The 57671-nt window shown below is 58.6% G+C and carries 49 protein-coding genes and 2 pseudogenes (2 of these 51 only partly in view); 25 read left to right on the top strand and 26 right to left on the bottom strand.

The window, feature by feature from the left end:
* The 11 genes from ACNA0I_RS13660 to ACNA0I_RS13710 all read left to right on the top strand — a co-directional run.
* Positions 1 to 1323 carry the 3' portion of a hypothetical protein gene (locus ACNA0I_RS13660; protein ID WP_415806547.1) on the top strand. Its footprint begins 75 nt before the window's first position, so 1323 of the gene's 1398 nt are visible here — the last part of the coding sequence; its start codon lies beyond the left edge, outside the window; its stop codon occupies positions 1321 to 1323.
* Positions 1320 to 1925: a hypothetical protein gene (locus ACNA0I_RS13665; protein WP_415806548.1), complete on the top strand. Its 606-nt coding sequence runs from the start codon at positions 1320 to 1322 to the stop codon at positions 1923 to 1925. The genes ACNA0I_RS13660 and ACNA0I_RS13665 overlap by 4 nt, the downstream gene beginning before the upstream one ends.
* A 4-nt stretch (positions 1926 to 1929) precedes the next feature.
* Positions 1930 to 2667 (top strand): hypothetical protein, encoded by a 738-nt coding sequence (locus tag ACNA0I_RS13670; protein WP_415806549.1) that lies wholly within the window; start codon positions 1930 to 1932, stop codon positions 2665 to 2667.
* Complete coding sequence (gene cpaB / locus ACNA0I_RS13675; RefSeq protein WP_415806550.1) at positions 2664 to 3542, top strand: Flp pilus assembly protein CpaB; 879 nt, start codon at positions 2664 to 2666, stop codon at positions 3540 to 3542. Before ACNA0I_RS13670 ends, cpaB begins: the two co-directional genes overlap by 4 nt.
* The gene (locus ACNA0I_RS13680) at positions 3539 to 4924 is read left to right on the top strand and encodes a type II and III secretion system protein family protein (protein ID WP_415806551.1); all 1386 of its coding nucleotides are present in this window, start codon (positions 3539 to 3541) and stop codon (positions 4922 to 4924) included. The genes cpaB and ACNA0I_RS13680 overlap by 4 nt, the downstream gene beginning before the upstream one ends.
* 2 nt (positions 4925 to 4926) lie before the next feature.
* Complete coding sequence (locus ACNA0I_RS13685) at positions 4927 to 6663, top strand: ATPase, T2SS/T4P/T4SS family (RefSeq protein ID WP_415806552.1); 1737 nt, start codon at positions 4927 to 4929, stop codon at positions 6661 to 6663.
* 52 nt (positions 6664 to 6715) lie between these two features.
* Entirely contained in the window at positions 6716 to 7561 is an 846-nt protein-coding gene (locus tag ACNA0I_RS13690; RefSeq protein WP_415806553.1) for a type II secretion system F family protein, read from the top strand.
* A 321-nt stretch (positions 7562 to 7882) separates the two neighbouring features.
* Positions 7883 to 8440, top strand: coding sequence for a type II secretion system F family protein (locus ACNA0I_RS13695; RefSeq protein WP_415806673.1), 558 nt, complete (start codon positions 7883 to 7885; stop codon positions 8438 to 8440).
* A gap of 50 nt (positions 8441 to 8490) precedes the next feature.
* The gene (locus tag ACNA0I_RS13700) at positions 8491 to 8826 is read left to right on the top strand and encodes a DUF192 domain-containing protein (RefSeq protein WP_415806554.1); all 336 of its coding nucleotides are present in this window, start codon (positions 8491 to 8493) and stop codon (positions 8824 to 8826) included.
* A 160-nt stretch (positions 8827 to 8986) separates the two neighbouring features.
* Positions 8987 to 10720, top strand: coding sequence for a ShlB/FhaC/HecB family hemolysin secretion/activation protein (locus tag ACNA0I_RS13705; protein ID WP_415806555.1), 1734 nt, complete (start codon positions 8987 to 8989; stop codon positions 10718 to 10720).
* Positions 10721 to 10732: 12 nt separating this feature from the next.
* Positions 10733 to 17374 carry a two-partner secretion domain-containing protein gene (locus ACNA0I_RS13710; protein WP_415806556.1) on the top strand — a complete coding sequence of 2214 codons (6642 nt, stop codon included), beginning with the start codon at positions 10733 to 10735 and terminating at the stop codon, positions 17372 to 17374.
* Between the two features lie 553 nt (positions 17375 to 17927).
* Here ACNA0I_RS13710 and ACNA0I_RS13715 read toward each other — a convergent pair.
* From ACNA0I_RS13715 to ACNA0I_RS13765, 11 genes and pseudogenes are all read right to left on the bottom strand, one after another.
* Positions 17928 to 18761 carry a class I SAM-dependent methyltransferase gene (locus ACNA0I_RS13715; RefSeq protein WP_415806557.1) on the bottom strand — a complete coding sequence of 278 codons (834 nt, stop codon included), beginning with the start codon at positions 18759 to 18761 and terminating at the stop codon, positions 17928 to 17930.
* A gap of 274 nt (positions 18762 to 19035) precedes the next feature.
* Positions 19036 to 20153 (bottom strand): annotated as a pseudogene (locus ACNA0I_RS13720) (CMD domain protein).
* A gap of 17 nt (positions 20154 to 20170) precedes the next feature.
* Positions 20171 to 21565 (bottom strand): acyl-CoA thioesterase/bile acid-CoA:amino acid N-acyltransferase family protein, encoded by a 1395-nt coding sequence (locus ACNA0I_RS13725; RefSeq protein WP_415806558.1) that lies wholly within the window; start codon positions 21563 to 21565, stop codon positions 20171 to 20173.
* Positions 21562 to 23133, bottom strand: coding sequence for an ABC transporter substrate-binding protein (locus tag ACNA0I_RS13730; protein WP_415806559.1), 1572 nt, complete (start codon positions 23131 to 23133; stop codon positions 21562 to 21564). The genes ACNA0I_RS13725 and ACNA0I_RS13730 overlap by 4 nt, the downstream gene beginning before the upstream one ends.
* 47 nt (positions 23134 to 23180) lie before the next feature.
* Positions 23181 to 24200: an ABC transporter ATP-binding protein gene (locus ACNA0I_RS13735; protein WP_415806560.1), complete on the bottom strand. Its 1020-nt coding sequence runs from the start codon at positions 24198 to 24200 to the stop codon at positions 23181 to 23183.
* Positions 24197 to 25204: an ABC transporter ATP-binding protein gene (locus tag ACNA0I_RS13740; RefSeq protein WP_415806561.1), complete on the bottom strand. Its 1008-nt coding sequence runs from the start codon at positions 25202 to 25204 to the stop codon at positions 24197 to 24199. Before ACNA0I_RS13740 ends, ACNA0I_RS13735 begins: the two co-directional genes overlap by 4 nt.
* Positions 25201 to 25544 (bottom strand): ABC transporter permease (locus tag ACNA0I_RS13745; protein WP_415806562.1); only part of this gene is annotated, 344 nt, incomplete at its 5' end. The genes ACNA0I_RS13740 and ACNA0I_RS13745, both read right to left, overlap by 4 nt.
* 1 nt (position 25545) lies before the next feature.
* Positions 25546 to 26103, bottom strand: a pseudogene (locus ACNA0I_RS13750) (ABC transporter permease); the annotation flags it as partial.
* Positions 26100 to 27080, bottom strand: a complete 981-nt coding sequence (locus tag ACNA0I_RS13755; RefSeq protein WP_415806563.1) for an ABC transporter permease — start codon at positions 27078 to 27080, stop codon at positions 26100 to 26102. The gene ACNA0I_RS13755 and the pseudogene ACNA0I_RS13750, both read right to left, overlap by 4 nt.
* The gene (locus ACNA0I_RS13760) at positions 27077 to 28537 is read right to left on the bottom strand and encodes an NAD(P)-binding domain-containing protein (RefSeq protein WP_415806564.1); all 1461 of its coding nucleotides are present in this window, start codon (positions 28535 to 28537) and stop codon (positions 27077 to 27079) included. Before ACNA0I_RS13760 ends, ACNA0I_RS13755 begins: the two co-directional genes overlap by 4 nt.
* Positions 28534 to 29514, bottom strand: a complete 981-nt coding sequence (locus ACNA0I_RS13765; protein ID WP_415806565.1) for a LysR family transcriptional regulator — start codon at positions 29512 to 29514, stop codon at positions 28534 to 28536. Before ACNA0I_RS13765 ends, ACNA0I_RS13760 begins: the two co-directional genes overlap by 4 nt.
* 248 nt (positions 29515 to 29762) lie before the next feature.
* On the opposite strand from ACNA0I_RS13765, the gene ACNA0I_RS13770 reads away from it, so the two are divergent.
* Positions 29763 to 29996, top strand: coding sequence for a putative hemolysin (locus ACNA0I_RS13770; RefSeq protein WP_415806566.1), 234 nt, complete (start codon positions 29763 to 29765; stop codon positions 29994 to 29996).
* Between the two features lie 23 nt (positions 29997 to 30019).
* Here the strand turns inward: ACNA0I_RS13770 and ACNA0I_RS13775 are convergent, their stop codons facing one another.
* Positions 30020 to 30646: a DUF2239 family protein gene (locus tag ACNA0I_RS13775; RefSeq protein ID WP_415806567.1), complete on the bottom strand. Its 627-nt coding sequence runs from the start codon at positions 30644 to 30646 to the stop codon at positions 30020 to 30022.
* 167 nt (positions 30647 to 30813) lie between these two features.
* Here ACNA0I_RS13775 and guaB point away from each other — a divergent pair, with 167 nt between their 5' ends.
* Positions 30814 to 32274, top strand: a complete 1461-nt coding sequence (gene guaB / locus ACNA0I_RS13780) for an IMP dehydrogenase (RefSeq protein WP_415806568.1) — start codon at positions 30814 to 30816, stop codon at positions 32272 to 32274.
* A gap of 89 nt (positions 32275 to 32363) precedes the next feature.
* A complete protein-coding gene (gene guaA / locus ACNA0I_RS13785; RefSeq protein ID WP_415806569.1) occupies positions 32364 to 33956 on the top strand; it encodes a glutamine-hydrolyzing GMP synthase in 1593 nt (530 codons plus the stop codon).
* 198 nt (positions 33957 to 34154) lie between these two features.
* Here the strand turns inward: guaA and ACNA0I_RS13790 are convergent, their stop codons facing one another.
* The 4 genes from ACNA0I_RS13790 to ACNA0I_RS13805 form a co-directional block, all read right to left on the bottom strand.
* A complete protein-coding gene (locus tag ACNA0I_RS13790; RefSeq protein ID WP_415806570.1) occupies positions 34155 to 35210 on the bottom strand; it encodes an FRG domain-containing protein in 1056 nt (351 codons plus the stop codon).
* Positions 35211 to 35282: 72 nt separating this feature from the next.
* A complete protein-coding gene (locus ACNA0I_RS13795; protein WP_415806571.1) occupies positions 35283 to 35858 on the bottom strand; it encodes a PIN domain-containing protein in 576 nt (191 codons plus the stop codon).
* On the bottom strand, positions 35855 to 36322 hold the full coding sequence (locus tag ACNA0I_RS13800) for a helix-turn-helix domain-containing protein (RefSeq protein ID WP_415806572.1): 468 nt from the start codon (positions 36320 to 36322) through the stop codon (positions 35855 to 35857). The genes ACNA0I_RS13795 and ACNA0I_RS13800 overlap by 4 nt, the downstream gene beginning before the upstream one ends.
* A gap of 514 nt (positions 36323 to 36836) precedes the next feature.
* Positions 36837 to 37616, bottom strand: a complete 780-nt coding sequence (locus ACNA0I_RS13805) for an SDR family NAD(P)-dependent oxidoreductase (RefSeq protein WP_415806573.1) — start codon at positions 37614 to 37616, stop codon at positions 36837 to 36839.
* A gap of 105 nt (positions 37617 to 37721) precedes the next feature.
* On the opposite strand from ACNA0I_RS13805, the gene ACNA0I_RS13810 reads away from it, so the two are divergent.
* Positions 37722 to 38306, top strand: a complete 585-nt coding sequence (locus tag ACNA0I_RS13810) for a TetR/AcrR family transcriptional regulator (RefSeq protein ID WP_415806574.1) — start codon at positions 37722 to 37724, stop codon at positions 38304 to 38306.
* Positions 38307 to 38422: 116 nt separating this feature from the next.
* Here ACNA0I_RS13810 and ACNA0I_RS13815 read toward each other — a convergent pair whose 3' ends face one another.
* The 3 genes from ACNA0I_RS13815 to ACNA0I_RS13825 all read right to left on the bottom strand — a co-directional run bounded on the left by ACNA0I_RS13815 (position 38423) and on the right by ACNA0I_RS13825 (position 40450).
* Positions 38423 to 38788, bottom strand: a complete 366-nt coding sequence (locus ACNA0I_RS13815; RefSeq protein ID WP_415806575.1) for an alkyl sulfatase dimerization domain-containing protein — start codon at positions 38786 to 38788, stop codon at positions 38423 to 38425.
* 166 nt (positions 38789 to 38954) lie between these two features.
* Positions 38955 to 39875 carry an NADP-dependent oxidoreductase gene (locus ACNA0I_RS13820; protein ID WP_415806576.1) on the bottom strand — a complete coding sequence of 307 codons (921 nt, stop codon included), beginning with the start codon at positions 39873 to 39875 and terminating at the stop codon, positions 38955 to 38957.
* 20 nt (positions 39876 to 39895) lie between these two features.
* Positions 39896 to 40450, bottom strand: a complete 555-nt coding sequence (locus ACNA0I_RS13825; protein ID WP_415806577.1) for an ester cyclase — start codon at positions 40448 to 40450, stop codon at positions 39896 to 39898.
* Here ACNA0I_RS13825 and ACNA0I_RS13830 point away from each other — a divergent pair.
* Positions 40439 to 41350: a LysR family transcriptional regulator gene (locus ACNA0I_RS13830; protein ID WP_415806578.1), complete on the top strand. Its 912-nt coding sequence runs from the start codon at positions 40439 to 40441 to the stop codon at positions 41348 to 41350. The two genes, ACNA0I_RS13825 and ACNA0I_RS13830, sit on opposite strands and share 12 nt — an antisense overlap.
* A gap of 149 nt (positions 41351 to 41499) precedes the next feature.
* Here the strand turns inward: ACNA0I_RS13830 and ACNA0I_RS13835 are convergent, their stop codons facing one another.
* Positions 41500 to 42408: a LysR family transcriptional regulator gene (locus ACNA0I_RS13835; RefSeq protein ID WP_415806579.1), complete on the bottom strand. Its 909-nt coding sequence runs from the start codon at positions 42406 to 42408 to the stop codon at positions 41500 to 41502.
* A gap of 129 nt (positions 42409 to 42537) precedes the next feature.
* On the opposite strand from ACNA0I_RS13835, the gene ACNA0I_RS13840 reads away from it, so the two are divergent.
* From ACNA0I_RS13840 to ACNA0I_RS13850, 3 genes are all read left to right on the top strand, one after another.
* Positions 42538 to 43410: an NmrA family NAD(P)-binding protein gene (locus tag ACNA0I_RS13840; RefSeq protein ID WP_415806580.1), complete on the top strand. Its 873-nt coding sequence runs from the start codon at positions 42538 to 42540 to the stop codon at positions 43408 to 43410.
* 187 nt (positions 43411 to 43597) lie between these two features.
* A complete protein-coding gene (locus tag ACNA0I_RS13845; RefSeq protein ID WP_415806581.1) occupies positions 43598 to 44308 on the top strand; it encodes an HXXEE domain-containing protein in 711 nt (236 codons plus the stop codon).
* 108 nt (positions 44309 to 44416) lie between these two features.
* Positions 44417 to 44983: a LysR family transcriptional regulator gene (locus ACNA0I_RS13850; RefSeq protein WP_415806582.1), complete on the top strand. Its 567-nt coding sequence runs from the start codon at positions 44417 to 44419 to the stop codon at positions 44981 to 44983.
* 88 nt (positions 44984 to 45071) lie between these two features.
* On the opposite strand, the gene ACNA0I_RS13855 is transcribed toward ACNA0I_RS13850, so the two are convergent.
* From ACNA0I_RS13855 to ACNA0I_RS13865, 3 genes are read right to left on the bottom strand one after another with little or no spacing between them, the layout of a single operon-like run.
* Entirely contained in the window at positions 45072 to 46103 is a 1032-nt protein-coding gene (locus ACNA0I_RS13855; RefSeq protein WP_415806583.1) for a Bug family tripartite tricarboxylate transporter substrate binding protein, read from the bottom strand.
* A complete protein-coding gene (locus tag ACNA0I_RS13860) occupies positions 46100 to 47116 on the bottom strand; it encodes an NADPH:quinone oxidoreductase family protein (RefSeq protein ID WP_415806584.1) in 1017 nt (338 codons plus the stop codon). The genes ACNA0I_RS13855 and ACNA0I_RS13860 overlap by 4 nt, the downstream gene beginning before the upstream one ends.
* An 11-nt stretch (positions 47117 to 47127) precedes the next feature.
* The gene (locus tag ACNA0I_RS13865) at positions 47128 to 48447 is read right to left on the bottom strand and encodes a CaiB/BaiF CoA transferase family protein (RefSeq protein WP_415806585.1); all 1320 of its coding nucleotides are present in this window, start codon (positions 48445 to 48447) and stop codon (positions 47128 to 47130) included.
* 41 nt (positions 48448 to 48488) lie between these two features.
* Here ACNA0I_RS13865 and ACNA0I_RS13870 point away from each other — a divergent pair, with 41 nt between their 5' ends.
* Positions 48489 to 49412 (top strand): LysR family transcriptional regulator, encoded by a 924-nt coding sequence (locus tag ACNA0I_RS13870; RefSeq protein WP_415806586.1) that lies wholly within the window; start codon positions 48489 to 48491, stop codon positions 49410 to 49412.
* A 65-nt stretch (positions 49413 to 49477) separates the two neighbouring features.
* Here the strand turns inward: ACNA0I_RS13870 and ACNA0I_RS13875 are convergent, their stop codons facing one another.
* Positions 49478 to 49948 (bottom strand): NUDIX hydrolase, encoded by a 471-nt coding sequence (locus ACNA0I_RS13875; protein WP_415806587.1) that lies wholly within the window; start codon positions 49946 to 49948, stop codon positions 49478 to 49480.
* Positions 49949 to 50067: 119 nt separating this feature from the next.
* The gene (aceE, locus tag ACNA0I_RS13880; protein WP_415806588.1) at positions 50068 to 52755 is read right to left on the bottom strand and encodes a pyruvate dehydrogenase (acetyl-transferring), homodimeric type; all 2688 of its coding nucleotides are present in this window, start codon (positions 52753 to 52755) and stop codon (positions 50068 to 50070) included.
* Between the two features lie 166 nt (positions 52756 to 52921).
* Between aceE and ACNA0I_RS13885 the strand changes: the two genes are divergently transcribed.
* Positions 52922 to 53359: a MarR family winged helix-turn-helix transcriptional regulator gene (locus tag ACNA0I_RS13885; protein WP_415806589.1), complete on the top strand. Its 438-nt coding sequence runs from the start codon at positions 52922 to 52924 to the stop codon at positions 53357 to 53359.
* Between the two features lie 36 nt (positions 53360 to 53395).
* On the opposite strand, the gene ACNA0I_RS13890 is transcribed toward ACNA0I_RS13885, so the two are convergent.
* A complete protein-coding gene (locus tag ACNA0I_RS13890; protein ID WP_415806590.1) occupies positions 53396 to 54523 on the bottom strand; it encodes a transketolase-like TK C-terminal-containing protein in 1128 nt (375 codons plus the stop codon).
* 97 nt (positions 54524 to 54620) lie between these two features.
* Between ACNA0I_RS13890 and ACNA0I_RS13895 the strand changes: the two genes are divergently transcribed.
* The 4 genes from ACNA0I_RS13895 to ACNA0I_RS13910 form a co-directional block, all read left to right on the top strand.
* The gene (locus ACNA0I_RS13895) at positions 54621 to 55277 is read left to right on the top strand and encodes a glutathione S-transferase family protein (protein ID WP_415806591.1); all 657 of its coding nucleotides are present in this window, start codon (positions 54621 to 54623) and stop codon (positions 55275 to 55277) included.
* Positions 55278 to 55291: 14 nt separating this feature from the next.
* A complete protein-coding gene (locus ACNA0I_RS13900) occupies positions 55292 to 55615 on the top strand; it encodes a DMT family transporter (protein WP_415806592.1) in 324 nt (107 codons plus the stop codon).
* A gap of 342 nt (positions 55616 to 55957) precedes the next feature.
* Complete coding sequence (locus ACNA0I_RS13905) at positions 55958 to 56812, top strand: N-acyl homoserine lactonase family protein (protein ID WP_415806593.1); 855 nt, start codon at positions 55958 to 55960, stop codon at positions 56810 to 56812.
* Positions 56813 to 56819: 7 nt separating this feature from the next.
* A protein-coding gene (locus tag ACNA0I_RS13910; protein ID WP_415806594.1) for an ABC transporter ATP-binding protein crosses the window boundary here: on the top strand, positions 56820 to 57671 show its 5' portion. 108 nt of this gene lie beyond the right edge of the window; 852 of the gene's 960 nt are visible here — the first part of the coding sequence; its start codon is at positions 56820 to 56822; its stop codon lies beyond the right edge, outside the window.

Raw genomic sequence — 57671 nt, forward strand, 5'->3', positions numbered from 1 at the left:
TCCGTAGGCAGTATTGCCTGGATTGCTCTGTATAACGTCGGCCAGATGGCGAGTGCCCGCATACGCCTGACACATGTCGCAGATGCCGTGGCATATAGCGGCGCCGTGGCGCAGGCGCGCAGCCTGAATATGCTGGCCTACATCAATCGCGCTCACGTGGCGCATCAGGTTGCGATGGCGCATCTGGTGACCTTGTCGTCTTGGGCCCAGTATGGGCAGACACAATCGCAACAGCGAGCCACGCGAAACCCGCCGTCCACGTTGATCGCGGGGCTCTTTGGGGCCTCGGTAGGGAAAGCGTATGCGCAGGCCCGTCCGACCGAGGATATCGGGTCTGCATTAGCGCATGCATTTCAGCAGCACGATGATGTGGTGCACCAGATATTGCAGCAGGCCTCCGCCTCGGTCGTGGACAGTTTGAAGGACTCTCGCCAGCAAATGATGTCGCTGGCTCTGCGCGCAAATTATCCGGAGTATGGCAGTGAGGTCGGCAGGCCGGAGGACGGGCCATTGCAGATCGCCTTGTTGTCGGATGGCCTGCCCGGATATATCCGGTCTTATCCAGGGCACCAAGCGGGCAGGCTGCGCCATATGGTCGAGCATGCGGCACAACGGTACGACTTTCTACAGCGCCGCAATCAGACTCGCCGTCACAACTCGATCGTGAACGATCACTGCCCGACCAAGCGTCATGAGCTGCGCCGTCGAGGGAATACTCGGTTAGAGACAGACGGGCGTTGGTCTGCACGGGACACGCTGTCGTTTCACGCATTGCGTTCCAATCGTTGGATTGGTTGTTACTACCGCGAATATGCAATGGGGTGGGGCGACAATAGCCCTCAATCGAAAAAGAATCCTCACGCCAGTGATCAGCCGCCGCACGGGTTTGCGCAGCAGGATTTCTGGCGCTGGGTGCACGAGCATACAACATGGGACTTGTCCTCAGGCCGCAGCAATCCCATGGCAAAGGCTTACGCCGCGTTCAGCGCAATGCATTGGGCGAGTCGGGGGCTCCCCAACTATTACGAACTGAACGACGATATGGCGTATCGTCCGCTGCGTTTTGCCATTCAGTTGCGTCACTCGGCCGGGCGGCCGGTTATGCAGGGGGCCGAGAATGCGCGAGTGACTCCGATAGGACGATATGCCTACCACGGCCTGGCCGCAGACGAATTCGTGACGGTCAACAGCGCCGCGCAGGCCTATTTTGCACCGCCCTCACAGAACGATGGCAACAACGAACTCGCGAGCTTGTTTCGTCCCTATTGGCAAGCTCGACTGAGCCCGATCCTGCCTGGCGATGTGACGAGGGCTCAGCCATGAAAGCCCGGCCGCGTCGTTCCATTTATCGAGGGCAGGCCGCAGTTGAGGCGATGCTTGCCCTGGTGTTGCTAGGTGGACTCATGCACGCCGTAGTCGCTATTGGGACCGTATCGCTGCGTGGACAGCAGACCGCGCAGTTGAGCCGTCTTGCCGCGTTCATCCATACCGATAAACATACCTTCGTTCCGAGCAACGGCGATATCGGAAATGCGCAAGTCGAGACCCTGGCGCGCGATTGGCTTCATGTCGATTCCCGGTTGCGCCGCGCACAAGCGACTGATCATTCCGTGACGCTGCTGCCATTCACTGCGGCTGAGGGAATCGCGATACCGGCTATACATCGGCAGATGGTTATCGCGGCGGACACAGGACATGGTGTAGACGATGCGGCCGTGTCTGAACGTATTCGACATTCGGCAATAGGATGGTCAGAGGCAGCACGGGGTTCGGCCAGTATTGCCGACGCGTTACGGCGCCGTATGCAGCATGTGGACGCGCCGTGGGGGCGGGAAGCATGGTCGATGGACTGGCTGACTGCGTGGATCGACCTGGCGCCGGTGCAAGCAGGCGCCGTCAGGCGCGACGATTTGACGGAGCATTGACACCATGTACCGATTGAAAGCCTATGGGAAAGCGCGCTGCATTCTGCGCCAACGGTCAGCCGCGCTTGTCGTGACGATGATCATGGTGGCGGTTGCACACGCTGGTGAGACACCTGCACTCGGCGAATTGTCGCTGCCCTCGGGCAGCACACAAACCTCGCTAGGTGGGCGGATGCGCTTGTTTGACACGCCAATCGATATTCGTGTTTTTGGCATCCCTCTGCCGATTGCTCAAACTGCGCGGGCGTTGGGCGAGCGTTATCCCTCGCTGTCGGACATGGGACTCTATCCCCAGCGTGTGGTGCTGTCGGGACACGTTGCTAATCAATTCTGGGTGGTGAACCTCGAATCTGACGGTCCGCGTCGCACGCGCGGCAGTCTCTCAATACTGACGGAAACGGAATTCTCCAGCGAATCGGTGGTGCAAAAGAGCACCGCGTCCCCCCGGGGAGTGATGAGCTCGTTCTCATGGTGGCCGGCTGAAGCGAGGCTGCGATTGCAGCTCGAACAAGAAGAGGGAGGGGGCCGTAATAGCACTCAAGTATGGACGTCCACCTCGTCTGTGGAATCAGTCCGGTCGGCCATTCGTCAAGGCCTGCAACAAGGACGCTGGCAAGCAGAGACCGACACACCGAATACCAGTCTATGGCGGCGAAAGCACAGTCTGCTTCAGATCTCAATAACCGCCATTGATGGTGGTACGGGAATTCTCCTGCTGCATCACGATGGAGCGAAATCTTGAGTCTCACATTAGCGGCATTTCGATTGCGCACCATAGGAGTCTGCGGTTCTGCATTGGCTGCCGGGCTGTTTGCTGCCTGGGCTGTGCACGAACACATTCAAACCCGTGAGCGTGAAATGGAGCGCCAAGCAGCAGTGGAGGTACGTACGCGCGTGGTCGCTGCGACCGATCTCGCCGCAGGTACGCGACTGCAGATGGACCATTTAGCGGTGCGAGACATTCCGTTGCCCTGGGTGCCGAGCCATTCGTTTGACGCGGAGGCTGTGGATCAGGTGCTTGGAGGCGTGCTCACCGTCCATCTGAAGCAAGGCGACATCTTGCTCGGGGCGCACGTCATTGCAGAGATCGAGTCGCCTCTCTCCGACTTGGTATTACAAGGACGACGTGCCGTGACGTTGCCCGCGGCGGAGATCAACGCAGTATCGGGGCTTTTGCAGCCCGATGATCTGATAGACCTTTACGTGTCATTCATGCACCAGGGCCAGCATCTGACTGCACCACTGCTACAGAGCGTACGCGTATTGGCAGTCGGCGGCCGTAGCGAATCGCCCGTGTCTATCACGTTCGATACCGCTGAGCGAGACGCTATTAAATTGGTGGCGGCTCGTCATACGGGATCGCTGACGGCCATGTTGCGTCATCGCAGCGATGCGAGCGTTTCCGAGTCCGCAGCCCCCGGCGATTTGGCGGCTTTGATGGGACTGACAGGTCCGTCTATCGCGGATCGTGCGCCGATTCCGATTCTATACGGTGATCGTGTTGATACAGAACCGTTGTCGTCAGATACAAACCCGCCAGAACAGGCGTTTCCCGATTTGCCGGATCGAGATGTGCCACCGCCCAAATCGCTTGCCATATACTCGGAGGGGCGATGAAAAGCATTTTGCTTTCCTTGTCGATCATGTCGGCAGTGCCCGGGGGGACAGTATGGCCGGCGATGGCGACCGATCCCGCGACATTTGTGCTCGAGGTCGGTCAGACCAAAGTCGTTCATCATCAATCTGTGACACGTGTCGCAGTGGGAAATGGGCAGGTCGTCAGCGCAGTCTCTGTTGAGGGCAAGGACGTCGTCCTCTTTGCTCGACAGGAGGGGACTTCGTCTGTGCACGTCTGGACGCCGCTCGGTGTGGGCGCGGCATACGAGATTCAGGTCCGCCCGGCGGGATGGACGCAGATGCAACAAGAAGTCCAGCAGTTGCTCCAGCACATCCCCAGCGTACGCAGCTCGCTGGTGGGCGACAACATCGTCATTGAGGGCGAGGATCTCACCGACGATGATCGCGAGCGTGTATCGGCTTTGGTGCGACGCTATCCTCGCATTCTGGATTTCACTGGGCAAATCGGCTGGGACAGGATGGTCTTGCTGGACGTTCAGGTTGTCGAACTACCCAGTGCGCATTTGCGCGAGTTCGGGGTGCAGTGGGATGCCGTATCAAAAGGGGGAATACAGACAGGTGTCGTCTGGCAACCTGCTTCGAGTACACGGCTAGGCGACCAGATCGACATACCGCCGCTATCGATGACGGGTGGCGGGGCGGGCGGTTACTTCGGGTTGAATGCGCTGCTTTCGTCGCGCATCGCAGCACTCGCTCAGCGTGGCGAGGCCGTGATGCTCGCTCAACCTCAACTCCTGGCACGCAGCGGCGCGACGGCATCGTTCCTGGCCGGCGGTGAGGTGCCCTATACCACGGTTGATGCGCGTGGCAACACCAATACCGCGTTCAAGCCCTATGGTGTGTCGCTGAACATCACGCCGCGCATCGACCGTACGGGAGCCATCAGGTCGCGTATCGAAGTTGAGGCCAGTTCGGTCGATACCTCTATCAGCGTGTCCGGCGGTCCCGCGCTGCGTACCCGTCGTGCGGCCACTGAATTCAACGTGAGATCGGGACAAACTCTGGTGTTGGGCGGATTCCTGTCGCGCGAACGCACGAGTGAGCGTAGCGGTCTTCCTGTTCTGCAAGATATTCCCGTGCTGGGCTCGCTGTTTTCATCACACCGCCTACAGCACAAAGAAACCGAGTTGGCGATATTCGTGACGCCGAGAATTGTGTCGCAGGATCATCCTGAGCTGACCGATCGTGTGAGACGTGGCCGGCAGGTGCTTGCCGAGGCATTCCCCGATTCCCCAACATTGGGCATGGGGACGCCAGCGGCAGACGGTTCTGACTGGAGCGCTTATCGCGGAGCGGGCTCTCAGTGGCAGCCGGCGTCGCCTGCGGCCAACCCGGCGAATTCCGATTCAATGCGGAGATAGACATGGTCGAGGTTGTCATGACATTCGAAGACGGTGAACAACGCATCATGCGAGTCGAAACACCCTTGACGATAGGCCGATCGGCGCAATGCGGATTACGTATCTCGCACTGGCGTGTGGCCAAACACCACGCCAGCCTGCGCGGATCGCCGCCGTTCCTGTCGCTGGAGGACATGGGGTCGCTTATAGGGACATTGGTCAACGGCCGTCGCATCACGGTGCACCATCCCGTACTTCCCGAAGACGACATCGTGATCGGGCCGTGTCGTCTACGCATGCGGTCCGTGCACGAAGCAACAGAAGGCAAAGCTGATTCGAGCGTATCGCCGCATTCCGCGAACCCGATCCCCAAAACAGTATCGACGACCTCGTGCCAGGTGTCGAACCAGTCCGCCTCCCATGCGATGGTTCCAGCCGTTGACGCTGAAAACGCCAGACAGGGACTCGCAGAGCTCTTGCCTCATCGACGACGACTGCATGCCGGACTACTACACGCGTTGAACTTGCGGCGTCGGGATGTGGCAGGTATGAGCGATGCGTTATTACGCCAAGAGGCGCAACCCCTGCTAGAACAGCTGGCCGCTGACGACAAGGACATTCCTGACCATATTGACCGTATGGCATTGTGTCGTGATGTGCTGGACGAGGCCGTCGGCCTGGGGCCTTTGGAACCATTGCTTGCAGACCCTGAGATAAGCGAAATTATGGTCAACCGCTACGACGAGATCTACGTCGAACGCCGGGGGCGTTTGTATCCCCATCGGGCAACATTCAACAGCGAACAGTCGGTCCGATGGGTTATTGAGCGGATAGTGACGCCAATCGGCCGCCGGATCGACGAAAGCGCCCCTATGGTGGACGCGCGCTTGTCCGACGGATCGCGTGTTAACGCGGTGATACCGCCGATTGCCCTGAAAGGGGCCAGTCTGACAATACGAAAGTTTCCCATTCGCCGGCCGCAGATCGCGGATCTGGTACAGAGCGGCGCCATGGATCCGGTCGTCGCACAGTTTCTGATGCTATGTGTAAGGACTCGCAAGAACATCGTTGTATCGGGAGGTACGGGCTCGGGCAAGACAACACTCTTGAATATCCTGTCCAACGGTATCCCCGAGGGCGAGCGGATAGTCACCATTGAGGATGCCGCAGAATTGCGGCTGAACCATGATCACCTGGTCTCTCTGGAGGCGCGTCCGCCCAATCAGGAACAACGTGGCCGCGTCGATATCCGCGATCTGGTGCGTAACGCCTTGCGTATGCGGCCTGATCGCATCGTGGTGGGCGAGTGCCGCGGTGCTGAGGCGCTCGACATGCTGACAGCGATGAATACAGGCCATGAGGGTTCGCTGACAACCTTGCATGCCAACTCGCCACGCGATGCCCTGAGCCGATTGGAAACCATGGTCCTGATGGCCGGGATGGATCTACCTTTGAGTGTTGTACGCGAACACATCGGTGCCAGTGTCGACATTATCGTGCAACAAACACGTTTATCAGACGGACGCCGCGTTGCCACGTCGGTGGTCGAGATTGCAGGTATGGAGAGCGGACGGATTCAACTGCAAGAATTGTTTTGCTATCAGTCAGAACACGGCTTTCAGGCATGTGGGCTGTTGCCGAGCTTCATCAGTGAGTGGCAGGCAGCGGGCATCGATTTTGATATCGCATTGTTTTCTGCGGCAGGCCTTAAAGAACGAACGACGACGTCGAGCAGGCTTGGTCAAGGCCGTTGTCAATAACGTTCGCGCGGTTCTTCACCGACTCGAATGCAATGTATTCCTGGAGCCCTTTATGGTTTGGATCGCATTAGCGATGTCTACAGCCTGTGTTGTGCTGCTGGCCTGGCAGATGCAGACATGGTTTGGTCCCGCAGTGATTCGTTATCACACGCTCTACACCCACGATACGCGCATCAAACTGGGCGAGCTATTTTTGTTCATTACTCCAACTCAGTTGCGCGTATGGACGATGACGTTGGCTATCCTGATCGGAGGGGTGGCGTTCATATTGACTGGTGCGCCGATCGTGGCTGGTATCGCGACGGTGATAGCCACCAGGCTGCCGCAACCTCTGGCGAGTCGTTTGCGTGGCCGGCGATTGGCGCGATTCGAGGGGCAACTGCCTTCGGCCCTGCTGGCTCTGGCCTCTGCACTACGAGCAGGAGTAAGCGTCCCGGCTGCGTTACGCCATATTGCCGATCATAGCGAAGCACCACTGGCCCAGGAACTCGGTTTGTTACTACGGGAACAGCGGCTGGGCGTAGCGTTCGAGACGGCGCTGAGCAACCTGCACGCCCGCGTGCCATCGGAGGCCAGTGCCTTATTTGTCGCCTCATTGAATGTCGCGTCTCAGACAGGAGGCAACCTCGCCGAGATTCTGGAAGGAATTGCCGCCACGTTGCGTGAACGCTTGAAATGGCAGGAAAAGGTACGCACGCTGACCTCTCAGGGAAAGCTGCAGGCCTGGATCGTAGGCGCCTTGCCGTTGCTGCTGCTTTGTGTTTTGAGTTATTTGGATCCCGGCGCCATGGCGATGCTGTGGGAAACCTCGACAGGCTGGGCTGTGCTTGCCCTGCTGTGCGCGCTGGAGACCGGTGGCATGCTGCTGATCCGGCGCATCGTCAACATTGATATGTGATAGACCGCTATGTTCATGGTACTTGCTTTGTTGTTTTCTGGCCTGGGCGGAATGCTTTTCGCGTGGATAGCAGTGCGGCCTGCGTTGCGGTTCTCCACTTTGTCCGTGGCTCAGCGTGCGCACGGGCTACGGCGATCGGGCTGGCCTTTGCTATCGGCGATATCCGGCATATGCGAGGGACTGCTGTCTCGGCGTCAACGCGATTGTCTGGTCCGTTTGTCACGGCAGACGGGTTTACCCTCCGCAGCGGTCCCTACCCACTTGATTGCTTGGATAGTGATTGCTGCGATATCGGGAGCGGTGGCAGGGGCGGCCGTGGCAATGGTAATCGGCACGGGTGGTGCGCAGATATGGGGCGTACTCACAGGAGCGCTCATCGCGGTCTCGTGTTCTATCGCCAGATTGCATGCACGTATGCGCCAACGGTGCAAAAGCATCGAGCAGGATTTGCCTTTTTTCCTGGACATGATGACCTTATGCATGGAATCAGGATTGGGCTTGTACAGCGCATTGCAGCAGGCAGAGCGCCATGGCCCTCGGGGATACTTGCGCGAGGAGCTTGCCCACGCGCTGGCGGATATGCGGGCGGGTGCGCCTCGAGCGGCCGCGCTGAGGGCACTGGCTGACCGATGCAATTGCTCCAGTGTCCATCGTTGGATTGCCGCATTGATACAGGCAGACGGGCTGGGGATGAGCATAGGGCCGCTGTTGCGCGAGCATGCCTCGCAATGTCGAGCAGATCGTTTTCAGCGCGCGGAGAAATTAGCGATGCAGGCACCCGTGAAAATGCTTTTGCCGTTGATTGCTTGTATTTTTCCCTGCACCTTTATCGTGCTGGCATTTCCGGTCGCGATGCAGATGTGGCAGGTCGCACAATGACGGCCCGTTGTCAGACGAATCGTCGTATCCGATTGGTGCGGGCGCGCAGCATGTGGGCCCGGTTGCGAGGACTGTTAGGTCGAGCGCGACCCCCAGGAAGGCACACCGGGCTATGGCTTTCGCCCTGTTGGGCCGTTCACACCTTTGGTATGCATTATCCCCTCGATGTGGCATTCATTGGTCGCGATGGCAGCGTACAGCGTCTCGTCCGCAATCTTGGTCCCGGACGCATCGTTTTTTTTTGGGGTGCGGCATCCGTCATCGAGCTTAGAGCCAATTTCTCGGATTCTACGTTGCGCTATCGGCGGCGCTTGCAGATTGCCATACGGAAGGCCCGAGATCGTCGTATGCCGTTGAAATACCCAAAGCCTCGTCAGGCCGGTTAGCAGATAGATCGGGCACTTCAAGCCTCACGGTGTGATTCCAGACGCGCGTGTGATCGTGTCGGGATACTTCCGTGCGCGCACACTTTCTGTGCTCGTGGAACATTCCTCCGACATTCGTTACATAGCTTCATCAAAGCAAGAATTGTAGAAATAGATACATATGGTTCATCGTTGCTTGACGTGGATGCGTCAGCTGAAATTTCGTTGCTTGTTGCTGGCCGTGAACACGGCTGGCGTGATGGCTGGCACGCTCGCCCCGGCGTGGGCAACGACTGTCGACGCTGTCGCTCAAACCGATGAAATCCAGCGCCGCCAAGCCCACGAACTCGACCAGCAACGTGCCCGTGCCGAACAGCGTCCGGACGTGTTGCCCGAGACCAGGTCTACGACAGATGATGTGGATGCATGGGCTTTGCCTCATGAGACGCCTTGTTTTTCGCTGTCCGCAATCCTATGGCAGGGCGACGCCCCTCCAAAAGAAATCCAGGCCATGGCTCAATCCTTCATTGGGAAATGCGTGGGTTTGCATGGGTTGAACATCTTGCAAGCGCAGCTGACCACGCGTTTGGTCGAGTCGGGACTGATCACGGCATGGGTGCGGATGCCTGAACAGTCATTAGCCGAAGGCACGCTCACGCTGCGTTACGGGGCGGGCCGTATCTCCGAGGTGCACAGCGAGGGCGCGCCGGGTTGGTGGCGTACCGTACTGCCGAGCGGCCCGGGCGATGAGCTGAATCAACGCGACTTGGACCAGGCACTGGAAAATATCCAACGTCTCGAAGGTCAATCTGACGCACGTATCGACATAGCGCCAGGAACGGAACTGGGCGCTTCCGACATTCTTCTGCAGCCCGGATCGGGCAAGCGTTGGCATGCCTATTTGGGTGGCGACAACGCAGGGCTGAAGGCGACGGGACGCAAAAGGCTCAATGCAGGATTGACGCTGGATTCCCCCTTGTTTCTATATGATCAGCTTTCCGTGTCATGGAACAGCAACGCAGGCCTGCGCAACCACGACAACAACACGCGTGCGGCGTCGATCCATTACAGCATTCCATTCGGATACTGGGCGATGTTCGCGGGCGCAGGCCGTTCGAGCTATCGGCAGACTGTTTCTGGGTTCAGTGAGCCCATCGCCTACGGCGGCACGACTCAGCAGGTCGATATTGGGATGTCGGTGGTGCCGTATCGCGGCACGCACAGTAAGGGCACCGTCATGGCAAAGGTGCTCCGCAAGCGTGTAGGCGGTACGCTCAACGGCATTGATATCGAGGTGCAACGTCGCGACATCATGGGCTATGAGCTGGGTTATCAGCATCGCCACTATGTGGGCCGCGCGGTGGTGGACGTAGGAACAGGCGTGCGAGGCACCGTGCAGCGGTATTCCAAACACCCGGGATATGTCTATGGCGACGCCGGCTGGAATGGGCGTACGACGATTCTGGCCGCTAACGCGGGTACTTATCTGCCCTTTACGCTTGCTCAGCAGCAGATGGCATATCAATTCAATTGGCAACTTCAACATGCCAAGACACCCCTCGTGCCCGCGGATTATTTCACGATAGGCGATCGTTACACGGTGCGTGGGTTTGACGGACAAATGGCCTTGGCTGCCGAAGACGGATGGGGCTTGCGCAATGATCTGTCCTGGAATCTAAGCACATTCGGCCAACAACTTTATGCGGGAGTCGACGCGGGTCGTGTCAGTGGACCATCCGCACAGTATTTGTCAGGCCGCACGCTGGTCGGCGCCGTCGCGGGCTTACGCGGCCGTGTCTCCGTGCCCTATATCGACACCAGTTACGACGTGTCGCTGGGCTGGCCATTGAAGAAACCCGAGACATTTCCCACATCAAACGTCGTATTCGCGGCGGCGCTGATGTTCGAGTTCTAGAGAATACACGTCATGTTGAAAAAAAAGACTAGCCGGATACTTTTCGGGTTATTGGCCGCATCGGGCTGGACCCCGGTCCTGGCGCAGACTTTGCCCATTACCGCAGACAAAAGTGCCGGCGGCGCTCAGCCCGTTGTGGGCGTCAGCCATGGAGTGCCCGTTATTCAAATCGTGCCACCCTCAGCGGCGGGCGTGTCGCATAATCGATTTACACACTTCAATGTCGGCCCCTCCGGCGCCGTGCTGAACAACAGCGGCGGTACCAGCCAGACGCAGGTTGCCGGCCAGATCGCTGGCAACCCCATGCTGGGAAATCAGCGCGCGACCACGATCTTGAACCAGGTGACCGCACCCAATCCATCCCGATTGCACGGAATGCTCGAGGTGGCTGGCCATCGCGCCAATGTGATCGTCGCGAACCCGGCAGGGATTACCTGTAGTGGTTGTGGTTTTCTGAATGCCACCCGTGCGACGCTGACCACGGGCCGCCCGGAGGTCGGTCCCAAAGGCCAGATTTCGCTCGAGGTGGCATCGGGAAAAATTTCAGTCGAAGGCCAAGGGTTGAACGGCACGCACGTTCCCAAGGTCGACTTGTTGGCTCGTGCCTTGGCGATCAATGCGGGGGTGTGGGCAGATCAGTTGACTGTGGCTGCGGGCTCGGCGCGCGTCGACGCCGATAGCGGTGAAACCAGTGCGCTCGCAGGCCGGGGGCCCACGCCCCAGTTCGCACTGGACACGGCCGCCTTGGGGGGCATGTACGCAAACAGCATACGGCTCATCGGTACCGAGGCGGGCGTGGGCGTGAACGTAGGGGGAAACCTGGTGGCGCTCACCGGCGATTTGAGCCTGGACGCCGCGGGCGACGTCCGTATCGTGCCAAACGCGACCTTGTCTGCAAAGAAAACCCTGGCGCTGAACGTATCGGGGCAGCTCGACACGCGCAAGGCGGTATTACACGGCGCCAATGTGACGATATCCGCCCAGGCATTGAACAATCAAGACGGCAGGATCACCGCCACAGGGCCGATGACACTGCAGGTACCAGGCGATCTGCTCAACGCGGGCGGATTGATCGCCACTGCAGGCGGTCACCGGCTCGAAGCCAAGCAGTTGAACAACCATGGCGGTACCTTGGCTGGCGGCAATCTCACTGTCGCGGTTAAAGAAGGGATCGATAACCGTAAAGGATTGATGCTGGCCGATAACACGCTTCGTTTGTCGGCAGCCAGCTTGGGCAATGATGACACGCTGGACGTGAATCAGACGGCTGCGTTGACGCAGGCTTCGACCGCATCCGTCGGCGCGGCCGCGTCTGCTGAGACTGCCGCCACATCCTCCGGTATTGCTCGATCCGCCCCCTTGGCTACAGGCGTGACGGCTAAAACCGTCGATATTCGCGTGGCCCAAGTCAACAACGCCAAGGGCGAGATTCATGCTGACGGCGATCTGGTTCTCGTTTCTGAAAATCTGAAAAACCCCTCTGGCCGGATTGCAGCGCAGCGCAACACGCGCATTGACACACAGAGCTTGAGAAACAAGCAGGGATCGATCGCCGCCGATCAGCAACTCACCGTGTTTGCTCAAGGATTGGACGGTCTCGGTTGGTTGCGAGCGGGAACCGACTTGGCTTTTACCTACAGCGGCTCGCTGACGCCACAAGGCAATTTCACTAGCGGGCGGGACTTGAACCTGGATTTGGGCGGAGCACTGGTCAACAAGGCTCGTCTGAGTGCAGGCCGCGATCTGCGCATCAAGTCGGGCTCGCTGAGCAACACGGCGACTGGCGAACTGTTGGCAGGGCGCCACAACACGATAGACGTCACCCAGAACATCACTAACACGGGCCTGATTGACGCGCATGTGACACGTATCAACGCCGGACAACTGCATAACCGCGGCCGAATCTACGGCGACGGGGTGTCGATCAGCGCCCGCGAGTTGGTCAATGATGCGGGTCCGAAGGGTTCAGCCGTCATTGCCTCGCGTGGCAGCCTCAACCTGGGCGTGGGTTCCTTGATCAATCGCCATCATTCCGTTCTCTATGCCAAGGATCATCTGCGTGTCGGCGGATCAATCGATACCGCCAAGCGGGTCACCGGGCAGGCAGACCAGCTGCAAAACATCTCGGCCACGATAGAGGCCGGCGGGGTCATCGCGATTGCGGCGAATCAGATTCACAATCAGAACGCAAACTTCGTCTCGGAAACCGTGCAGGTGTCATCAAAGCCCAAGGTGTACTTCACGCCCGAAGGCAGTACGGACATGCACGACGCTGCCAGCCATTGGCTATGCGATACGGTGACGCGCGGTTGCAGCCGACGCCCGGAGTGGCTCAACGATGATCCGGAGCGCAGACTGCTTTTACCGTCTGCCAAATATCCCGCGACGCGCTATGGGCCTCCTTTTGACTATGCTCCTAATGAGCGGGGTAGAGCAGGGGTATCCAGTCCCATTGCATTGACTCATACCCCTGCGGGCCGTCAGTGCATAGGCCGCAACTGCCGTCCGACACCCGAACGGTTTCGTTATCCGCGTGACGCAAAGATTTGGTCAGTATTCGGCGTCCAACCGCCAGCTGGCGAGTTGCCGGACTGGAAACCCGCCCCACAATCCAGTTCGCGTAAGTCTCAGTCGTTGGAGCAGCAACGGAAAGCCTACGAGGCCTCCCCGGCATACAAAGATTACAAGGCACGCCATCTGGCACTGGACGCGCGTATCAAAGCATTCAACCGGGACTTTCTCAATCGACTGGTCAAGCACTTCACGTTCTACGAAGTCAATGAGATCGTCACGCAGACACGTACGGTTCGCAGCGATCCGGGGCGCATTTTTGCGGCTGGCGCGCTTAACCTCAAAGGGATAGTTACCAACGATAAAAGCCAGATCGCCGCCGGCGGCAAACTGACCGTGGACGGGCCCGCCATCCACAACATCGGAGCCACGGGGTGGCGCACCGTTATCCGCGAGGGGCAGGCCACCTTTACGCAGGCACGCAGCAGCGATCGCAAGGCACACCGTGCGCCTTATAAGGTCACCGTGGCAAGCGAACCGTTCGACCTGCCGGTAGGCGCGGTGCGTACGGTCTTGGCGCCCAAAGTGCCGTTGCCGGCGCGGGCAGATGCGACTCAGGCGTACGGCACATTGATGGCTGGGCGCAACACCCATCTGATGGCGCAGGGCGATCTCGTCAATAGCGGCACTATCGGCGCGCGTGATGCGACGGTGGTCAATGCGTTGAACATCATCAACCACTCTGGCGGCCAGATACAGGCGCGGCGCATCGATCTGGCCGCACGCGAAAATCTGAGCAATCTCGCTGCCCGGATTCAGGGCGAAACGGTTGCGCTGCGCGCGGGACAGAATATCAATTTGATCTCAGGCGACACGTCGGACGATTTCGGCGCTACGCGGGGTACGCATCTATCGGGTGTTTCCAGCGTGAGCGCGAACGATCTGTTGATGCAGGCGGGCAACGATATCAATATGTTGGCCGCGCAAGTGTCTGTCGAGCACAATGCGCGTCTGCAAGCCGGCCGCGACATCCGGCTGGACGAACTTGTCGCTCAGCACCGTGAAACCATCTCGAGCGGCCCACACCAGCGTCACGAGTTGAGCACGAACAAGGTGATCGGATCGGGTGCGAGCGCCAAAGGCGATCTGGCGATGGCGGCGGGGCAGGATGTCAACGCGCGCGCAGCTGAGATCCACGCCCGGCGACAGCTCACCGTCAATGCTGGACGCGACGTCAAGCTGCAGGCAGGTACAGACAGTGGTTTGGCAAAGGACCAATACCGCGAACAGAAAAAAGGCTTGTTGTCGTCCAAGACAGAAGACACGAAGGTCTCGGTGCAGTGGGAACAGCCCCATGCCTCGACCCTGACAGGAAAGAACGTCGAGATCGCCGCTGGCCGCGATGTGATCGTGCAAGGCTCGAACGTGGGTGCGCAGCAGCATCTGGATATCGCTGTGGTACGCAACGTCAATATCGATCCCGGACATAGGCAATCCGATACCAGTCGTGTTGAGAAGGTCAAGAAATCAGGTGTCGGCGCGACAGGCGGTATGAGTGTCGGCAAGAGCAAACAGACGCACTCGGTACAGGAGTCAGCGCAAGGCAATACACCCAGTACCCTGGGCAGTCTCAAGGGAAATACCACGATACGCACGGGCCAGGCAGTCAATGTGACGGCCAGCACCATCACTGCTCCGGAGGGAAACATCACCTTGGCAGGCCAGCACGTGACTATCGGTGCAGCGCAGGATACTCATCACAAGCGGGAGTCCTTTGAAATCAAGCAGACCGGGGTAAGCGTGACCGTGAGCAATCCGTTGGTAAACGGGATGCAGGCGGTTGGGCGTGTGGCCGATACCGCAGCTCAAACAGACAATCCCCTGATAGAAGGCCTGGCAGCGGCGGCCACCGCACTGGAAGCCATCAGCGCTTTGGATTCCGTGCAAAAGCTAGGAGCCGTTGACGGCGCGAAAGACCTGGACAAATTGGGCGGCATTCAAGTCGGAATTCACGTAGGAAAAACCAAGCAGTCCAGCAAGACTGAGCGTTCTGTTTCGACGGCAGTGGGTTCGACAATCGCTGCGGGCAAGGACCTCACCATCCTGGCGACGGGTGCAGGAACTGCCTCAGACATCAATGTGAAGGGTTCAAGGTTATCTGGGGGAGGCAACACACAACTCAACGCCGAAGGAAATATAAATCTGCAGGCGGCCGAGAACACTTTAGATACCCAACACACGAGCAGCGGGTCGAGTACATCGGTTGGCGTGGCGGTGTCCATGGGATCGACTGGCGCCAACATTGGCGTGGCAGCGAGCGCCACCAACTCGAAAGGCAAAGCAAATGGCCGAGACAAGACCATGATGAATACCAAGGTTGCGGCAGGTCAGAAACTGACACTGCAATCAGGCGCAGATACTCACCTGCAAGGGGCCATCGTCAGCGGCAAAAAGGTGTCAGCTGATGTCGGCGGCAATCTGAACATCGAAAGCCTGCAGGACACCAGCACCTTCGAAAGCAAACATCGAAACATCGGCGGCAGTGTCATTGCAGGAGCAGGCGTGGCAGGCAGCGCCAGCTATGCTCAAAACAAGGTCAAAGGCGACTTTGCCAGCGTGCGTGAGCAAAGCGGCATCCAGGCGGGCGACGCGGGCTTTGACGTTCAGGTCAAAGGCAACACGAATTTAAAAGGCGCGGCGATTGCCAGCACCGCAGAAGCAGTGCATGCAGGGGCAAATCGCATCGTCACCGGTACGCTGACCGTGAGCGACATCGAGAATCACAGTAATTACAAGGCCAGTGGCGTTGCCGTCGCAGGCGGATTCAGTATCAGCGGTCGCGATAAAAAATCGAGTGACAAGAGCGCTGGGCGAGCTGACGACAAGACAGACGGAGCCACTGATGCAAATGCTATCGGGGCTGACAATAGCGCGGGCGGAATCAAAGCTACATCCGGTGGCGCAAAGGCGACGACGGTCAGCGGTGCCGACTACACATGGGCAGCCCAAAACATGGGCCGTGACACCACAGCGGTGGCCCCAGGGTTCAGTAAAGCCAGTGGCAGCGAGCGCAGCACTACAAAGAGCGGAATCAGCGGCGCCACGGTCATTATTACGGACCATGAGAAGCAGCGCGCTCTAACTGGAAAGACCGCCGAACAACTCTTGGCCAGCCTGAACCAAGAGACCCAAACGGGAGACGATGCCGCGGGCCTAAGCAAAACCTGGGACCCCGAAAAACTACGAGCCAAAGTCTCCGCCGAAGCCGAAATCATCGCCGCCTTCACCCAACAAGCCAGCCAGACCATCCGATCCTACACCGATGAAAAACGCGCAGCGCTGCGTAAGCAGATCAGTGAGAAGACTGATGAGCAGGAAAAACACGCATTACAACAACAGATCAGCGAGCTGAACACCCAGGAGCGCATCTTGAACGTCATCGTTGGTGCATTGACCGGTTCCGTAGATGTCGCGGCACTTCAGGCTGGATTATCAGAGGCCGCAGATCGAATGCGGGAGTACACCATCACTGATTCGAAGAAGTTTGCGGGGGTTACTGACGGCGTAACGACTCTAGATAACAGAAGTGGGAGGAGCTCCGGTATTCGAGGGGATGGTTTCAAGACAGCAGGGACGAGGGTTGTGCTTGCCGTTATCTGCGGCACGATGAATGAGTGGTGCAAGGTGCAGAAGGACTCAACTGGAAAGGTCGTGCTGGATGAGAACGGGGTGCCCAAATTGGAATTACAGAAACAGACCGGAATGGTGCAGTTTGACTCTGACAAGGCCCAAATGTCATTGGCCGACTTCCTTCGAACTGAGCAAGGCAAGGATATGGCAGGACTCACAGGGGGAATCCAAGGCGGGTATGGCACGTTGGCAGGCATGCATTATGACCCCGGCTCTATCTTAGACGTTTTCCATGAGGCCTACGGCGGCACTCATGATTTCCTTGGAGGAAGCATTAGCGGTTTTTATGGTGAGGATGGGAATGCTCGGGGCGGATTGAGCATGCTGGAAAACCGTTTATATGGGGTATGGAGCGGACTAGCCTTGGTTCCTTCGACACCATTTGCATTGTCTGAGGCACTGCCGCCAGAAGCGTGGAATACCTTGGATATTTTGTTGAGGGCGATAAAGTGAAATTATTGAGCCAATTTATGAGTATGTGTGTATTAGCGTTCCTGCTCACAGGGTGTTATGTCACGCGTAAGGGCGAAATCTGCAGTATCACCATGCCTCAGATTTTTTGCGATAAGGAGGTTTATGAAAGAGCGACGAAGCCTGGAAGAATGGTAGACCGATGGGACCTGAGCGGTCGAACGGTACACGCTCGCCTGCAGGATTGGATGATGTGCGGCGGCGATTCGTTGGGAGATTATTGGCTCGCTCCATTACCCAATGGAGAGGAGAGGACGCTCGATCAGGAACGTGCGGCTTCGAGGGCGAAGGTGCACAGCATTCAGCGTTGCATGATGAAAAAGCACTACGTTTACACCGGTCAGTGCACGTCGTCTGTAGCGCGAGAGTCTCCGCCATGCCGCGCTCGAGTGGGCGAGCCGTGGCAATAATACATAGAGCTAGAATGTGGCCGGCACTAGGGGGCGATTGTGATATTGGGCACCTCGATGCTCAACGTGAAAACGTCGTGCACAATCGACGATAGCAGCCCCAGCCGTCTTAGGTTGGCGAGACCTCAAGCCAACTCTTCAGTAAAAAACCTCTCCCGCAACTCTGGCAACCCAATGCGATCCAAAATCTCATGCAGTCTCTCCGCAGGCTTGCGCCGCGGCAGGTTCTTATATTGCGCGATGATCAGCTCATTCTTCATCGAGTGTTCCCACCCAACGAGCTCGGTCACGCTCACTTGATATCCGTGAGCTTCCAGTTGCAAACAACGCAGCACATTAGTCACTTGGCTGCCAAACTCCCGGGTATGCAGCGGATGGCGCCAGATCTCAGCTAGCGGATCTGCCAATGCACGAGCCTTGTTCTTGCGTAGGGCAGCGGCGACTTCGGCTTGGCAGCAGGGGACGACTACGATGTATTTGGCGTGTTTGGCCAAGGCAAAATGAATAGCGTCATCGGTCGCGGTATTACAAGCGTGCAGCGCTGTGACGATATCTATTTTCTCGGGCAACTGGTCCGAGGTGATGGACTCTGCCACGGACAGATTCAGGAATGACATTCCGCCAAACCCCAATCGCTGGGCCAGCGCCTTGGACGACTCGACTAGCTCTGCACGTGTCTCGATGCCATAGACGTGCGATTGATCCCGCAGCGCCTTGAAAAATAGGTCGTACAGGATAAAGCCGAGATAGGACTTGCCCGCGCCATGATCGACGAGGGTCACTGCATCGCGTTCTTTTTTTACGTCCTGCAGCAGAGGCTCGATAAACTGAAACAGATGATAGACCTGTTTGAGCTTGCGGCGGCTATCCTGGTTCATCTTGCCGTCGCGCGTCAGGATATGTAGTTCCTTGAGTAGTTCGACGGATTGACCGGGGCGGATTTCGGGAGCAGGAGACATCGGAAAAGGAGGGCGGGCAGGGCAGAGGAATACGTCAGTTTACTGAAAATCAGTCACGGCCCGCAGCAGAGCATAGGCGCGGCGCAGTAATAGCGGCTCCCGTATCAAATTGGCGATGGCCTATGCGGTGACAAAATCTTCAAAATCTTCGGCTACTTCGGATCCCTCCCCAGCCGGACCGGCATGCGCAGGATTGCCTAATGCTGACTGCAAAAATGAAAATGCGGCACACCAGGAGGTGCCGCATTCCTCATTCATCGTACGAAAGCCTGTCTCACTGCGCCGGGAACACCGGTTCGCCCAGATTCAACATCAACCGATTCGCCCAAGCAAAAATCGCGTCCGAATGCAGCAAATCCAGCACGTCTGCATCGTTCAACCCTGCGTCTTTCAGCGCCTTGATATCGGCTGCAGAGATATCTGCGGGCCGCTCGGTAAGGTCGATCGAGAACTTCGTAATGGCCTGCTCGCGCGGCGTGGTGCCGGCGGTATGCGGATTTTCGAAAACTTGCTCGATGACGGCGTCTTGTTTGGCCAACTGCGTGTAGCGCTGGGCGTGCACCGATGCGCAATATACGCAGCCATTGATGCGCGAGACTACGGTGGCACCCAGCTCGCGTTCCGCGCGCGGCATACCGCCGGGCGCGTACATGATGGCGTTGAACGCCGCAGAGCGTTGGCGCAGGATTTCGGGTTGATGGATCAGGAATAGGTAGTAGTCCGAGACCTTGGCCTGGGGATGGCTTTCCTCGAGGACGGCGATTTGTTCGGGGGTCGCGGTCTCGACGTTGACGACGTCCAGCCACGCATCCCAGCCCAGGGTCTCGTTGGTGAAACCGTGCGATTTGATGATGCGGCTCATGCGGATTCCTCCAGGGCTTTCATGGCTTTCAGACCGGCGACCAGGCGCACTTGGTATGACAGAAAGGCGATCAACTGCGACAGCGTGACGACTTCGGGCGTTGACAGGCCGGCTTGCGGCAGCGTCAGCAGAGCCTCGCGGTCACCCTCGACGGGCTTTTCGATTAGCTTGCGGGTAAAGGTCAATATGGCAGCCAGGCGCGGCGTGGGCGCTTTGCCAGGCTCGCCTTGTTCGGCCAGGTCGATCAGCGAGCTCTCGGCGCCTGCTGCCCGCAGCTGTGCACGGTAATGTGCAGCGAGCTCGGCCGAGGGCGTCAGACGGCTGGCATAGAGTGCGACCAAGAGGCGCTCGACGAGCGACAGGCCCGGTAATTCAGGGGCGAACAAGATGTCGTAACTACCCTGAGTTGCGGCGGCGACCTTGGCCCGTTGATGGCGGGTTTCGTAGGTTTTGCTGCCCGGGGTCAGGCCAGCCAGGCGATCCACCAGATCATTGGCGGGATCGTAGGTTTTAGATGCTTGTGTTTCCATGTGTCGACCTCCTGGAATTACTTTTTCGCCGCAAGGGCAGCGTCGATGGCGGCGGCGACTGCGCCAGCGTCCTTGATCGCTGGTGCGGCTTTGGCGCTAGTCTTACTGGCGTTACCGCTGGCGCGAGCTGCGACCGCGTCGCGCAGGAACGCCAGCACGCCGGGCCATGATTCGGCGTCGGCGCGCGCGTTCGGGCCAGGGCTGCCGCCACTGGTGCTGATGCGGCCCGAGACGGGGTGCGCATAAATCAGCTGCGTCGTGGGGACATACGGGAACAGGATTGTGTGACCGCCGCCCTCGTAGTCCAGCCACTGCACGGGATAAGGATGATTGGCCTCGCGTAGCGAATCGCGCACCATGCGGGAGTAAAGCGTCGATGGCCAAGAGCCATCTTCTGTACCCGACAGCAGCATGACAGGGCCTTGGATGCGCTCGACCGGAATGCGTGCGCGTGCCACGGCCTCCGGGTCTTGCAAGGCGGTCAGTATGGCCTTTTCATGACGATGAGGGGCGGGGCCTTCGTCAAAGGGCGCCCAGGTCGCGGTGCGATTGCCTTCCCAGACATGGGGCACGGGCTTGCCGCCCAGCAGCCAGGTCGGGCCTTCGCGGCCGATTTTCGGGTCGCAGGCATTCTGGCCACTGTGTACGACAGCGCCCGGCACATAGGCCACGACCGCCGAGACGGCCTCGGGGAACGCGGCGCCCAGTAGCAGTACGAGTTCGCCGCCACGCGACTGGCCGCTGATGGCGACAAAATCATGGGCAGGTTTGAGCTCGCGGCGGATCCAGTCCAGGCCGGCCTGGAAATATTCGAGCGGCGTGTTCGAAATATAGTCCGACAGGCCAGGCGCTTTGAAATACGCCAACGACAGCGCTGCATAGCCACGTGACGCATACAGCGCTGCCCGCGGCTCATTGAAGCCGCCGCCCGAGCCATTCAGAATCATGACGGCGGGGTGAGGTCCGGGACCAGGTGGCAAATACAGCACGCCGACCAGCCCGTCCTCGCGCACCTCACGGCGAGTCACGCCATCGGCGGCCGGGCGTTGCTCCAGTTCCCCATCGAGACTGACGTCTGTTCCGCGCACGCTGACCCGCGTCACCAAAGGCTCGATCACTGGCGTATTGAACACATTACGGCTCGCGCTCTCTGGAACTTGAGACCAGATCAATCCCATCGGGCTGACCTCGTCATAGCCGGCCGAGCCTGCCACCGGCGCGTCACGCGTCAGATCGACGATGCCGCTTTCGTCAGCGCGAAATTGCGCCTGGCTGGTCCAGACCACAGCGTCCCGAACGGTACGCGTCGATATTTCGATCACCTGTCCCGGCGTCAGATGTTCTACACGAATCTGACGCGGCACATCGATCAGGTCATCGACAGGAGAGATGCTAAGCGTCGCTCGGCTCATTTCGCATCGACCTTGGTGACCATCTGCGCAGCGGTGCGATCGCTGGTCATCGGCGTGACCTTCAGGCCTTTACGCGTGGCCCAGATGTTCTTGTAGTGGTACAGCGGAATGATGCCCACGTCTTCGGACACAATCTTGACCGAGTCGCGCAGGATGGCTTCGCGTTTGGCGACATCAAATTCCGAAGTGGCCTTGACCAGTTCCGCGTCGACCTTGGGATTGCTGTAGTAACCCCAGTTCGAGGCCCCCAGGCCTTTCTCGGGCGACACGGTAGCCAGGATGTTGACCAGGGCGTAGCTGGCTTCGCCGGTACCGTTGCCCCAGGCCAGCATGGTCATGGCGTATTCGTTCTTGCGAGCGCGGCTCGAATAGACGGCCCAAGGCATGACTTCGACCTTGGTCTTGACGCCGATGCGGGTCCAGAATTGAGCCACCGCCTGGGCCGTTTCCGGTCCTTGCGGATAGCGGTCGTTCGGCACGTGCATCGTCAGGTTGAAACCGTCCGGATAACCCGCCTCGGCCAGCAGTTCCTTGGCTTTCTTCGCGTCGTACGGAATGTCTTTGACGTCGGGGTTATAGCCAAAGGTGTCCTTCGGCATCCATTGGTTGGCTTCGGTTGCCGCATCCTGCAAGATGCGATCGACGATGGCCTTGCGATTGATCGCCAGATTCAGCGCCTCGCGGACTTTGACGTCCAGCAGCGGGTTTTTCGGCAGAGGCTTACCGGCGTTGTCGGTAATGTACGGGTTCGCCGCCGAGTTGAAACTCGGCTGCAACAGCATGACACGCAGACCGTCATACGGATAGACGCTGACGTTGGGGGCTTGCTTCAACTTGGCCAGGTCCGACACCGAGACTTTATCGATCACGTCCACGTCACCCGCCAACAGGGCAGCGGTACGCGAGGCGGCGTTGTTGATGTAGCGGTAGTTGACGTTTTCCCAGACCTGTTTTTCGCCCCAATAGCCATCGTTGCGTTTCATGATGACGCGATCACCTGGCGTGTACGAGACGAATTTGTACGGGCCGGTACCGACCATGGCTTTACCCGAGTTGTAGTCCTCGGTCGCAGACTTTTCGCCGACGTGTTTGCTGACGACGTGGATCGATGCCAGATTCAGCGGCAGGTCCGGGTTCGGCGCTTTCGTCTTGACGATGAACGTCAAGGGGTCGGGAGCCTCCATAGACTCAATGGTGCGCAGGTAACCGGCATAGGTCGCAACGCTGCCGGGCACATTGCGTGCACGCGTGTACGAATAAATCAGGTCGTCAGCGGTAAACGGCTGGCCGTCTTGCCATTTCACGTTAGGACGCAGCTTGAATTCCCAGGTCTTGTCGTCGAGCGGCTTCCAGCTCAGCGCCAGGCCGGGCTGCAGCTTGTTCCACTTGTTTTCGACCAGCAGATCCCAGAAATGCAGCGCCACCGAGCGGTCGCCCGCATGGTTGTTGAGCTGCGGGTCGAGCGAGGACAAGGGATCGGCAAAGCCGATGCTCAGGTCTTCGGCCATGGCGCCGGCTGAGAGGCCCATGAGAGCAGAGGTTAACGTGGTCAGGATCAGACGCTTCATGGTTCGAGTTCCGTTTAGTAATGGTGAGCCAATGGCTGACGAGATGATTATTTGCCGTCGTTCAAGTGACAGGCGCTCATATGGTTGATGGCAATGCCTTTGAGCGTCGGGACTTCGGTTTTGCAGCGGGGCATCGCGTGCGGACATCGCGGATGAAAATGGCAGCCGGTGGGCGGATTCAACGGGCTGGGAATTTCACCCTGGATGGCGGTAAAGGTTTTATGGCGCGCGTTCATGCGCGGGATTTCAGCCAACAGCGCCTGGGTGTAGGGATGGTTCGCGCGGCGAAAGACGTCTTCGGCGGGTGCGCTTTCGACGACGCGTCCCAGGTACATGATGACGACACGATCGGACAGATGTTCCACTACACCCAGATCGTGGCTGATGAATAGATAGGTCAGGTTGAGTTCTTCACGCAGATCCATGAACAGGTTCAGGATCTGTGCCTGGATCGAAACATCCAGCGCTGCGACGGCTTCGTCGCAGATCAACATCGAGGGCTGCACGGCTAGCGCGCGAGCAATGCCGATGCGTTGGCGTTGACCGCCGCTGAATTGGTGCGGATAGCGTTGACGCAACGCGGGGTCCAGCCCGGCACGCTGCATTTGCGCGCTGACATAATCGTCCATCTCTGCACGGGTGGTCAGCCCGTGAATCAGGGCCGCCTCGCCGACAATCTGGTCCACGCGCAGACGCGGGTTCAGGCTGGCATACGGATCCTGAAAAATCAGTTGAGCTTTCAGGCGCGCGCGGTGGGCCTGTTGTGCATCCATCTGCTGGCGCGGCATGCCATCAAACCAGACTTCGCCTGCGGTGGGTGGCATCAGCCCAGCCGCCATGCGGCCCAGCGTGGATTTACCGCAGCCGGACTCGCCAACCAGACCGACGACTTCGCCGGGACGCACGATCAGATCGACGCCATCGACGGCGTGAGTGATCGACGGTGGGCGCGATAGGCGCAGCTTTTGCAGTACGCGTTCGGCTTTACCGATCTTGCGTTCGCCAAAGCGTTTGCTGACCTGGCGCAGTTCAATCATCGGCGTTTGTGCGGTGGGTGCCGTATTCATGCGACCTCCGCAGCGGTGAGGGTCGGGTAAAAGCAGCGCACCAGGCGTTCCGAAACGGGTTGAGTCAAATCAGGGCGTTCACTACAGGCCGAGCCGGCGCGCGGACAGCGGGCCGCGAATGCACAGCCTGAGGGCAGGTCCAGTAGATTCGGCGTCATGCCGGGGATCTGACGCAACCGTTGGCCACGCAGATTGTTACCCGGCAAACTGCCGATCAATCCTGCGGTATAGGGATGCAGCGGAGCGTCAAGCACATCGTCGACACGTCCGTGTTCGACAATGCGCCCGGCATACATGACCGCGACCTCATCGGCCAGGCCGGCGACGACTGATAAATCATGCGTAATCCAGATCAGGCTGGTGCCATGCAGGCGCGCCAGCTTTTGCACCTCTGACAGGATCTGCGCCTGAATGGTGACGTCGAGCGCGGTGGTGGGCTCGTCCGCAATGATCAGGTCAGGACGATGCAACAACGCAATGGCGATGGCAACGCGTTGGCGCATGCCACCAGACAACTGATGCGGATAAGCTCGCAGGCGCTCTTCCGGGCTGGGGATCCCCATCATGCCTAGGGTGTCGCGCGCCAATTCCCGCGCCTGCGCCTTGGACATATTGTTGTGGGCGCGTACCGCTTCGATCATTTGCGCATCGACTCGCAGGACCGGATTGAGCGTCATCATCGGATCTTGAAAAATCATCGCGATGCGATTGCCCTGCAGCTTGCGCAACTCGCGCGGAGGCAGTTGGGTCAGGTCACGCCCCTGGAACAAAATCTCGCCGCCCACGATGCGGCCGGGCGCGTCCACCAGTCCCATGATCGAAAAGCCCGTCACGGACTTGCCCGATCCCGATTCACCGACCAGGCCGAGAATGCGGCCTCGTTCCAGTTTGAACGAGACGCCATCGACTGCAGGCAAAACACCTGCGCGGGTGAAAAAGTGCGTGCGCAGATCGCGCACTTCCAAGGTGGCCGGGCCACCAGCAGAGTGGTGTGCCGCCATCATTTGTGCGTCCTCGGATTCAATACATCGCGCAGGCGGTCACCGACCAGGTTGATGGCCACGATAGTGATCAGCAGGGCAATGCCGGGATAAAAGCTGATCCAATAGTCGCCGGACAGCATGTATTGGAAACCATTCGAGATCAACAGCCCCAGCGAGGGTTCCGTCACGGGAACGCCCAGGCCCAGAAAACTGAGCGTGGCCTCCAGCGTGATGGCGCGCGCGATTTGCAGGGTACCGATCACAATCAATGGCGGCAGGCAATTGGGCAGGATGTGTTTGATCATGATGCGCCAGCTCGGGATGTCCAGGCAACGCGCCGCCTCGACGTATTCGCGGCGGCNCTCGACCAGCGCTTGCCCGCGCGCGGTGCGCGCATAGTAGGCCCATTCCAGGATCACGAGCGTCAACACCACGTTGCTGACGCCTTTACCCAGATAGGCCAGGATCATCATGGCCACCAGGATCGAGGGGAACGACAGCAGCAGATCGACGACACGCATGATCAGCGCATCGACGCGCCCGCCCGCGTACGCAGCCAGCAGGCCGAGCAGCGTGCCCAGGACGCCGGCAATCAATGCCGAGCCTATGCCCACCATCAGACTGATGCGCAGTCCGTACAAAATGCCGGAATACAAATCCCGGCCTTGGCCATCCGTACCCAGCCAATAGGTAAAGGTGCCCATGCCGTTTTCCGAGCCGGGCGGCAGGCGTGCGTCCAGCACGTCGAGTTGCAGCAGATCGTAGGGGTCTTGCGGGGTAATCCACGGGGCCAGGATCGCGGCCAGGATCAGCAGGGTCGCAACGACCAGGCCGAATACCGCGATCTTGGACGAGAAAAACTCTGCCAGATTGCGGCGCCATGGCGATTCTTGACGCAAGGGAGCGATAGCCGTGCTCATTGCGCAGCCTCCGCATCGAGGCGAACTCGAGGATCCAACAGCTTGTACAAAATATCGACGATCAGATTCAAGGTGACAAACAGGCAGACAATCACGACCAGATACGACACGATGACGGGTCGATCCAATGCATTGATGCTGTCCAGAATCAGTTTTCCAGCGCCGGGCCACGAGAAAATACTTTCCGTCACGACGGCGAATGCGATGGTCGAGCCGAGCTCCAGGCCCAGCACGGTAACCAGGGGGATAAGCGTATTGCGCAACACGTGCACACAGACCACGCGGACGGGCGACAGGCCTTTGGCGCGCGCGAATTTTACGTGGTCCAGCGGCAGCACCTCGCGTACCCCGGCACGTGTCAGTCGAATGACGAGCGAGATCTTGAACAACGACAGATTGATTGCGGGCAGAATCAGATGGCGCAGTCCGTCGGCAGTGAGCCACGACCACTGCGCGCCCAGGAACTCTACTGTCGTGCCGCGACCGCTCGCTGGCAGCCAGCCCAGCGATACGCTGAACGCCATGATCAGCATCAAACCAACCCAGAACGTCGGCAAGGAAAATCCGACGATGCTGCCTGCCATCAGGAAACGCGAGATCGGGTTGTCGGGGTACAGCCCTGCGAATAAACCGAGCGGAACGCCGATCACGACAGCGAGAAAGAGCGCCGCAAATGCCAGCTCCAAGGTCGCCGGCATACGATCCAGAATCAACTCAATGGCCGGGATGTTATAGACAAAGCTATTGCCCAGATTGCCATGCAGCGCGCCATTCAAAAAGCTCAGATACTGACGCCACAAGGGCTGGTCCAGACCCATCTGCGCAATGATGCGCGCGCGCTCGACCTGATCGACATCCTGGCCAATCAGGATATCGATCGGGTTACCGATGGCATGCAAGCCGACAAAGACGATCAACGTCATCAACAGCACGACCACCAGCGCCTGGGCCAGGCGGCGAAAAAGCCAGACTATCATTGAACCGGCTCCTGTACGCCCTCGGCAGGAATCCATTCGTCGCCAAAGACTTCAGGCTCGGCGTAGGCCTGCATATTGGCGTAGTGCGTCTCGACGTCTTCGCGATAAAACAGTCCCGCCATGCCTTGTGCGAGACGTTTGGCGCCGTCGCTGATGGCAGGGATATCGCCCGATACGGTGCCGTGGGTCAACGCGGCGGGGTATGAGAAGCAATGCACGCGATCCAGGCCGGGACAGCAGCCGGGCGTTTTTTCTTGCAACTCGAATGCCGCGCCCAAGTCGGGGGAGTCGGTGAGTTCCTGATCCTCTTGCCCCGCTGCAGGCGTGTAGCGATCGCCCCAGGCGCGGACATGCGGCGCCAATGCAGCGAATTCCGGACGTACGGTCCAGTCGATACGAAAGCCCGTCGAGAATACGAGGAAGTCCAGTACGAACACGCCTTTGGGGGTGGTGACATGGATCTCGTCGCCGACCATCGCGACGTCCAGAATCGGACAGCTCAGATTGAAACGGGCATTCGGATGACGCGAGACACGCAGTGTGCTGCCGCGAGGCGGTGGCACTTGCTGCATATTGATGTAGTGGCGGATCCGCCATTTCCATTCGTCGGGCAAACTCAGGTGTCCGTGGACCAGGCCGGCATTGCCGGAGCCCTTGCCCTTGTTGACGCGCGGAATGTCATCGCGGCGAATCAACAGATCTACGCTGGCCGCGCCGGCCTCCAGGGCAGTCGCGGCGCTATCCATGGCCGAGGCGCCCGCGCCGATCACGCCGACGCGCTTGCCAGCCAGTGCGGCGTAGTCGGTCGTATCAGAGGAGTGCGCCCAACGGTGACGCGGCAGTTTGTGAGCAAAGGCCGGGACATACGCCCCGCCCAGGCCATCGCGGCCGGTTGCCAGCACGACACGGCGGGCCAATACGGTTTGTGATCCAGCAGGCGAGGCGATGTCCAATTGCACCACACCATCCGCGCGGGGACGCACGGCCTGTACTTGATGCTGATTGCGGATATCCAGTCCCAGCACGCGACGGTACCAACGCAGATAATCCATCCATTGCAGGCGGGGGATCTTATCCAGGGCCTCCCAGGCCTCGGCGCCGAACTGGGCCTCGAACCAGGCGCGGAACGTCAGCGCGGGCAAGCCGAGCGCGGGGCCGGTGAGTTGTTTGGGGGACCGCAGCGTTTCCATACGCGCGGTGGTTGCCCAGGGGCCTTCGTATCCTTCGGGTGCGCGATCAAAAATCGGTGCGTCGATTCCCACATGATTCAAAGCCGCCGATGCAGCCATACCCGCCATCCCGCCACCGATGATCGCCACGTCCAACACGGATTGGCCGTCGATGGTGCGCGCTGGCATCCAACGCTTGGCAGGCAGCTCTAACCAGGCCAGGTCTTGGCGCAGACGCGCCTCCAATGCGGCGAGGCCCGGCTTCGGGCTGTCGACAGAGAGAGTCATGATGCAGAAGAATCCATAACAGGAGTGGTTTCGCCGTAGATCGAGTGCAGCAATGCGCCGTGCTCGCTAGCCTCGTGACGCACAAAACCGGGCAATAGCTGCGCGGCGGTTTCGGCGAGGGCATCGGCAACTGCCTGCACTGCGGGCAGGGAGGGCTGCGATTGCGGCGTGATCACGCCAAAGAAAAATGGGATGTCGATATCCAGCGTCCGGATCGCCACGCCATCAACGGGCAGGCCGTAGACAGTGATGGGCTCCAGCACCGCCAGACCGAGGCCGGCGCGTACGGCGGCCAGCGCGTTGACGGACGAGTTGGTTTCGATCAGGCCGGGGGCCTTGCTCCCTTGGTTTGCCAAGGCCTGATCCAGACGCCGGCGCAGGCGGTATGGATTGGCCATGGTGATCAGGCGCCGGCCGATCAGGTCATCAATGGATAGAGAGGGTTGCGCAGCCAGCGGATCGTTCGCCGGCAGGGCGACGATGCAGGGGGCTTGGCCAATCCAATGCACGGTCAAGCCTCGATGTTCCAACGGCAAACTGGTCGCGCCGAGTTGCGCTGCGCCGGTCAACACATCGTGCAGCACGCGTTCGGGCGACATGCTGCGCAAATGAATATTGGCGTTCGCAATGCGGCCTTCGATGGATTTCAACGCCGCTGGCAACAGGCCTGTCGCCAGGGCAGAGGTCGCCGCCAAACGTAGAGGGCGATCATCGCCGCGGGCAATTTCCTCTGCGCGTTGGCGGATCTGTTTCAAGCCCACTAGCGCACGTTCCACATCGTCATACAGCAAGAATCCCTGCTCGGTCGGGGTTACGCGCGGACCATTGCGGGCAAAGAGCGCATAGCCGATTTCGGCCTCGAGCTCTTGGATCGAACGCGTGATGACCGGCTGAGAACGGCCGAGCAAACGCCCGGCAGCGGTCACGCTACCGGTCGACATGACGGCTGCGAAAGCCTCCAGTTGTCGTAATTCCATCGTCTTGCTTTATGTCAAAACAGAATTCTGGGGCTAGTAGTATGCGCCGTACAAATAATTAAATGACATAAGTAAATTCCCGAATGCGATATTCGGGGTAGTTTTTATGATTTCTCCTTATATCCCCGTTGACGGCATGCTTTTCGGTATCCGGTACGATGGGGGCCACGGCGAGCGCGCGTTTATAAAGGCTGATAAAGGCTGTCGGTCTGAACGATTACACTCCGCCATTCAGATCAGGAGGCCTAATGAAAAAGATCGGAATCGCCGCGGCTGCACTTATCGCGGCAGGTTGTTCTAGCCCGGATCGCGATCCAGCACCTGTAGGCATGGCGAACCCTGCCTCGGTTTATTGCGCCAAACTCGGCGGCAAGCTCACCATTGAAGACCGGCAGGGCGGACAAGTGGGAATGTGCACACTGCCAGACGGAACAACGATCGAGGAATGGGAGCTATACCGCAGAGATCATCCGCGCCAGTAACGTGCTGCCCGTGCCAGCATCCGTCAATGTGCTTTAACGCCAAACGCCATCTGCGTCGCGTACTCTTGTACATCGGCGGGCCAAGTGGACGCGTGTTGCATGAACTGCGCCTGGTCATGGGCAAATAATGCCCGTGTGGCCTCTTCGAAGCCCGGCAGGTTGCCAGCCATCGACGACATGAAACGGTAGGCTGCCTCTTGTTGCTGACGTTGCTGCGTAGCACCGCCGTCGGCATGGCGCGCCTGGTCCACCAGTTTGCGCAGCGCCACGGACGTGCCGCCCGGCTGCTGGGCGAGCCATTCCCAGTGACGCGGCAACAACGTGATTTCTCTGGATACGACCCCGAGTTTTGGCCGCCCGCGTCCGCGTGCCGCTGGTATGTCCGCCGCACCGACAGGCGATGATTCCGCCTGCGGGCAGGCAGCAGCCCCCTGCGTCGTGAATTCGACAGGGCTGCTACGCAAATCTAAGTCTACGATCTGCCCTGTTGCATCGTCGTAGATCAGTACAGGGCCCGTGGCCTGCGCATCGTGGGCGCGGCGTACGGCTATTGCGACCTCGGGCAGGGCGCCCGACGCAATGCGCCGATGGCCATCAAAGGCGGTGCAGGTTGCCACAGTATCGGCCACAGCGTTGGTTACCGTATTCATAGGTTCTCCTTTTCCGTCCGGTGATCCCATTATTGGCCGGGTAAAATTAAAATTCAATATTACCCGGGTTAAATATTGCAACTAGAAATTTACGTTAACGACTAGGGAAACCCCCTAGTAATAATCTCTCTAGCGCGTATAATCTTGCTTTGCGCCCGGAGTCCCCCATGCGTCTCGTCCAAAAAGCGCTCACCTTCGACGATGTGTTGTTGGTGCCTGCGTATTCCGAGGTGTTGCCGCGCGACACCTCTCTGGCCACCCGCCTTACTCGCAACATCACCCTGAATATCCCGCTCGTGTCCGCTGCCATGGACACAGTGACCGAATCCCGTCTTGCCATCGCCATGGCTCAAGAGGGCGGTATCGGGATCATTCACAAAAACCTGTCCGCTGACGAACAAGCCAAAGAAGTCGCGCGCGTCAAACGCCACGAGTTCGGTATCGTCATTGATCCCGTGACGGTCACGCCCGACATGAAAGTGCGTGATGCCATCAGTCTGCAACGTCAGCACGGCATCTCGGGCCTGCCCGTCGTCGAGGGCAAAAAACTCGTCGGCATCGTCACCAACCGTGACCTGCGTTTCGAAGACCGCCTGGATCAGCCGCTGCGCAACATCATGACGCCGCGGGAACGCTTGGTGACCATGCAAGAGGGCGCCACGCTGGACGAAGCACAGGCCCTGATGCACAAGCATCGTCTCGAGCGTGTCTTGATCATCAACGACGCCTTTGAACTGCGTGGCTTGGCTACCGTTAAAGACATCGTCAAAAACACCGAGCACCCGGTTGCCAACAAAGACGCCCAAGGTCAGTTGCGTGTAGGCGCTGCGGTCGGCGTGGGCGATGGCACCGAAGAGCGCGTCGCAAAGCTTGCCGCCGCTGGCGTTGACGTCATCATCGTCGACACCGCGCACGGCCACTCGCGGGGCGTGTTGGAGCGTGTCCGCTGGGTCAAGGAAAACTTCCCCAAAGTCGAAGTCATCGGCGGCAACATCGCCACCGCTGCCGCTGCGCGCGCGCTGGTCGAGCATGGCGCTGACGGCGTCAAGGTCGGTATCGGTCCGGGCTCCATCTGCACCACGCGTATCGTCGCAGGCGTAGGCGTGCCGCAAATCACCGCCATCGCCGATGTGGCCAAGGCCCTCGAAGGCACCGGCGTGCCCTTGATCGCCGACGGCGGCATTCGTTATTCGGGCGACATCGCCAAGGCCCTGTCTGCTGGCGCATTCGCCTGCATGATGGGCGGCATGTTCGCCGGCACCGAAGAAGCCCCCGGCGAAGTCGTCCTGTTCCAAGGCCGTTCGTACAAGTCGTACCGCGGCATGGGCAGCCTGGGCGCCATGTCCGATGGCTCGGCCGATCGCTATTTCCAGGATCCGGCCAACAACGCCGACAAGCTCGTCCCCGAAGGCATCGAAGGCCGCGTCCCCTACAAGGGCAGCGTCCTGGCCATCATCTACCAATTGGTGGGTGGTATTCGCGCCTCGATGGGCTATTGCGGTTGCGCCACCATCGACGACATGCGCACCAAAACGCAATTCGTCGAGATCACCTCGGCTGGGGTACGTGAATCCCACGTCCATGACGTGCAGATCACCAAAGAGGCCCCCAACTACCGCGCCGACTGATCGAGTCAGTACAATGCAATGCATCGCGCACCGGCAGAACTCCCGCGGTTCTGGCCGGTGCGCTTTTATTTCCAACCGGCAGAGTCTCCATGCACCAGCGCATCCTTATTCTTGACTACGGTTCGCAAGTCACCCAATTGATCGCCCGCCGCGTTCGCGAGGCAGGTGTTTATTCCGAAATCCATCCTGGCGATGTTGACGACGCCTTTGTGCGCGAGCAGGCTGCACAGGGCTTGAAAGGCATCATCCTGTCGGGCAGCCACGCTTCGGCCTACGACGAGGGATCGTTGACCGTTCCTTCGGCCGTCTTCGAGTTGGGCCTGCCGGTGCTGGGCATTTGCTACGGCATGCAGTCCATGGCCATGCAACTAGGCGGCAAAGTCAGCTTTTCCGACCATCGTGAATTCGGCTATGCCGAGGTCCGTGCTCACGGCCATACACAACTGCTAAATGACCTGGCCGACTTCACCACGCCCGAAGGCCACGGCATGCTCAAGGTCTGGATGAGCCACGGTGACAAGGTCACCGAGCTGCCCCCGGGCTTCAAGCTGATGGCCTCGACACCGTCGTGTCCTATTGCTGGCATGGCCGACGAGGACCGCAAGTTCTACGCTGTGCAGTTTCATCCTGAGGTGACCCACACCATTCAGGGCAAGGCCATGCTGGCCCGCTTTGTGAACGACATCTGCGGTTGCAAGGGCGACTGGAACATGCCCGACTACGTCGCCGAGGCTGTTGCGCGTATTCGCGAACAAGTCGGCAGCGATGAAGTCATCCTGGGCCTGTCGGGTGGAGTGGATTCCTCGGTGGCTGCTGCCCTGATTCACAAAGCCATCGGCGACCAGCTGACCTGCGTCTTCGTCGATCACGGCCTGTTGCGTCTGGACGAAGGCAAACAGGTCATGAAGACCTTTGCCGACAACATGGGCGTGAAAATCGTTCACATCGACGCCACCGAACAGTTCATGGGCAAACTGGCCGGCCAAGCCGACCCCGAAGCCAAACGCAAAATCATCGGCCGCGAATTCGTCGAGGTGTTCCAAGCCGAGGCCGCAAAGCTCAAGAGCGCCAAATGGCTGGCGCAAGGCACCATCTATCCCGACGTGATCGAATCGGCTGGCGCCAAGACTGGCAAGGCGACCTCGATCAAGTCGCACCATAACGTGGGCGGCCTGCCTGATACGCTGAATCTGCAGTTGCTCGAACCCTTGCGCGAACTGTTCAAGGACGAAGTCCGCGAACTCGGCGTGGCCCTCGGCCTGCCGCCGGAGATGGTCTACCGCCATCCGTTCCCGGGTCCTGGTCTGGGCGTGCGCATCCTCGGTGAGGTCAAGCAAGAATACGCAGACCTGCTGCGCCGTGCCGATGCGATCTTCATCGAAGAACTGCGCAGCACGATCGACGAGACCAGCGGCAAGAGCTGGTACGACCTGACCTCGCAAGCCTTTGCGGTGTTCCTGCCGGTGAAATCGGTAGGCGTAATGGGCGATGGCCGTACCTACGAATACGTTGTCGCACTGCGTGCGGTACAGACGTTCGACTTCATGACCGCCGACTGGGCACCGCTGCCGCATGCGTTGCTGGCCAAGGTTTCGTCGCGGATCATTAATGAAGTCCGTGGCTTGAATCGGGTCGTGTACGACGTGTCGAGCAAGCCGCCTGCGACGATCGAGTGGGAGTGAGGGTTGTGTATCAGTTATTGATTTAAATGTGAAAATTTAATTTCAATAACTGTATCTCCCACATCATCAATGGTTTTTTCATGGTACCTAGAGGGTGCACCAAGGGAAAAACGCCGATACCATGCATTGGGGCACAATCCCAACATGGTATCGAGACCCACTTTAGCATTGACTTCTTGTTTCACGGCGCGCGATGGTTCAATCCATCATTTCTTGCTGTGTCCATTTCGTTCGAACATCTTGCGCCACGTTATCCATGGTGGGCATGAGTGCAGATCGGGAAATATTCTCACGGCGAAGAATCTCTATTAAGTCGGCTAAATGCTCATGTGCCAATCTAAGCTTCCTAAGTACCGTGACGCCTGGGTTGGCCTCAGAAACAAACTCCGCAATGCTAGGCCGTTTACCACCCGATTTCATAAAATAAATGCCAGACCTGCTAATGGTCGTGAACAGCCCAGCCTGAGCAGCTAAGAACGGGTTGTCCCGAGTAGATGGCCTGACGACTGCGATGGTGGGATCAAATCGTGGGGCGCCATTTGGTGCATTGGGGAAGCTGACTCCTTCGACAGAAACTCTCTGTGCATGGCTCTTGTGCAATGCCCAAACGACCAGATGTGCTCCAGCGTTTGCAACCCGCAATGGCTCGACGGCAAAGAATGCGGCGGCCATCGGATCTCGTGTCCAATCAAGAAGGCGCGTAGGTATCCCATGATGCTGTGCGAGAGCCAAGGCAGCCGGCAAATCTGAGAAGCGCAAGAATTCGTCGCCAAATATCGGATTGTGAGGATCCGCCAACCAATCTGGATTGGTAGTTGGATCCGGTCCGAGATTTGTCATCGGTACCGGCATTCCCAGTTCATCACATCTGCTGATGAAGTCCCACACCGGCAAATACTCGGCAGTGGTTTGGATTGTTAAGAGCCTACTAAGCTCGGCATCGCGTGGGCCAAATGCAGCGGAACCAGACCAGTAGTTGGGATGCCAAAACCAGTTGAGATTTTGCGTCGGCTGCACAGCGCCAAAGCGGCGCGTTGCTTCAGTAATACTGTTGTTCAAGATGGTATTCGATGGGCGCCAAGCCGAAGGTAATAACTGCCACTCCTCGTATGCGTGGCCCCGAAAAACCCACGGACAAGATGCACCTTCCCACCAATGGGAATTGGATGGCCGAAGAGCGTCAATAAATTCCTGAGCCGTTGCTGCCACCGCCACTTCGATGCCTTCAGAGGCATTTGTCCAATCAATAGCCAACTCAATTCTCTCCAAAGGTTTTCCATTCTTCGGCTACGGCAGGCGCCTGATAGGCAGCGTTGGGCTGTGATGTTAGAGAATGGAACAATAGGTCGCTAAGGCTTTGGTCGTCTGAACCAGTCCTTGCCGAAATAGGATCTCCAGATAGCGGTCGACGTCGATAGGCGGATTCTTGAGTTGCGCTCGCTGTCGCTGCGCGGCGGCTACCACCGCTGCTGCATCAAGGTCAAAGAGATTCTCCACAAACTCGTCGGGATGTTGAGATTCAACTCCGTAGGAAGTGAGTACGTCCGCTGGAAAATCCCGTTGATTGAAGGTCACGATCACGCTGGCACCACAGCGGATGGCCGTAGCGAGAACATGGCGATCGTCGGCGTCGGGTAGAGTCAACCCTGCAATGATATCTTCATACCCATCCACCAAACCATCGGGGATTGCGCGGTCCATCAGGTCTGACGTGCGATCGACCTGTGCACGTGTCAGATCAGGCCTGTTGAGTAGCAAATTGCGTTTCCACTCCTCATGAATGTCGCGACTCCAGCGAGCACGGAACCGTCCCGACAACCCTAGCCACATCAGAAAGTCGCGCAGCGGCGCGGGATAGAGAACACAGGCATCGAAGATGACAGTGAAGGGGGAGTGCCTCATTCGTACCCCATGCCTGATTCCTGTGCCTGACGTGCGAGTTCTGCCATGGCGTCTTCGCTGGCGCGGTCGCGTGCATCTTTGTATTGCATCAGGTCTGCGAACCGCACGCGGCGATGTTTCCCCGTTCGATGGAACGGCAGCACACCATCCTCCAGTAGCTTGACCAAGTGAGGGCGGGAGACGTTGAGCATGTCTGCGGCTTCCTGTGTCGTCAACTCTGCATGGATGGGCATGACTTTCACGGCATTGCCCTCGGCTAACTCAGCCAGGATATCGACGAGCAAACGCAGGGCAGAGGTGGGCAACTCCACCTGGTGAGCTTGGTTTCGGTCATCGAAGATCTGGATGTGTTGCGTTTCGAAGCGCGTTGCCAAGTAGGCCGCCAAGGCGCGTTGACCCTGCACGGCTGCCTGAACTTCCCGTTCGGCGGGCAGCGTCAGCTTGGTCTGTGTGATGGTGGTCATGGCTAATTCCTGGGCTGTGTAGCAATCTCAGGAGCCAGTATATTCGAAATAAACGAAAAACGAAATAAACGAAAAGAATCCGGGCGATGACTGGGTCAGATCGTTATGGCTGGGCTGGAGCAAGCTTTTTCGACTCAATGGACGTCTGCAGAGGTCAGTCGATGCCGCTGTTCGCCTGAGTCACTGGTGAGCAGGCCGATTGGCTCTCCATGGCATTTTTCGTGGTGTCGACGGAGGTGGCTGCTTCAATCGTTTGACTTAAAACAGCTTTTTCTTCTTATTGGTGACTGAGTGGGAAAACGATATCTCTCGCATTATCAACGATATTTTTTATGGCATGAGGAAGGCGTGCCATTGAAAAAAGCGCCGATACCATCGTTAGCTTAATAGAGCTGACATGGTATCGGGAAAGCGATTTGCCTCCTGACCAGAAACGGCAACACGGCTGCCGCCCCTGTGGTTGATTGTTCGAACGTGGTGGCTCGGACAGCGAAGCTGCTCGGGCGAGCGGTCCTCAAGAGGGCGCACGGTAGCGCGCTGCTGGTTTGCTGTTGGCGAAGTTCGGGCGCATCGCCAAACGGGCCGTCTCGAAGGCTTCCCATTGATGCACATCGGGCAACGGCGGGATAGTCACTGTCTCTCGGCGATCGAAGCCGACCAAAGCCGCGTCGACGAGATCGTCGACCTCCATCAGGCCGTTGATCTGGCTGATATCGAGCCCCGCATGCTGCCAGATATCGGTACGTGTCGCGCCCGGCAGAACCGCCTGCACGTACACTCCCGCGGCCCCAAATTCATGCGTCAACGACTGGGACAACGTAAGCAGATAGGCCTTGGTGGCGCCATAAATGCCAGAGGTGATTTCGGTGGCCACGCCGATGACCGAGCTGATGTTGACGATGGCGCCCGAACCGCGCGACGCCATACCGGCAATAGCAGCATGGGCCAAAAGAGTGGGTGCCGTCATGTTCAGGCGGATCAGCCGCTCTAGATCTTCGTCGGCGGTGTCGACGAAGCCGCCCGGGACATTTGTGCCCGCGTTGTTGATGAGGATGTCGGCAGGGGGGGCGATCCGGATGCGCCGCGCGAGCTCTTGCAACTGAACTGGATCGGACAGATCGCAAGTGATCGCTTCGACCTTGATGTCATGCCGTGTTTGCAAGTCGAGCGCGAGTGCGGTGAGTTTTTCGGTGCTGCGGGCGACGAGTACGAGGTCGTGGCCTCGGGCGGCGAGACGCTTGGCGTAAGCGGCACCAATGCCGGCGGACGCGCCAGTAATGAGGGCAGTGGACATGGGATGCTCCTGAAAGTGTGATGGCGAAATTGCCTTTTAGATGATGATTGACATCTATATGGAGTATGGTTATCATCTAAATAAATGTCAAGGTCGGAGTGAATCATGCGAAACAGCCAAGCGGTGAAAGATGCGAATCGCCGCCGCATCCTAGAAGTGGCTGCACCACTTTTCCGTGAGCGGGGTGTGCAAGGGGTGTCGGTTGCCGATGTCATGCAGGCGGCTGGCATGACACATGGCGGGTTTTATCGGCATTTCGTCGACAAGGACGAGCTGGTTGCCGAGGCACTGGCGACAAGCTCCCAACAGCGGGCGGACGAACGCAAAAGCGCCGAACAGAGTGATCTCGCAACTTACGCCGCCGCCTATCTTTCGGCCGAGCACCGGGAGCGGCGCCGCGAGGGCTGCATGTTTGCCGCACTTGGATCGGAACTCGTGCGCGGGCCTGACGGAGGACGTCAGGCCATGACGGAGGCGATGCGTGAACAGATCAAGACGCTTTCCGAAACGGCCGCCGGTCGGAATGCGAAGGAGCGCCGCAGGTCGGCGTTGGCCAGTTGGTCGACCATGGTTGGTGCACTCACGCTGTCGCGGCTGAGCGACGATCCCGAGCTCTCTGACGAGATTCTGGATGCTGCCCTCAATTTGATCGTCACGCGCCTGAGTCAAAAGACGTCGCCGGATGGCTGACCACCGTCGCACCCTCGTCGCCCTCGCCGACTCAGGCAAGAGAGAAGTTCCCTTCTTGGGCTAGATGGTACTTTTCATGGCATTGGTATTTTTGGGTGGAGACCCAGTACCACGACTCAATTCTTATTTTGCGCCACCGGCCAGCGCAACGACTTTTCCGCTCGCTCCTTCTCTGTCAGCGGGAAGATATGCGTTGGGTTGCCGTCGAACCAACCAGCATTTTGCGAATAGATGCCGCGCACTGACCAGGCAACAGTGCCGTAATACTCTTGCAGATAGGGGTGTTGCGCTAGTCGCGCTGGTAGTGTTACTTCCTGAACCAACTCATCTGGGGTCTTGCCTCTGTTGATCCCTTCCATGGTTTTGTCATAGACGAACTTGATGCCGTCCCGATAAGCCGTGAGAGCATCCTTGACTTTGTCCTCGCCAGCTCGCGTGCTCACCTGACCTTCTGCCAGAATTATGTCCCAAAGATTCTTCATGCCTGCGACGTCGAGCGGCGGTCGTGAGGAAGGCAGGGCGGAATTGCGAGTTGACGTGCCGGGCCTGGCCCTACCAGCCATGATGAGTCCTTCCGAAGTGGCATGGTATTTTTTCTTCGCCCCCAGCGCCAACCTGAAATCCTTGCAGCACAACGCTCTCCACGGATCAACTGCTCACTCGGATGAGCACCTTGCCGCGTGCATGTCCGGTAGCCACTTTCTCCAGCGCCGAGCGCGCCTCGTCCAACGGGAAGATCGAGTCGGTGATGATCTGCAACTGCCCCGTCTGGAAGAGGCGGGTAGCCTGCGGCAGGAAAGGCGTTGCGCTTTCGAAAAACACGAAATCGCCCGCGTTTCCGTTTTGCGGTTTGATGCCGAACTCAACCAGCGTTGCGATGCGGCCGCCCGCGCGCAAGACGGGCCAGGACTTGGTCAGCGTGTCACCGCCGACAGTGTCAATTACGAGGTCGATGTCGCGCGTTTTCGCGAAGTCCTGCATCCGGTAGTCGATGACATCGTCTGCGCCCAGGCTCTTGACCAGATCGACGTTCTTGCCGGACGCCGTGGCGACGACATAGGCGCCCGCTTGGTGGGCTAGTTGGACGGCCATGCTGCCGACGCCCCCCGCTGCGGCGTGGATCAGCACGCGCTGCCCACGCCGCAGTTGGCCGACGTTAAACAGCGCTTGCTGAGCCGTGCCAAAAGCGGTTGGCAGGGCCGCAGCCTGTTCGACGCTCATTTCTGCTGGGATGAGGCACACGTCATCACCGGAAATCATCAAGGTGTGAGCGAAGGCACCTCCCTCGCTGGGCGCCGTGCGTCCGACCACGCGGTCGCCAGGCTTCACGTTGGACACCTGTGCGCCGACGGCCTCAATGACGCCGCCGAAGTCCGTGCCCGGCACATACGGAAGTTCGACCGGGAAGACTTGCTGCATGTAGCCGGCGATTATCTTCAGGTCCAGCGGGTTGACGCCTGCAGCCTCGACTCGCACCCTGACTTCGGTGGGCCGGAGTGCGCGCAGAGGACGTTCGCCGATAGTGAAAACGTCGGGAGCACCAAAGGTGCTGATAAATGCTGCTTTCATCGGGATATCTCCGAAGGGGTTCAGGCTTGAGGTGGGAACTGGCCGAGTTGGAGGAACAGACCGAACCAGTCCTCCATGTGCCAGGTCTTGGCAATGCGATCGCCCGCGAGCGTATGAAACTCATGGAGGCGGAAGCTGACCTTTTTTCCCGTGGGTGCGATACCGAAGAGCTCACCTTGATGCGTGCCGCTGATCTCCGCGCGCACACCGATTCGGCCAGGCTCCTGGACCATGTCGTGGATGGTGATCCTGACGTCGGGGAACGCCTGCAGGACGATGCGGATGATGGGCTTGATGCCGTCGGGGCCGGGGCTCTGGCCAGGAGCAAGCGGGACGTCGTCCCAGTCCGGTGCAAGAACCCTATCCACGAGGTCAGCGTTCTTGTCGGTAAATGCGCGGTAGAAAATCTCCACCGCCTGACGCTCAGTGAGAAGGCGATCGGAGAGATCAGTGTTGGAGGTGTTCATTGCCAATTTCATTTCCGTTTGCTGACGATGGTGAAATTTTGGGGACGGCAGTAGAATCTGTCCAACAAATACATCGTATATATCTTTATCCACGGTATGAATTTTCATGGCATCGATCTAAACCTGTTGGTGGCTTTCGACGCCTTGATGAGCGAGCGGAATGTGACTCGCGCTGCAACCCAAGTCGGCGTGAGTCAGCCAGCGATGAGTGCGGCGCTTTCGAGGTTGCGCAAGCTCTTCGGTGACCCGCTGTTTTTGCGCAGCGCCGATGGCCTGTTGCCAACAGCACGCGCACGGGATCTGTCCGAGCCGATCTCCGAAGCTTTGCGACAGATCGAATCCACGCTCGTGAAGAAGCCCCAGTTCGTGCCCGAAAAGGCATCGATGACTTTCAAGCTGGGGCTGTCTGACTATCCGGCCTTCGTCTTGCTGCCTTCATTGATGCAGGCGCTTGAACGTCAGGCACCAGGCGTGTCATTGAATGTGCATGCTTTCAGCGACCGAGATCATGCGGTCGATTTGTTGGATTCAGGTGTCATCGATGCGGCTATCGGTGTCCCACCTACACATGCTGACGGTCGGATATTGACGCGGCCTGTACTTCGAGACGAATTCGTCACGATCGTCGCCAGTAGCCATCCGGCGGCTCGGCGCGGGATGAGCATGAAGAACTACTTGGAGTTGCCTCACGTCCTCGTTTCTCCCGAAGGCGAGCTGTACGGGATCGTGGATCAGGCGCTGGCGCAACAGCGCAAGAAGCGCAATATCGCGCTGACTTTACCGCAGATGTTTGCGGTGCCGGCCATCGTAGCTCGAACGAGAATGACGGCCACGGTCATGAAGCGAGTGGCCCTTTACTCGCCGGCCGGCCGCCGGCTGGTGTTATTTCCGCCCCCGGTGGCATTGCCCGAGGTTGTATTCGACCTGATTTGGCATCGACGCAGTGACGCTCATCCCGCCCAGCTTTGGTTCAGAGAATTTATCGCGGAGCATGCTGCATCGCTATGACCGGTTTTTTCTGCAACCGATTGGCTTGGGGGTTGCGTTGCGGATGACTTGGCGTATGAGAGGGCTGACAGAACCGACGACGATGGTGGTCTACAACCCGGCAACGCCAGAGGATGCCGAGCCGATCAGATCCCATTACGCCCGGGGCCTCAGCCGGCCATCGGCTTCGGCAGGTAATCGTCTGGTTTGAATGCCCTTCGCATCCGCTGGGTGGCGAAATCGACAAAAGCGCGAAGTTTTGGCAGTGACTGATTTCGGCTTGGATAGTAAAGGGAAAGACCGGGAACCTCTTCGCAATAAGGTTCGAGAACGGCCTGCAGATCTCCGCTTTCAAGATACGACATTACTAGCGAATGCGGCACTTGAAAGAGCCCGGCACCTCTGAGCGCTGAGCGAACGCAGGTCTCAATGTCGTTGATCACGAGCGGCCCCTCGACGCCCACCATGATGCGCTTACCATCGACGACAAATTGCCAATGATCGAGAGCCCGCACGGACTGACGCAGCAGTATGCAACGGAAATTCTGCAGGTCGGAGGGAGACGACGGCCGGCCATGTTTCCGAAATAACGCGGGGGTGCCAACAACAACGAAGCGTTCCGGTGGTGTCAACCATACCGCGACCATATCGATCTGCACGAAATTTCCCAGTCGTATCCCCGCATCGAAACCTTCTGCGACGATGTCTATGGGGCGATCTTCGCCCACCAGTTCGAGCTCAACGTTCGGGTAGGCATCGAAAAAATCCGGCAGCAAGCGATTCGCCAGCAACGGCAAAATCGGCCTGGGCGCATTGATGCGCAGCCGGCCGGTAATCTCGCCACCCAAGCCACTCGCGGCATCCAATCCTGCCGAGAGCATGTCGACAGCCGGGCGCGTGTGGGCAAGCAGGCGTTCGCCAGCCTCGGTGAGGCTGACGCTCCGTGTCGTACGCGAGAAGAGCGGCGCGCCCACTCGTTTCTCCAGACTGCGTATCGCCTGGCTGACCGCGGACGGAGTGATTCCGAGCTGCCGTGCCGCCGCACGGAAGCCCCGGCATTCGGCCACGGTCAAAAACATGACCAGCCCATCCAGATGGGTTCTATCGATTGTTAAGTTCATCTACACGGCCCGTTCTGAATATGCCCAGTATTCAAATAATAGCGCACGAGTTACCTTGGGCTACCGAACTGATCAAGGAGAACTCACATGTTTTTAGTTATGGGAATTACGGGAAAAGTAGGTGGTGCAGCCGCAACCCATCTGCTGACGCAAGGCAAGAAGGTGCGCGCGCTGGTCCGCGACCGTTCGAAGGCGTCAAGCTGGGTTGAGCAAGGCGTCGAACTGGTTGATGGCGATTGGAACGATGCGGCCTCCGTTGAGCGGGCGCTCAAGGACGTGGAGGGTGCGTTTGTCATGTTGCCCCCCATCTGGGCGCCGTCGCCGGATTTCAGGGAAGCCAAGCTCGTTATCGCGAACTATGTCCAGGCGCTCACCAAGGCGCCGGTGCCGCGGGTCGTGGCGCTTTCGTCGATGGGCGCAAACAGAACCAGCGGGATGGGGTTGATCACGGCGCTGTCGCTTCTGGAGCAGAGCTTTCGCGATCTGGCATCGCCGATCGCCTATGTGCGAGCAGGGGGTTTTTTTGAGAACTTCTTGTACGGGTTGCACGTCGCTCAAGGCGGCGAACTACCTGTCTTCTATGACCCGCCAAGTCGGAAATCGACCATGGTCGCGACCAACGACATCGGCGCCGAGATCGCAACGCTTCTGAGCGGACCGGCTTGGTCCGGACATCGCATCATCGAACTCGGTTCAATGGTGAGTGCAGACGAAGTGGCTGCGCAATTGGGCGAAGTGATGAAGCTACACGTTAAAGCCGTTGCGGTTCCGCGGGCCGGGTGGGCGGGTGTATTCGAGCAGCTCGGCATTCCGAAAGGCCAGTCTGGTCCGGCCGAAACCATGTATGAGGCTGTCAATGCCGGAGGAATGGACCTCGGGCTCAAGGGTACGGAGCACGTTTCGGGCGCGACGTCTGCTCGCGATGTGTTTGCGGCGGTCCAGAAGGCCTCTGCAGCATAGGTCCGCCCATACGCTGTCGATCTGGGCATCGCGAGGCCGACGGCGTATGGGAACGTACACAGTGATTCACGGGTATCCGAACGGCCAAAGCCGTCCGAGCCCAGGCCGATGAAGTGCGATCTTTTTTCTACTTTATTAAGTAACATCGGTCTGACTGCACAGATTATGCGGGGAATCACCGTTGAATATGTCTTTCCCTTGGTTAGGATTGATAGGCGCAGCCGCGCTGCTCTTGCTCCTATTCGGGTCCGACCTTCTTCGCAGTGATAAAGCTATCTCGCGATGGCGGGACCTGCCTTGGCTATCATGGGCGGGAGCGACGGCCTACCTCATCCATAACGTCGAGGAATATGGGATCGACCTGTTCGGCCGGACGTACGCGTTTCCAACGTCGATGTGCCAGCTGTTTGGCTTTCAGGACGCCGCGCATTGCCCCGTTCCGCCGGCATTCTTTACGGCGGTCAATGTGCCGATGTTCTGGTTTGCTGCGCCGATCGCGGCCTTGCTGAGTCGGCGTCATCCCCTGGTTGGACTCGCCGTCTACGGCGTGATGTTGGTGAACGTTGTTGCGCATGTCATCAGCGGTATTGTTGCCGGATCGATCTACAACCCTGGCTGGCTGACAGCGATCTTCCTGTTCCTGCCGCTGACAGTATGGATGGTTCACACTCTCTTCGGAAGGGGCGGTTTGCGCTATGGCGCGTGGGCATTCCTGGTAGCGTGGGGGGGCGTGCTGCACCTCATCTTGGCGGGCTCGGTTGTTCCGCTCATGAAAGGCCTGATCAGCACACCTATCCCCGCGATTGTTATCCAGGTGGTCAATGCCGGACTCCTTATCGTCGTACCTTGGTTAGCCGAACGCTGGCGCGGGGGAGTTCTGATCCGCCGAGTGGGCTGATGCGGTAATCGGCGTCCTAAAGTCTTGGATTGTCCGGTTATATTGCAGCTAATGCGTTGCGGCACGTTATATAGACGCACATAAAAAAATCAGCCAGGAGACGAGGCAATGACTGACGCGGCGCATCGCAGCGAGGGTGTTTTGGTCGAGCATTTCCGCGAGACCATGATGTTTATGCAGGTTGCCGAGAGTCGCAGTTTCACTGTGGCGGCGCAGCGCTTGAATGTGACCCCCGCCGGCGTTAGCAAGGGAGTCAGCCGGCTGGAGGTAGCGCTCGGCGTCAAGCTACTCAATCGATCTACCCGGAGCGTGTCGCTCACCGACGATGGAGAGAGATTGGCGCTGCGCTGGCGGAGCATCCTGCTGGAGGTGCAAGCCGCGGAGGCGGAGGTGTCGCATGGGGAGAGCCTCAGAGGAAAGCTCAAGATCCACGCGCCTGTAGGTTTGGGCCGAAAAATCATCATGCCGCTGCTCGTCTCTATGGCCAAAAAATTCCCCGAACTTGTCGTCAACGCGGACTTCAGCGACCGCGTGCCCAGTTTTGTGGAAGAGGGTTTTGACGTCGCCGTCAAGATTGGCGAAGTGGCGGACTCGCGCATGGTGGCCAGGAAGCTGATCCCGCCGTCGCAATGTATGGAAGGACGGCTCTTTCCGTGCAAAAACCATCAATCGTGATACGGTGGTGATGCAGGGGCGCCAGCGCAATCGATAGGTGACGGCTGGCGCATAAGTTAAGGTATGAGTCTATGCAACACGCATATTCTCAATCAGCCCGAGCCCCCGACAGCTTGACGATCTCCGCCCATTTTTTTTCTTCGGACCGCATGTACGTTTTAAACGCTTCGGGACTGGAACCCACCGGCTCTGCGCCCATGCGATGGTATTGGGCTACTATTTCTGGTTTCTTAAGCACTTCCTGCGCTGCCTCGGACAGCTTGGCCACGATCTCTGGCGGGGTGTCTCTGGGCGCCCACATTCCGTACCAGGTACTGGTTTCATAGCCGTCCAAACCGGATTCCTGCATGGTCGGAACATTGGGTAAAGAGGTGGATCGTTTTTTCGTGGTGACAGCCAGGGCTTTGAGTTTGCCCGCTGTAATGAAAGGCATCGCGGACGGCATGGAGTCGAACATCAACTGAATCTGACCGCCCATCAAATCGGTCAGCGCAGGCGCGCTCCCTTTGTAGGGAACATGCTGCATCGGGATTCCCGTTTTTAATTTGAACAGTTCCCCCGACAAGTGCTGCGAAGACGCGTTGCCAGCCGAACCAAAGTTGATGGTGCTTTTGGTTTTCTTCAGATAAGCAATCAGCTCCGCTACGTTGGATACCGGAAGTTTGCTGTTGACGACCAACACCAAAGGAACGTCTACGAGCTGGGTTATCGGCGTAAAGTCGTTGAACGAGTCGTAGGGCACGTTGGCGTATACAGACGGATTGATCACTTGTAGCGATGCATTTGTCAGCAGCGTGTACCCATCGGGCGCGGCCTTTGCCACCTGAGCTGCGCCTACCATGCCGCTGGCGCCGGGTTTGTTTTCGACGACGATGGGTTTCTTTAAGACCTTTTCCATGGAAGCGGCGGCAACGCGGCCGACCAAGTCTGTAGGCCCGCCAGGCGGGTATGGAATAACCAACCTGATGGGCGAGTGAGGATAGTCGGATGCAGCAATCGCCGGTGCAATACCCATCAGTGCCGTGAGAGAGAAAGTCAGTGCCCCGGCAAGCAAGACAGCCTGGACGGCGGCTCGTCGCGGCGGCGGCCGGTGATAGGTGTGCTCTGGCTTGTGCGTCATGTCATGTCTCCTTTGATTTTAAGGGCGATCTTTCCCAGTACCTCGCGTCCGTGCAGTGCATCCAGTGCTTCGCACAATTCATGCATCGCATAAACGCGGGAAATACCCGGATGGATGGCGTCGCTCCCTGCCATTTCAAACAGCTGCGCCATCATGGTTTGCATGGGGCGTTCGTAATGTTTGCGCTCGTTCGCTGGTGTCCAACCGATGTATTGGCCATAAAAGAAGCCAAGCAAACTGAGGTTTTTGACCAGTAGAATATTCGCCGGCACGTTGGGAATCGATCCACTGGCAAAGCCTATGATCACGATTTTTCCGTTTTGCGCCGTACAGCGCAGGGCACGCAGCAATAGATCGCCTCCAACGGGGTCGAACACGATCGTGGCGCCTTTGCCATCTGTCAGTGCCTTTACCTGTTCAATGAGCTGGCTCGCATCGACGGCGTGGTGGGCGCCGTTGTGCAAGGCCGCTTGGCGCTTTTTCTCTGTGCTGGCGCAGGCAATGACCTTGACGTTTGGAATCTGCGCAGCCAGTTCGACCGCTGCGGCGCCTACGCCGGACCCCGCACCCAGTATCAAGAGCGAGTCGCCTTCTTTTATCTGTGCGCGCCAATGCAGCGCCGTGAACGCCGTGCCGTAGGAGATCGGCAGCGCCAGCGCATTCAATGGCGGCAGGCCTGCAGGTACCGGATACACTGTGGAGGCCTGGATCTTTAGTTGCTCGCTGTAAGCGCCCCAGTCGCAAATAAAGACAGCGGTGTCGCCAGGTTTGATGTGTTCAACGGCCTGTCCGCACTGCAACACGCAGCCCACGCCCTCTGTTCCCGGGGTAAAGGGCAGCGGCGGCGACTTTTGGTATTTCCCCTCTATCAACAAGCCTGTGGCGTGGCTGACCGTGGCATGGTGAACTTCGATCAAGACTTCATCGTCGGCCAAGCCGGACGGCGAGTCGACGGATTGCACAGAAATGACGTCTGCGGGTGAACCGAACTCTCGGCAGATGATCGATTGCATGACTGTCCTCGTCACAGTTTGATAACGTGTTCGGTGGCCAGCTTGTTTATCGCTGTGCTATCGAGTCCGATCTCGTTCAAGATCTTTGCAGAGTGCTCTCCGATACGTGGCGCAGGCTTGGGTGTTTTTTCCGTGTGGACCGGCCACGGTGTTGCCGCGATCAAGACATCGCCAAAGCCGGGTTGGTGCAACGTTTGAAATGTGGACAGGTGCTGGGCCTGCGGGTGCTGTAATACTTCACTGGCGTTGCGAACGCGTGCATGTAGCACGCTGTGCTGGTTGAAGCGTGTTTCCAGCTCTGCGACTTTCCAGTTCCGCACGACGTCGGCCAGCTCAGTGTGCAAGATCGCTTTATGTTGAAGGCGAAGTTCATTCGTTGCAAAGCGGGGATCTTGTTCCCAATGCGTCAAGGAAAGGGCTTGGCTGATCCGTTGAAATTGATCATTGTTCAACGCCAATATGGTAATTTTTCCGTCCACAGCGTCAAATATTCCGTTGGGGGCGCTGACGGCCTGTTTGATCACTTGCTTGGCAATCACTTCTTCCGAAAAAGCAGTCGATTGCAATGCGCAGCAGACGTTGAATAGATTGAGCTCTACGTGAACGCCTTTGCCTGTTTTAGCGCGTTGTAATAGTGAGGCCGTACAGGCCTGCGCGGCATAGATGCCGGTCGCGATGTCGGCTAGTAAGAAACCCACTCGCTGAGGGCTGCCATTCACATCCCGGTTGGTGCTCATGAGCCCGCTGTCGGCTTGCATCACGGAGTCTGTAGCGGGGTTCTCCGAAAACGGACCGTCGGCCCCATAGCCGCTGATCGATACATAGACTGGGTTTAAGCCCAACTGCGTCAGTGATTCAAAATCGAGACCTAATCGTTGCACGGTCTGGGGCCGAAAATTCTGCACAACAATATCGGCTGTTTTAGCCAGTGCCAGAATCAGCGCCTTGCCCTCGGGATGCTTGGCATCGACCGCGAAACTTTGCTTGCCGGCGTTATAGGTGCAGGACAGGGTGCTGTGCCCATTTGACGAGACGCCTACGTGGCGTCCCCAGTCGCCTTGGGCCGGCTCTATCTTGATGACCTCTGCGCCTTGGTGGCTGAGTAGTTGAGTGCAGTAGGGACCGGCCACGCCCTGGCTCAGGTCCAGCACCTTGAAGCCCGATAATGGGGTAAACCCCAGTGTTGATTCACACGTCACGTATGCCCCCTTTGTCTTGAGCCGCCTTGCTGGATTCCCAACCGACTTAGCCTGTAAATCCCATAGTAAGAGGGCACAGGTAATTTGAGAACTTTCAAAACAGAGCCGTGTCTGGTGATTGATAATCAACAATGAATGGGCGCATGATGCCGTCTGGACTGGGGGGAACGACGATGGATTTGAATCTGGTTCGGTTATTTGTTGCGATTGCAGAATCAAAGAATCTCACCGATGCGGCTAGCCGGTCGGGAGTGACTCGATCGAATGTTTCCCGACGCCTAGGCATGCTGGAAAAAGAGTATGGCGCGCAATTGTTGCGTCGAACGACCCGGTATATGGAACTCACACAGGCCGGCCGCATTCTCTATGAGCATTGTCTGCACGCGTTAAACGAGCTCAGGAGTGCTCAACTGAAGATTGATCAAATCCACCAAACCGTCAGTGGAGAGATCCGTATGCGTATTCCGACGGGGCTCGGGCATTTTTATATCAAGCCCTTGATTCTGGAGTTTTGCAAAACTCACCCGGAATTAAATCTGCGCTTGGTCATCAACGATCAGATTCACGATCTGGTCGCATCAAAGGTCGATCTGGCGATTCACATCACATCTGCGCCGTTGGAGGACCACGTCGCTACCCATGTATGCGACATTCAATGGGGGTTGTTTTGCACCCCGGCTTATCTACGTTCGCTTGTTCACCCGTTGGAAGAACCGAGAAGTATCAAGCACGCGAAGTTGATCGCGCCGTTGAATATTCCACACAGATTGGAGTTTTCGTCACAAAGGGCCGCGGCACATGAATTAATACAGTGCGAGCCCTTCATCCAATCGGGGGACTATCAATTTCTGTTCAATGCCGCAACGGCGGGCTTAGGCGTGGCCCTGCTGCCACGCTACGCTGTCAGAGACGCCATCAGGCAAGGCGCATTGGTGCAGGTTCTCGACCGTCACGAGGTGAGCGGCGTGGGTAACGCGCTCTATGTCGTTCGTGCAGCGAATCGCCAACCTTCTGCGGCCACGTTGGTATTGTTAGATTTGCTGGTGACATCGATACGAAAGATGGCACCCAGTTGGGACGCGGCACACGCTGGTTAACACGTAAACGGCGGTCATATGGCCTTCCTGTGCCGGGGTACAACGGCCCATGTCGCTGTACTTGCTCAAGCAATCTCCTGCGCAAACACAGCGGCCGCCTGGCGCGCTACTTCTACAACGTTAAGGCTCATCGCCAGCTTGCATTCATTCAACGCTTCCAAAGTGAACCACCTGGCTTCGAGCGCGTCGTCTCCGGCGACCGGTATCCCCGATTGCCACTTGCAGAGCACAGCAATCAAGACGAAATGCTGACGAAGCTCGCCTTTGTCGTCACGGCCGAACACATCGACAGCCGTGAAGACGCGGTGCGCTTCGGCGCGGACACCGGTCTCTTCCAGCAGTTCGCGAACGGCGGCGTTTTTGATGGTTTCGCCGATTTTGATTTTTCCGCCGGGGAAACCCCAGCTCCCGGCGTCGGGAGGATTGGCCCGGCGCACCAGCAGGATTTTTTCATCATGAAATACGGCTGCGATGGTTGCTGCGATGGGGCGGGATACCGGCTGTGCAGAAGACGATGGATAGCTGCTATCTGACATAATGGCCTCGCATAATGAGACAAGCACAGAGGCAAAGCATCAAGCCGCCGGCAATCCAGGCGCCGCAGATCAGGCGGCACCTCTTTGGTTGCCGGCAAATGGACCGTCACCGTTCGGTATTAGACGGCCGCGGGATCGATTTTCTCGGCATCGATACCATACCGTAGCATGGCCTCACGGATCTTTGCACGGGGCAGCCGTCCCTCGTCAACGCATGCCTTGATGGCGGCCAGGGCGATGAAGGTTCGATCCACCTCGAAAAAAGCACGCAGTGACTCGCGGGTATCCGAGCGGCCGAAGCCGTCCGTGCCGAGGCTGATGAAGCCGCGATCCTTGATGAACGGGCGGATCTGGTCGCCGACGATCTTCATATAGTCGGTTGCGACCACGACAGGACCAGTACGGTCTTGCAGACACTGCTGAACATACGGAACGCGCGGCTCGTCTTCCGGATGCAGCATATTCCAACGCTCAGCGGCCATGCCATTACGGCGCAGTTCAGTCAGGCTCGTCGCGCTCCAGACATTGCTGGAAATACCAAAGTCCTGTTCCAGCAGTTCACTCGCTGCAATGACTTCGCGCAGGATCGCGCCGCTGCCCATCAGTTGTACATGTGGTTTGCCGGCGGGCTCTGCCGCAGGATCCTGCTTTTCGCCGTCGCGCAACAGGTAAAGCCCCCTGAGAATGCCGGCCTCGCTGCCTGGCGGCAGGGCGGGGTTCGGATAGTTTTCGTTGAGCAGGGTGATGTAGTAGTAAATATCCTCCTGTTCCGCATACATGCGGCGCAAACCGTCCTGGATGATGACTGCCAGTTCGTAGGCAAAGGTAGGGTCATACGACACGCAATTCGGTATCACCGATGACAGTACGTGGCTATGGCCATCATCGTGCTGCAGGCCTTCTCCCATGAGCGTAGTGCGGCCCGATGTGGCGCCCAGCAGGAACCCCCGCGTGCGCGCGTCGCCCGCCGCCCACGCCAAATCCCCTACGCGTTGCAGGCCGAACATGGAATAGAAGATATAAAACGGGATGGCCGCTAGGCCATGATTGCTGTAGGCCGTTCCCGCGGCGATCCATGACGCAATCGCACCGGATTCATTAATGCCCTCTTGCAGGATTTGACCGTCCTTGGCCTCCTTGTAGTAGCTCAATTGGCCGGCATCTTGCGGGGTATAGAGTTGGCCCACGTACGAGTGGATACCGATCTGGCGAAACAGACCCTCCATGCCGAAGGTGCGCGATTCGTCGGGCACGATGGGAACGACGAGTTTGCCCAGATGAGGGTCTTTAAGCAGCGTAGTCAGGATGCGCACGAACGACATGGTGGTCGACACACCGCGCTCGCCGCTATCTTTCAATTGTGTCGCGAAAGCGTTGAGCGGCGGGACCTGCAAAGGGGCAACCTGGCTGTGACGCGCCGGGACATGACCGCCGAGCGCGGCCCGGCGTCGCGCGAAATAGCGGGCTTCCTCGCTGTCGGGCGCAGGCTTCAGATAGGGCATATCCTCGAGCTGGTCATCGGGCACCGGCAGTGAGAATCGATCGCGGAACGCGCGCACGGCGTCAGCGCTCATCTTCTTCAGCTGATGGTTGACGTTCTGGCCTTCGCCGGCCTCGCCCATCCCGAAGCCTTTGACCGTTTTGACCAGAACGACGGTCGGACGGCCTTTGGTGCTGACGGCCTGTGTGTAGGCGGCGTGTACTTTCTCCGGATCATGGCCCCCACGGGTCAACGCCCAGATGTCATCGTCCGACAGGTGCGCGACCAACTCCAGCAGCTGCGGATACTTGCCGAAGAAATGCTCGCGCACATAGGCGCCGTTCTGAGATTTAAACGTCTGGTACTCACCGTCAACGCATTCCATCATGCGTTGACGCAGCAGCCCGCTGGTATCGCGTTTGAGCAGATCGTCCCAGCCGCTGCCCCACAACACCTTGACGACGTTCCAGCCCGCTGCCCGGAAGGTGCCTTCGAGTTCTTGAACAATCTTGCTGTTGCCTCGTACGGGGCCGTCCAAACGTTGCAGATTGCAGTTGACGACAAAGATCAGGTTGTCGAGCCGTTCCCGCCCGGCGACCGAGATAGCTGCCAGCGATTCGGGCTGGTCCATCTCGCCGTCACCCAGAAAGGCCCACACTTTGCGACCTTGATGCTCCAGCAGCCCGCGGTATTCGAGATACCGCATGAATCTCGCCTGGTAGGCAGCGGTCAGCGGCCCCAAACCCATCGACACCGTGGGGAATTGCCAGAAATCCGGCATCAGGCGCGGGTGGGGATACGAGGATAGGCCGTCGCGCCCGGCCTCCCGTCGGAAATTGTCCAGTTGTTCTTCGTTGATGCGTCCTTCCAGGTAGGCGCGTGCATAGATGCCCGGTGCGGAATGTCCCTGTATGTAAACCATATCGCCGCCGAAAGTCTCGGTGCGGCCTCGGAAAAAGTGATTGAAACCCACGTCGTAGAGCACGGCGGCCGACTGGTACGTGGCGATGTGTCCGCCGACATTGGAATGCTTGCCGGCGCGCAGCACCATGACCATTGCATTCCAGCGGATGTAGGCGTTCAATTGACGCTCGATGTCGAGGTCGCCAGGATAGGCAGGTTGCCGGTCTTTCGGGATGGTATTGACGTAGGGACTGGTGACACGCTCATGCAGGTCGCCATGTCTGGATGCATCGAATTCAGTGAGCTGGTCGATCAGATAATGCGTGCGGGAGCGGCCCTCGACTGCCTCTACAGCCTCCAGCGCTTGCAGCCATTCTTGAGTTTCCAGCGGGTCGACGTCGACCAAGGCGAGGGCGGGATTCATATTGGGCCTCCAAAAAAACAACGTGTTAAAGCGATGCCGGCGCCGGCCAGTCTGGTGTGGCGCAGACATCGATTGATAGCCTATGAATTGCAAATGCAATCGTGTTCGCCGAGATTCTAAGTCAGCTACAATTGCAAATGCAACTAAAAAAATGAAGGAGCCTGCTATGAAGGACGGAACGGATCTGTGGTTTTCGTTTGTGCGTACCCATCGCTTGATGATCCGTGAGGTAGAGCGCCGCCTGGCAGCGTCCGGGTTGCCAGCCTACGCCTGGTACGACGTACTGTGGGGACTGGAAAGCGGCCCGCAAGGCACTCGGCGGATGCACGAGCTGGCCGACGCACTGGCGATAGAACGCTACAACCTGACACGGCTGGTAGATCGCCTGGAACAAGAGGGATTGGTCACGCGTACGCGCTCGCCGGAGGACGGCCGCGCCGCATATGCCAGCATCACAAAGGAAGGGCGCGCGCTGCGCAAGAAAATGTGGAAGGTGTACGAAAGCACCGTTGCAGAGCTTTTTCTGAATCAGTTCAGCGCGGATGAGCAAGCAAAATTCGCCAACGGTCTGGACCGAGCTGCCGCCATGGCCCGCGGTCAGTAATTCAATGTGCCGCGAGTGCGTCAGAGCCGCCAGGTTTCAGATCAGTGCATATCGCTTCAATGCTTGCTCCGCATGCCGCATCGATAAGGTACCTTCATCGCCGAGCGTTTTAAGCGCAGTGGCCACGATCCACTGAGCCGTGGGAGATCTGCTCACACCACGGTCAGAGTCGGCTCCCATCGCGACAAATCGAGCGCAGACAAAGCCGCCGATTTGGCTGGCAATATGTCGTTCATATCCGGTGACGGCGAGAACAGGCGATTGCTCAGACCCCAGGCAAGCCTGGATATAGGGCGTCTTCTTCGGTGATAGAGGATGGAGCGTGTTCCAGTGCTCCACCGCGTATCCTTCCCGTGCCAGGCGCGTATAGCTCGGGCAGCTCCACACCTCGCTTGGGATGTTCCAGTCTGTTTGGAGAAGACCGGCCGCCCGGATCACCGTCCCCAAGGCCTTGCCGGCGCCCAGCAACCGGATAGCTGGGGAACGCGATCTGGATGCAGCGTTGATCCGATACATCCCCTTGTACGCATCCTGCACATCGGTTTGAGCGGATATTGGCACTTCACTGTCGTCAGCATGCAGGGCCATATAGAAGCATCCCGGCTCGTTATCTATGTACAGCGTCTGTAGGGCGGAACGCAGAATAGCGAGCGTTTCTTGGCCGGACGCTGGATCGTAAGGGATGCAGTTCAAGCTACTGGCAAGCCAGAGCGGAACGGCAGGTTGCACGCTCTTGGGCCACCGTGACGAGGTTGCCTCGGCGTCGTTGCACAGGATGCCATGTTCAGCAGCCTCGAATATCGCAGCGCGCAGTCCGGCTACGGATTCGGATCGCAATAGATACAGCAACGGCACCTCGAAGCGGCCAGGCCCGTCTCGAAACCAAAGAGGCCAGGCGCTGATGTTGCGCGTTCCCGTCCCAGCGTCGCGGGTGGGTTGAACTCCTGGAGCCGACGTCCCTTGCGAGGCATTTACGACCCAAACCTTGCCCTCGGTCATTACGTCTCGCTCCAGGGTCCGGGCGAAGGCTTGGATGGCGCGGTAGGGAGAGGCGGCGAGGCAGGCGTGCCCCACATTTTCCGCAGTGAGTTTTTCAAGACAAATAGCTGCGACCAGCCGGGTTTGCTGCGTGGCTGCAGCCGGACGTAGATGCTCGAGAGTCATGGTTTACCTTTGTTGAGGGGCTTCTTGCGCGACTCGATATCGTGCCTTACGATTGCAAATGCAATTATTGTAATTGCAATCGTAAAAAAGGACAGACATGACACACCCCAGCGATCTGGCGTTCTATACGGCCGACACCCCCAATGGGCAGAAGGTCAGCATCTTTCTCAAGGAAGCCGGACTTCCTTATGAGCAGTTTGACCTGGATCTTGAGCGCGGCGATCAACATCGACCGGATTTCCTGAAGATCAACCCGAACGGCAAGATTCCAGCCATCGTTGATCGAAAGGCTGGTCTCGCAGTTTTCGAGTCAGGCGCCATACTTTCTTATCTTTCATCGAAGACCGGCTGCTTGCTGCCCACGACGGAGGCAGAGAATATTGCCGTGCAGCAATGGCTGCATTTCCAGGTTGGCGGTATCGGGCCGATGCTGGGGCAGCTATGGTGGTTCTTGCACGCGTCAAAAACGGGCAACACCGAGGCAATACAGCGGTACCAGCGGCAATCGCTTCGTCTTTACCAAGTCACGGATACACGTCTCAGTGAATCTGCCTTCATCGCCTCGAACAACTACAGCATTGCCGATATTGCAGCGTTCTCTTGGTTGAGAACCTGGCAGGAATTGAAGCTGGACATCACGCCTTACCCGCATGTCCGGCGGTGGCTCGATAAGATCGCCGCGCGGCCAGCCGTGCAAGCGGGGCTGTTGGCCACCAACGCTGTTTCCCGAGCCACCCGACCGGCTGTGTGCTAGTGGAAGCTGAGGCCATGGCGTGGACTTATTTGTTTCTTGCTGCAGCTCTGGAGATTGTGATGGGCCTCTGTCTCAAGTTGAATGCAGGTTGGACCAAGCTGGGACCGAGCGCCATCGCGGTCATAGCCGGGCTGAGCAGCATCTATTTACTGGCATTGGCCTTGCGTTCGTTACCTGTCGGAATGGCTTACGCTATCTGGACAGGTATCGGAACGATTGGACTGGTTCTTGTGGGTGTGTTGGTATTTCAGGACGAGATGAACTGGCCTCGAGTTTTCTTCTTGGGATTGGCGTTCATCGGAATCATCGGATTGCGCTTTTCCGAAGGGGCGCCATGAGAACCAACGCGATGCGGTGCCGATCGACGTCACCTGCTACGGTCCGATTGGGCAATAGTTCGATCCGCAAACCGACGTTCGTCTTTCACGCCGCCGAAGGCGCACTTAACCAAACATAATTTGACAGCCCGATTGCAGCTGGGGCAGAGTGCGATTCATCTTTATCTTGTTCGTTGTACGCCGGCGCTGGCTAGGGGAAACCCTTGCATTCATCGCCAGTCTGCGATGCTTGTTCCTACCAATTCACCCGGGACACACCGGGAGCGTTTTTGCTGGCCGCGGAACTTGGAGCCCGGCCTTTTATAAAACCAACGTTCTTGCAGTACCAACGAGGAGACGATGATGAGGAAGGGTTGGAAAGGGCTGATGGCCGCGCTGGCCATCTCGGCGGGCGCTGCTGCGCAGGCGACAGAGACACCGGACATCAAGCTGATGCAGTTGTCCGTCGGCAAGATCGAACTCGACAAGGGTTTCATGACTGCCATGGTCGACGTCGGCACCAAAATCAAAATTCCCGTGCCGGCTTATGTGATTCAGCATCCACGAGGCCTGGTGCTGTTCGATACCGGCATGAACCAAGCGACCGCCGATGGCAACTGCGCCAATTACTGGGGGCAGGGCCTGTGCGGCGCGTTCAATTCGATCCAGGGGCGCGACGAAGTCATCGATCGCCAGCTCAAGGCTGCCGGTTTTGATGTGAGCGACGTGAAATACGTGGTGTACTCGCACTTCCACCTGGACCACGCCGGCAATATCAAGATGTTCCCCAACGCCAGACACGTGGTTCAAAAGGCGGAACTGCGCGCGGCCTGGTGGCCCGAAAAATTCCAGCGCGCCGCCTATGTCATGAAAGACTTCGACACGACGCGCGACTACGACTTCATCCAGGTTGAAGGCGATTTCGACTTGTTCGGCGATGGTTCCATCGTGTTGCTGGACACCAAGGGACATACGCAGGGACACCAGTCGCTGCAGGTCAAGCTGAAAAACACCGGTATGGTGTTGCTGGCTGCCGACGCCATCTACACGGGCGAGAACGAGGCGGGTGTGATTCCGGGAATCACCTGGAATACCAACGACTCGATGCGGGCCATCGACCGGCTCAAACAGATACGCGACGCCAATCAGGGCCAGCTCTGGTATAGCCACGACGCGCAGCAGCATGCGCAGAACGCCAAGACCAAAGTCTTTGACTGAGGCGCGCATGTCAGCGGCGGTCGCGCTCGAGGGCGTTACCAAGTCGTTCGGATCCCGGCAGGTGCTGCACGGGATCTCGCTGGCCGTGGGCAAGGGCGAGATCGTCGGGCTGTTGGGACCGAACGGCAGCGGCAAGACCACGACATTGCGGCTGATGGCGGGCTACTATGCGCCCGACAGCGGCCGCGTGACGGTCTGCGGCCGCACGCCGGCCGCAGGGCGCGGCAATACTGATATCGGTTACCTGCCTGAGCGTGTCCCGCTGTATGACACGCTGACGGTGAGCCAATACTTGGCGTTCGTAGCGGGCGTCAAGATGCCTGGCGACCGCATCGGGCGTCGCCGGGCAATCGAACGATCGCTCGACGGTTTCGATTTGCAGGGATTGGCAGGCACGCCCATCGGCCGTTTGTCCAAAGGGCAGCGCCAGCGGGTGGGCCTGGCACAGGCGGTGTTGAACGATCCGCCAGTACTGCTGCTGGACGAGGCTACCAATGGCCTGGATCCGTTGCAGATCGTCGAGGCGCGCGCCATGATACGGCGTTGCGCCGAGGGGCGGGCCGTGGTGTTCAGCAGCCACTTGATGCAGGAAGTCGAGGCGCTGTGCACTCGCATGGTGATTCTGCGCAATGGCCATCTGATAGAGGACGCACCGCTGGGCGGCACGCAGCCACTGCTGAAACTGAGGCTGGATCTGCCAGATGCTCTGCACGCCAAGCTGCATCAGGCCTTGGCCACTTGCCCGGGGGCGCCGCGGGCGCAAGTCACCCTGCTTGCCGAAGGGCTGAGCGATTGGCAGATCGTCTGGGACGATGCCGAGGCAGAGCAAGCCTGCGACGCGGTGCTGCGGACGGTGCTC

This window comes from Bordetella muralis (assembly GCF_965139205.1).
Taxonomy (GTDB): Bacteria; Pseudomonadota; Gammaproteobacteria; order Burkholderiales; family Burkholderiaceae_B; genus Bordetella_A; species Bordetella_A muralis.

What these genes read in the sequence shown, in the direction of transcription:
- ACNA0I_RS13685 (WP_415806552.1), top strand. Translation starts at nt 4,927, where the DNA reads ATGGTCGAGGTTGTCATGACATTCGAAGACGGTGAACAACGCATCATG.
- ACNA0I_RS13835 (WP_415806579.1), bottom strand. Translation starts at nt 42,408, where the DNA reads ATGTTTTTGACCGTGGCCGAATGCCGGGGCTTCCGTGCGGCGGCACGG.
- ACNA0I_RS13765 (WP_415806565.1), bottom strand. Translation starts at nt 29,514, where the DNA reads ATGGAATTACGACAACTGGAGGCTTTCGCAGCCGTCATGTCGACCGGT.
- ACNA0I_RS13830 (WP_415806578.1), top strand. Translation starts at nt 40,439, where the DNA reads ATGAATTTTCATGGCATCGATCTAAACCTGTTGGTGGCTTTCGACGCC.
- ACNA0I_RS13905 (WP_415806593.1), top strand. Translation starts at nt 55,958, where the DNA reads ATGAGGAAGGGTTGGAAAGGGCTGATGGCCGCGCTGGCCATCTCGGCG.
- ACNA0I_RS13860 (WP_415806584.1), bottom strand. Translation starts at nt 47,116, where the DNA reads ATGCAATCGATCATCTGCCGAGAGTTCGGTTCACCCGCAGACGTCATT.
- ACNA0I_RS13670 (WP_415806549.1), top strand. Translation starts at nt 1,930, where the DNA reads ATGTACCGATTGAAAGCCTATGGGAAAGCGCGCTGCATTCTGCGCCAA.
- ACNA0I_RS13900 (WP_415806592.1), top strand. Translation starts at nt 55,292, where the DNA reads ATGGCGTGGACTTATTTGTTTCTTGCTGCAGCTCTGGAGATTGTGATG.
- ACNA0I_RS13710 (WP_415806556.1), top strand. Translation starts at nt 10,733, where the DNA reads ATGTTGAAAAAAAAGACTAGCCGGATACTTTTCGGGTTATTGGCCGCA.
- ACNA0I_RS13755 (WP_415806563.1), bottom strand. Translation starts at nt 27,080, where the DNA reads ATGATAGTCTGGCTTTTTCGCCGCCTGGCCCAGGCGCTGGTGGTCGTG.
- ACNA0I_RS13665 (WP_415806548.1), top strand. Translation starts at nt 1,320, where the DNA reads ATGAAAGCCCGGCCGCGTCGTTCCATTTATCGAGGGCAGGCCGCAGTT.
- ACNA0I_RS13820 (WP_415806576.1), bottom strand. Translation starts at nt 39,875, where the DNA reads ATGAAAGCAGCATTTATCAGCACCTTTGGTGCTCCCGACGTTTTCACT.
- ACNA0I_RS13795 (WP_415806571.1), bottom strand. Translation starts at nt 35,858, where the DNA reads ATGAGGCACTCCCCCTTCACTGTCATCTTCGATGCCTGTGTTCTCTAT.
- ACNA0I_RS13700 (WP_415806554.1), top strand. Translation starts at nt 8,491, where the DNA reads ATGTGGGCCCGGTTGCGAGGACTGTTAGGTCGAGCGCGACCCCCAGGA.
- aceE (WP_415806588.1), bottom strand. Translation starts at nt 52,755, where the DNA reads ATGAATCCCGCCCTCGCCTTGGTCGACGTCGACCCGCTGGAAACTCAA.
- ACNA0I_RS13705 (WP_415806555.1), top strand. Translation starts at nt 8,987, where the DNA reads ATGGTTCATCGTTGCTTGACGTGGATGCGTCAGCTGAAATTTCGTTGC.
- ACNA0I_RS13735 (WP_415806560.1), bottom strand. Translation starts at nt 24,200, where the DNA reads ATGAATACGGCACCCACCGCACAAACGCCGATGATTGAACTGCGCCAG.
- ACNA0I_RS13875 (WP_415806587.1), bottom strand. Translation starts at nt 49,948, where the DNA reads ATGTCAGATAGCAGCTATCCATCGTCTTCTGCACAGCCGGTATCCCGC.
- ACNA0I_RS13870 (WP_415806586.1), top strand. Translation starts at nt 48,489, where the DNA reads ATGGATTTGAATCTGGTTCGGTTATTTGTTGCGATTGCAGAATCAAAG.
- ACNA0I_RS13895 (WP_415806591.1), top strand. Translation starts at nt 54,621, where the DNA reads ATGACACACCCCAGCGATCTGGCGTTCTATACGGCCGACACCCCCAAT.
- ACNA0I_RS13730 (WP_415806559.1), bottom strand. Translation starts at nt 23,133, where the DNA reads ATGAAGCGTCTGATCCTGACCACGTTAACCTCTGCTCTCATGGGCCTC.
- ACNA0I_RS13850 (WP_415806582.1), top strand. Translation starts at nt 44,417, where the DNA reads ATGACTGACGCGGCGCATCGCAGCGAGGGTGTTTTGGTCGAGCATTTC.
- ACNA0I_RS13695 (WP_415806673.1), top strand. Translation starts at nt 7,883, where the DNA reads ATGGTAATCGGCACGGGTGGTGCGCAGATATGGGGCGTACTCACAGGA.
- ACNA0I_RS13775 (WP_415806567.1), bottom strand. Translation starts at nt 30,646, where the DNA reads ATGAATACGGTAACCAACGCTGTGGCCGATACTGTGGCAACCTGCACC.
- ACNA0I_RS13845 (WP_415806581.1), top strand. Translation starts at nt 43,598, where the DNA reads ATGTCTTTCCCTTGGTTAGGATTGATAGGCGCAGCCGCGCTGCTCTTG.
- ACNA0I_RS13800 (WP_415806572.1), bottom strand. Translation starts at nt 36,322, where the DNA reads ATGACCACCATCACACAGACCAAGCTGACGCTGCCCGCCGAACGGGAA.
- ACNA0I_RS13815 (WP_415806575.1), bottom strand. Translation starts at nt 38,788, where the DNA reads ATGAAGAATCTTTGGGACATAATTCTGGCAGAAGGTCAGGTGAGCACG.
- guaB (WP_415806568.1), top strand. Translation starts at nt 30,814, where the DNA reads ATGCGTCTCGTCCAAAAAGCGCTCACCTTCGACGATGTGTTGTTGGTG.
- ACNA0I_RS13715 (WP_415806557.1), bottom strand. Translation starts at nt 18,761, where the DNA reads ATGTCTCCTGCTCCCGAAATCCGCCCCGGTCAATCCGTCGAACTACTC.
- ACNA0I_RS13825 (WP_415806577.1), bottom strand. Translation starts at nt 40,450, where the DNA reads ATGAAAATTCATACCGTGGATAAAGATATATACGATGTATTTGTTGGA.
- ACNA0I_RS13840 (WP_415806580.1), top strand. Translation starts at nt 42,538, where the DNA reads ATGTTTTTAGTTATGGGAATTACGGGAAAAGTAGGTGGTGCAGCCGCA.
- ACNA0I_RS13680 (WP_415806551.1), top strand. Translation starts at nt 3,539, where the DNA reads ATGAAAAGCATTTTGCTTTCCTTGTCGATCATGTCGGCAGTGCCCGGG.
- ACNA0I_RS13890 (WP_415806590.1), bottom strand. Translation starts at nt 54,523, where the DNA reads ATGACTCTCGAGCATCTACGTCCGGCTGCAGCCACGCAGCAAACCCGG.
- ACNA0I_RS13690 (WP_415806553.1), top strand. Translation starts at nt 6,716, where the DNA reads ATGGTTTGGATCGCATTAGCGATGTCTACAGCCTGTGTTGTGCTGCTG.
- ACNA0I_RS13770 (WP_415806566.1), top strand. Translation starts at nt 29,763, where the DNA reads ATGAAAAAGATCGGAATCGCCGCGGCTGCACTTATCGCGGCAGGTTGT.
- ACNA0I_RS13725 (WP_415806558.1), bottom strand. Translation starts at nt 21,565, where the DNA reads ATGAGCCGAGCGACGCTTAGCATCTCTCCTGTCGATGACCTGATCGAT.
- ACNA0I_RS13885 (WP_415806589.1), top strand. Translation starts at nt 52,922, where the DNA reads ATGAAGGACGGAACGGATCTGTGGTTTTCGTTTGTGCGTACCCATCGC.
- ACNA0I_RS13810 (WP_415806574.1), top strand. Translation starts at nt 37,722, where the DNA reads ATGCGAAACAGCCAAGCGGTGAAAGATGCGAATCGCCGCCGCATCCTA.
- ACNA0I_RS13740 (WP_415806561.1), bottom strand. Translation starts at nt 25,204, where the DNA reads ATGATGGCGGCACACCACTCTGCTGGTGGCCCGGCCACCTTGGAAGTG.
- ACNA0I_RS13760 (WP_415806564.1), bottom strand. Translation starts at nt 28,537, where the DNA reads ATGACTCTCTCTGTCGACAGCCCGAAGCCGGGCCTCGCCGCATTGGAG.
- ACNA0I_RS13855 (WP_415806583.1), bottom strand. Translation starts at nt 46,103, where the DNA reads ATGACGCACAAGCCAGAGCACACCTATCACCGGCCGCCGCCGCGACGA.
- guaA (WP_415806569.1), top strand. Translation starts at nt 32,364, where the DNA reads ATGCACCAGCGCATCCTTATTCTTGACTACGGTTCGCAAGTCACCCAA.
- ACNA0I_RS13805 (WP_415806573.1), bottom strand. Translation starts at nt 37,616, where the DNA reads ATGTCCACTGCCCTCATTACTGGCGCGTCCGCCGGCATTGGTGCCGCT.